Source organism: Clostridium sp. AM33-3 (assembly GCF_003480315.1).
Classification (GTDB): domain Bacteria; phylum Bacillota; class Clostridia; order Lachnospirales; family Lachnospiraceae; genus Brotaphodocola.
The window spans coordinates 1-57,671 of the sequence record NZ_QUIV01000005.1 but is presented as its reverse complement, the minus strand read 5'-3'; the positions used below and the strand labels follow the sequence as shown (position 1 = coordinate 57,671).

Genomic DNA, 57,671 nt, shown 5'->3' with positions numbered 1-57,671 from the left:
CCGGGTGAATTTTATCTGGGTGAAGGGCCATGCCGGACATCCGCTCAATGAACGGTGCGACCAGCTGGCTACCGCGGCGGCGGATGGGAGCAGCCTTCTCACAGATGAAGGGCTCAACGCCTGATTGCTCCGGGACTGTCAGCTGCCGGAAACTGTTAAGTCTTTCTTACAATTCTTTACTTCTTTTGAACTTATATTTTCATTTAGACCTGTTTATGTTATGGTATGTTCAGTGGATCGGAATTTGATTGGAACAATACAGAATAGGCAGGACGGATGGATTTATGAAGCTAAAAGGAATCTGGGTAGCCATTGCAGTGATCTGTGTGGCAGGAATTGGAATCACAGATTATTCTGCACGGCATCTGGCGGGCAGCGAGGCGCAGTATGTTTCCGGAGAGGCGGCACAACAGGCTGTGTCAGGACAGGCAGATACGGCACCTGTGAAAACAGAAGCCGCAGCGGAGGCAGCGCGCGCTTTTTCCGTGCAGAACACAGCCGCTGAGCCCGGTGAGGAACCGCTTTCGGAAAATGCGAGGATTATGGCTCAGGCTGATCTGCCGGAGGAGGCGGAAGATACGGCCGGCAGAATTGCCATGGAAAAAGAAGAAAGACAGCCGGGTACAAAAACCGGTATCCTGGCACAGCTCGCCGAGCTGGATGACCAGGCGGAGAAGCGCCGGAGTGTGTCTGCGGACAGCAGCGCCAATGCCCTGAAGGCTGCGGCAGAGTCAGAAAGAAAGCTTTGGGAAAGCAAAATGCAGAGCATCCTGGAAACTCTGGAGCAGCAGCTGTCCGGAGATGAAAAGACCGCGTTCTTTACAGAGCAGCGCAGCTGGGTCCGTGACCGGGAGAGCGCTGCGGTGGCCAATTCCAAAAAGCAGAGCGGGAGCGCGCTGGAGGAGTTAGAATACATCCGTTCCCTGTGTGATCTCACAAGAGAACGTGTTTATGATCTGGCAGGGCGGTATGAAACCATTCTTGATAAAACGGAATAGAACAGAAAGCAGGAAGCAGGCAGAAGACGAAAAAACAGTTTTCTGCCTGCTTTTTGGGGACTTGATAATTATAGGTTCCTATGGTAAGATACAAAGATGAATTGAAATAGTTTTTCTGAACATAAGGAGGAAGTTATTATGGCAGCTATCGCAACCAGTCTGATTGGATATACCGTAAAAGCCATCATTTTTGCAGCGCTCGCGTACGCGGGAATCATTTGCGGCAAAAAGTTCAGAGACAAAAAAGAGGCTGACCGCGCATAAGAACGGCAGCAAAATCCAGCCGCTGCATGCATGCAGTGCGGGCAGCGGCAATAATACGGAGGAAGTAGTAAAGTGAAGAAGTATGGAGTAAACGAACTGAGAAGAATGTTCCTGGAATTCTTTGAGAGCAAGGGACATCTGGCAATGAAGAGCTTTTCCCTGGTGCCGCACAACGACAACAGCCTGCTCCTCATCAACTCCGGTATGGCACCGTTAAAGCCTTATTTCACCGGACAGGAGATTCCGCCGAGAAGACGTGTGACCACCTGCCAGAAATGTATCCGTACCGGTGATATCGAAAACATCGGTAAGACCGCCCGTCACGGCACCTTCTTTGAGATGCTGGGCAACTTCTCATTTGGTGATTATTTCAAAGATGAGGCAATCCACTGGTCCTGGGAGTTTTTAACTGAGGTCGTAGGTCTGGAGAAAGACCGTCTGTATCCGTCTGTTTACTTAGATGATGACGAGGCATTTAACATCTGGAATAAAGAGATCGGTGTTCCGGCAGAGAAGATCTTCCGCTTCGGCAAAGAGGACAACTTCTGGGAGCATGGCGCAGGTCCGTGCGGTCCATGTTCCGAGATCTACTATGACCGCGGTGAGAAGTACGGCTGCGGCAAGCCGGGCTGTACCGTTGGCTGTGAATGCGACCGTTACATCGAGGTATGGAACAACGTATTCACCCAGTTCGAGAACGATGGCCATGGCAATTACACGGAGTTAAAACAGAAGAACATCGATACCGGTATGGGTCTGGAACGTTTAGCTGTTGTAGTCCAGGATGTGGATTCCCTGTTTACCGTAGATACCAACAAGGCACTTCTGGATGAGGTCTGTGCTCTGGCACACACAGAGTACCAGGTGGATTACAAGAAGGATGTTTCCCTGCGTATCATTGCTGATCATGTAAAGTCCTGTACCTTCATGATCTCCGATGGCATCATGCCGTCCAACGAGGGCCGCGGCTATGTTCTGCGCCGTCTGATCCGCCGTGCAGCACGTCACGGACGTCTGCTTGGCATTGAGGGAAGATTTATGCCGGAGCTCTCCAAGACAGTTATCGAGCTTTCCAAGGACGGATATCCGGAGCTGGAAGAGAAGAAGGCTATGATCTTAAAGGTTCTTGCGGAAGAGGAAGAAAAGTTCAACAAGACCATCGACCAGGGCCTTGCGATCCTGGCAGATATGGAAAGCGAGATGTCCGCAAAGAACGAGACCGTTCTTTCCGGCGAGAATGCTTTCAAGCTGTACGATACCTACGGATTCCCGTTAGACTTAACGATCGAGATCCTGGAAGAAAAGAACCTGACCGTAGACGAGGAAGGCTTCCAGGCAGCTATGAAAGAGCAGCGTGAGAAGGCAAGAAAAGCACGTAAGACAACCAACTACATGGGTGCGGATGTAACCGTATACCAGTCCATCCCGGCTCAGATCACCTCTAAGTTCGTGGGCTACGACAGACTGGTGCATGAGTCTGAAATTTCCGTTCTGACAACCGATACCGAGATCGTGGAAGCCCTGACCGACGGCCAGCGCGGAACCATCATCGTAGAGGAGACTCCGTTCTACGGAACCATGGGTGGACAGTGCGGTGATACCGGTGTGATCACCGGTGCTAACAACGGTACCTTTGTGGTAGAGGATACCATTCACTTACAGGGCGGCAAGATCGGCCATGTAGGACACATGACCAGCGGCATGCTGGCAGCAGGCGAGACAGTTACCTTAAAGGTAGATGAGGCCTCCCGCCGTTCCACCGAGAAGAACCACAGCGCAACCCATCTGCTTCAGAAGGCACTGCGCAGCGTCCTCGGTGACCATGTAGAGCAGGCCGGCTCCCTGGTAACTCCGGACAGACTCCGTTTTGACTTTACCCATTTCTCTGCCATGACTCCGGAGGAGATCAAAAAGGTTGAGGAGCTGGTAAATCAGAAGATCCAGGAGAATCTGGATGTTGTAACACAGGAGATGACTCTGGATGAAGCGAAGAAGACCGGCGCTATGGCGCTGTTTGGCGAAAAGTATGGTGAGAAGGTCCGTGTGGTTAAGATGGGCGATTTCTCTACCGAGCTTTGCGGTGGTACTCATGTCGCTAACACTGGCGCGATTCATGCATTCAAGATCCTCTCTGAGGCAGGTATCGCAGCAGGTGTCCGAAGAATCGAGGCACTGACCGGTGAAGGTCTCATGCGTTACTATGAGAATCAGGAGCAGGAGCTGGCCGAGGCAGCAAAAGCAGCAAAGACCACTCCGGCAGACTTAAAGGCCAAGATCGAATCCATGCTGGAGGAAATCAAGGCTCTGCACGCTGAGAACGACAAATTAAAGAGCAAACTGGCCAACGAGTCCCTGGGCGATGTTATGAACCAGGTACGTGACGTGAAGGGCGTGAAGGTTCTGGCTGCAAAGGTAGCTGACGTAGATATGAACGGACTGCGCGGCCTGGGCGACCAGTTAAAGGATAAGCTTGGTGAGGGCGTGATCGTTCTGGCATCTGTTCAGGGTGACAAGGTCAACCTGATGGTAACTGCGACCGATGAGGCCCAGAAGAAGGGTGCCCATGCAGGCAACCTGGTCAAGGCGATCGCAGGTCTGGTTGGAGGTGGCGGCGGCGGCCGTCCGAATATGGCACAGGCAGGCGGCAAGAATCCGGCAGGCGTGGACGCAGCCCTGGAGAAAGCATACGAGACTGCAGCAGAACAGATCCGGTAAAACAAAAAATTACGAAAATCCGCAAAAAACTCAAAAAAACAGTTGACGAATAGAGATTTTATGCTATAATCATACCAGTGCTATAAAATACCCAAACAGTTGTATTATGCACAAGTACACAACTGGAGGGAGGTTAGGTGTGAGCTATGTCAAACGTTATCGTTAAAGAGAACGAGAGTCTGGACAGCGCATTACGCAGATTCAAAAGAAACTGCGCAAAGGCTGGTATTCAGCAGGAGATTCGTAAGAGAGAGCATTACGAGAAACCAAGCGTAAGACGCAAGAAAAAGTCTGAAGCTGCAAGAAAACGCAAATTTAATTAAGTATTTCCGAAATCCCTGGTCTATGACCGGGGATTTTTTCGTATATTTTTATGTAAAAAGCAATGGGAGCAGCGGCATGCTGGAACACGCGAAACAATCTGTAACGGAACAGCTAAAACTTCCGGGCGATGTAATGCTTGGGGAGATCCTGCTGTCCTTTTCCGGAAGGCACAGTGTAACTGTGGAAAACTATCGGAAAATACTGCTGTTTGAAGAGGATTGTATCCGGCTTCAGGGCAAAAACTGCAGACTGCAGATCTGTGGGCGCAGGCTGAATATTGTATATTATGACCGTGATTCCATGAAAATCAGAGGTCAGATCCGGAGTATGGAATTTTGTGATTGAATCGGAGGAGACAGAGTATGCGGTGGCTGAAGCAGCATTACACCGGATATGTGCGCGTACGTCTGACAGGACGGTCACCGGAACGCTTTTTCAACCTGTGCCGGAGCAGCAAAATCCTGCTTTGGAATATTGCCTGTGAGAAAGAAGAATACCGGTTTTTTCTGCTCTTGCCCGATTTTTACCGGATCCGCCCATTTGCAAGAAAAGCCGGGGTGCGAGTCCGCATCCAGGAAAAACTGGGACTGCCCTTTTTTTTATATCGGAACCGGAAGCGAAAGCTGTTTGCCGTTGGGGCGGCTTCGTTTTTTCTGCTGTTGTTTGTCCTTTCCCGTTTTATCTGGAATATCAGCTTCTCCGGAAACCTTCTTTTCACGGATGACATGCTGACAGGACAGCTTCGGGAAATCGGGGTCTGCTATGGAATGCCCAAAAGAGGCGTGGACTGTGACAGGATCGAGGAGGAACTCAGAAGCCGCTGCTCCCGGATTGTCTGGGTATCTGCCCATGTATCCGGGACCCGGCTGCAGATCCGGATACGGGAAAATGAGACAGCGGATGGTATTCCCCTTCGGGAAGAATCACCAAGAAACCTGGTGGCTGAAACAGCAGGAACGGTCGTTTCCATCCTGGTGAGGGCCGGAAAAGCGGTAGTACAGCCCGGGGATGAGGTGGAAAAGGGGCAGATTCTGGTAGAAGGGATGCTGCCGGTCACCAACGATTCCGGGGAGGTGGAGCGGACTCTGTTTGTGCGGGCCGATGCCGATATCCGTCTGCGGACAACGAAGATCTACAGGGAATGGGTGCCGCACTTTCAGACAGTGCGGAGCTATACCGGAAAGATGCAGCGGGGCTTTCGCCTGCGGGCCGGAGCAGTGGATATTCTGGCCATGCCTCCGTTAGCCGGGAAACGAAACTGGGATCTGACCGGTGTTTCCAGACAGATCGTTTTATTCGGAGATTTTTTTCTTCCGGTCTGGACCGAAGCAATTACGGCCAGGGAGTATGAGAAGGTAGAACGAAAACGCACGAAAACAGAGCTAAATGACCTTACAAAAGCAGTTCATGAAAGAAAATTACAAAAATTAACCGAAAAAGGGGTACAAATAATCGAAAATGATGTTAAAATATTAGATAACAGTAACGGCTGGATAATCTGCGGGAGCATGACCGTGGAAGAGGAGGCCGGAACCGGACAGAAGCTAGAATAGTACACAACGTGTGAACAGTAAGGAGCAGATAATACAGAATGAGTGTAATTGAGACTATAATTGATATCCCGGCGGAGCATGAGAAAAATGTGTGCGGACAGTTTGACGGCTATTTAAAAAAGATCGAGAGGACACTGCACGTGACGATTGTTGCGAGAGATGGAGCCATCAAGCTGATCGGGCCGGAACTGATGATCCGCCGCGCCAAGAGCGTGTTCAACAATCTGGTGGAGCTGTCAAAGCGCGGCAACGCCATTACCGAACAGAACGTGGACTATGCTCTGTCTTTGTGCTTTACCGAGTCAGACGATGCCATTCTCGAGATCGACAAGGACATTATCTGCCGGACCATTAATGGAAAGCCGGTGAAGCCGAAAACCGTAGGACAGAAACAGTATGTGGATACCATCCGCAAGAAGATGATCGTCTTCGGTATCGGACCGGCCGGAACCGGAAAAACCTATCTGGCTATGGCCATGGCAATTTCTGCGTTCAAAAACGGCGATGTGAACCGCATCATCTTAACCAGGCCGGCTATTGAGGCTGGCGAGAAGCTGGGATTTCTGCCGGGTGACCTGCAGAGCAAGATCGACCCGTATCTGCGGCCGCTTTATGATGCCCTGTACCAGATCATGGGAGCGGAGAGCTTTCTGCATAACCAGGAGAAGGGACTGATCGAGGTAGCGCCGCTGGCATACATGCGGGGACGTACCCTCGACAATGCCTACATCATCCTGGATGAGGCACAAAATACCACACCGGCCCAGATGAAGATGTTCCTGACCCGTATCGGTTTTGGCTCCAAGGTCATCATTACCGGTGACAAGACCCAGAAGGATCTGCCGAGCGGAGCGGTATCCGGTCTGGATGTAGCCATGAAGGTGCTTGGAAAGATCGATGATATCGGTTTCTGCAACCTGACCAGCAACGATGTAGTGCGTCATCCGCTGGTTCAGAAGATTGTACAGGCTTACGATGATTACGAAAAGAAGAATCCGGCAAAACAGCCGCCGAAGGAAAAAACACATCGGTTAAAAGAGTTCAAATATCGCAGATAGCAGAGACGATAAAAGCAAAACATGCCGGGCGGGGAATATGCCTGGCAGAAAGGCGGAATATACATGACCATTAATATTGAATATGAGACAGACAAGCCTTTGGATGTGGATTATGAAAAGGTTGCAAATGACATCATACCTGCAGCGCTGGACTATGAGAAGTGCCCTTATGAGGCTGAGGTGAACCTGATTTTGACAGATAATGACGCGATTCAGGAGATCAACCGGGATTACCGCCAGATCGACCGTCCGACAGATGTATTATCCTTTCCTATGATTGATTTTGAGAAGGAATCCGATTTCAGCCATGTGGAGGAGGCTGTGGAGGATTATTTCAATCCGGAAACCGGAGAGCTGATCCTGGGCGATATCATTGTCTCTGTGGAAAAGGTGATCGAGCAGGCTGAAAAGTATGGCCATTCCAGAGAACGGGAGCTGGCGTTCCTCATTGCCCACAGCATGCTCCATCTGTGCGGCTATGACCATATGGAAGACGCAGAGCGCGAGGTAATGGAAACCAGGCAGAGAGAGATACTGGCAGGAGAGGGCTATCATAGATGAGAAAAAACAAGGGGAAGAAGTATGCGTTTGGGGTTATGGCAGCGTGGTGTCTTGCAGTGGGGGCTGCAGCACTGACCGGCTGCGGCACAAAAGAAGTACATAATAAGATCACCGTGGAATCCTCCGTAGAAGAAACCGCGGCAGAAACCATCGAGATTGAAACCGAGGCACCGCAGACAGAAGCGCCGGAAACTGAGGCGCCGGATCCGGATGAGCAGGAGCCGAGGGTGGAGAAAGACGGCAGGATCCGCAGCTATCTGACCGGTGAGATGGTGCCTGTCTCCCAGGGCAACCGCCGTCCGCTGGCTATTATGATGAGCAACGATAAGGCAGCACTGCCGCAGTATGGCATCAACCGGGCCGGGGTCGTTTACGAGGTACCGGTGGAAGCTACCATGAACCGGTATCTGGCTATTATGGAGGATTACGATGACTTAAGCCGGATCGGTTCTGTACGCAGCTGCCGAACCTACTATGTGTATTTTGCCAGAGAGTTTGATGCCATCTACGCGCATTACGGACAGAGTACCTTTGCAAAGCCATATTTGAAATTCATTGATAACATCAATGGCATTGAGGGCCAGGGAAGCACGGCTTACTTCCGTTCCAGGGACAAAAAAACTCCGCATAACGCCTACGCCAGCTTTGAGGGCATTCAGCGCGCCATTCAGAAACTGGGCTACAGTCAGGAATATAACGCAGACTATGACGGACATTTTAAGTTTGCGAAGGAAGGAACACAGGCCGTTATGCATGGTGCCGATGTTCGGGAAGCCTACAAGGTAACACCGGGTTATAAGCTGAATAATCCGTGGTTTGAGTACCATGAGGATGACGGACTGTATTACCGCTTCCAGTATGGCGGTCCACATATGGGAAATGAAGGGCAGATTGCCGTGAAGAACCTGATCATCCAGTACTGTCCGGCAGCCTATTATGCGTCCACTGAGTACCGCAATATCAATGTGCAGGCAGATACCTGGGGCTATTACATTTCTAATGGACAGGCAGAGGATATTACCTGTGAGAAAGACGGAGAGTTCGGTGTGACGCACTATTATGACGCGTCCGGCAATGAAATCGTACTGAATCCGGGGAAGACCTGGATCTGCATCTGTACCACCAACGATATGCAGCCGGCAAAGATCGAAGGAAAGTAAGCACCGTATAAAATCAAAAAATAAGCAGATACTATACTTGGAGGGATTTTCCATGAAAAAGTATAGGATCTGTTTATTTTTATTTCTGGGGGTTAGCCTGGTCTGTGTCCTGATCGCGTTTTTTGTGCGGCGCAATTGGGAAAACAGTGGGGCTGTGGACACACCGGAAACTGCAATAGAACGCGATACAGTACCGGAAACGGTGACAGAGGACCAGATGGCCGCGAATAACGATCACGTGCAGGCGGTTGCGGAAAGCAGGGAAATCTATTATCTGGTTGCGGAGGATGGTATACTTCTCGTGTTTTTAAAGGACCGGAAAACCATCTGTCTGTATACCCATGTGCCGTTGATGGATTTTCCGCCTGATGAGCGCGCAAGGCTGCGGGAAGGGCTCTGGTTTTCTTCCATGGCAGAGGTATTTAACTATCTGGAGTCCTACACAAGCTAAAAACTGCTTGAAAAGAAAGGGCAAACTGGATACAATAGTATCCAAATGACGAAAAATTACGGCGGAGGAAAAACGTGAAGAAAAAAGTACTGATCATCGGAGGAGGGGCTTCCGGACTTATGGCAGCCATCATGGCAGCCAGAGAGGGTGCAGAGGTGACCATTCTGGAGCATATGGACCGGGTGGGAAAGAAAATCCTGTCCACGGGAAACGGGCGGTGCAACATGACAAACCTGTCCGTGCGGCCTGAATATTACCGGAGCAGCCAGAAGCTGTTTCCCATGAAGGTACTGGATCGTTTTTCTGTCTGGGATACCCTGAACTTTTTTGACGGGATCGGCATTGTAACGAAGAACCGGAATGGCTACATTTACCCGAATTCGGATCAGGCTGCTTCCGTACTGGATGCGCTACGCTTTGAAACAGAGCATCTGGGCATTCAGACGGTGCTTTCCTGTCATATCAAAAAGGCGTGGAAGGCGAAAAATGGCATGTTTACCGTGGAGAGTGATCAGGGTCTGTTTCAGGGAAACAGCCTGATCCTGGCGGCTGGTTCCAAGGCAGCTCCGGTATCCGGTTCCGATGGCAGCGGTTATGAGCTGGCAGGCTCCTTTGGACACACCATTGTAAAGCCTCTTCCGGCACTGGTACAGCTGAGGTGCAGGGGCACCTTTTTCAAACAGCTGGCAGGTGTGCGCTGTGAGGCGGTGGTGCGTCTGGTGAGTAACGGAAAGACCCTGGCTGCTGATGAGGGCGAGGTGCAGCTTACAGATTACGGTATTTCCGGCATTCCGACCTTCCAGGTAAGCCGTTATGCGGCGCGTGCCCTGGATGAGGGAAGACAGGTCAGCGCATTGCTGGATTTCTTCCCGTCAAAGAGCATGGAAGATACCAGAACCATGCTAAAACAGAGAAAGGCAGCATTGGGATACCGGCCGTCTGGGGAGTTTTTGAATGGAGTTCTGAATAAGAAGCTGGCCGCCGTACTGTTAAAACAGGCTGGCATTCCGCTTGATGTTACCTGTGCGCGCATCAAAGACAGCCAGCTGGAGACACTGACTGTGCAGGTGAAGCAATTTGAAGTGCCGGTTATATCCACCAACAGCTTTGAGCAGGCCCAGGTATGCTGCGGCGGCGTGGACACACGGGAACTCAGGCCGGATACCATGGAGTCAAAGCTGGTGAAGGGCCTGTTCCTGGTGGGAGAGCTGACGGATGTAGACGGCATCTGCGGCGGCTATAACCTGCAGTGGGCCTGGAGCACCGGGGCCGTGGCAGGAAGAACGGCAGGGAGAAATTAGACTATGATACGATTAACACAGATCAAGCTTCCGGCAGATCATACGCCGGAGATGCTCACAAAGAAGGCAGCGAAGCTTTTGCGGATTTCGCCGGAAGAGATCCGGGAACTGCATATACGAAAGCGCTCGCTGGATGCAAGAAAGAAGCCGGAACTGTTTTACAGCTATACAGTCGATGTTTCGGTCAAAAAGGAAACTGAGCTTATACATAAGCTGAAAAATCCGCAGATCAGTCTCTGCAAAGAGGTGCGCTACCGGTTTCCGAAATCCGGTGAGACGGTGTTAAAGGAGCGTCCGCTGATCATCGGAACCGGGCCGGCAGGCTTATTTTGCGGTCTGATGCTGGCAAGGCAGGGCTACCGCCCTGTTTTGCTGGAACGAGGAAGCGCAGTGGACGAGCGACAGAAAAAGGTGAACGCGTTCTGGCAGGGAGGCGCGCTGGATATGCAGACCAATGTGCAGTTTGGCGAGGGCGGTGCCGGCACATTTTCTGACGGCAAACTGAATACTCTGGTGAAAGATCCTCTGGGACGCGGAAAACTGGTCCTGGAGCTTTTTACCGAGTTCGGCGCGGATCCTTCTATTTTGTATGACCATAAACCACACATCGGTACGGATGTGCTGGCTGAGGTGGTTAAGCATATGCGTGAAGAAATCATCCGCCTGGGCGGAACCGTACGGTTTGATACGCAGGTGACAGATCTTCTGACGGAACAGAGCCGAGTATGCGGTGTGAAGGTTTCCTTTGCAGATCCGCAGACAGGCGCTCCGGTGGAGGAAGAAATCAAAAGCAGTGTGGTGGTGCTTGCCATCGGGCACAGCGCAAGAGATACCTTTTCCATGCTGCTGGACCGGAAGGTCCCCATGGAACAGAAGGCGTTTGCGGTGGGACTGCGTATCCAGCATCCCCAAAAGATGATCAATCTCTCCCAGTATGGGCGGGAGGAGGCCGGAGCCCTTGGCGCGGCAAATTATAAACTTACCAGACAGACAAAAAGCGGGCGCGGTGTATACAGCTTCTGTATGTGTCCGGGTGGTTATGTGGTGAATGCCTCTTCCGAATCCGGACGGCTGGCGGTAAACGGCATGAGCTATCACGACCGTGCCGGAGAGAACGCCAACAGTGCCCTGATCGTTACGGTCACGCCGGAGGATTTCCCGGAGGGCGGAGCCCTTGGAGGCGTGGCATTCCAAAGAAAACTGGAGGAGGCAGCATACCAGGCAGCCGGCGGCAAGATCCCGGTACAGCTTTACGGAGATTTCTGCCAGAATGTGATCAGCCGTAAACTTGGCGGGGTAAATCCCCAGATGCGGGGCGAATGGGCTTTTGGTGATGTCCGTTCCATCCTGCCGGAGCCGCTGAACCTGGCGCTGATGGAGGCTATGGATGGCTTTGGACATATGATCCGCGGCTTTGACCGGCCGGATGCCGTTTTTGCGGGCGTTGAGAGCCGCACCTCATCCCCGGTGCGTATCTGGCGGGATGAACAGTTTGAGAGTGAGCTGCGGGGACTGTACCCCTGCGGTGAGGGCGCCGGTTATGCGGGCGGCATCACCTCTGCGGCGATGGACGGCGTGAAGGTAGCTGAGGCCATTGCAAGACGTTACAGATTAGATGAAAAGGATAAATAAAGCGGGATATGAATGATTTCAGAAAAAAACTAAAGGATAAAAAACGGATTGTTATCAAGATCGGTTCTTCTTCCCTGACCCATGAAAATACCGGGGAACTGAATCTCTTTAAGATTGAAAAGCTGATCCGTGTGATCTGCGATCTGAAGGGAGAGGGAAAAGACGTAGTACTGGTTTCCTCCGGTGCCATCGCGGCCGGACGGCAGGTTCTTGGCGGTCAGAAACGCCCTCAGACCATTTCTGAAAAGCAGGCTTACGCGGCGGTAGGACAGGCCCGCCTCATGATGGTGTACCAGCGGCTCTTTTCTGAGTACAACCACATTGCGGCGCAGGTGCTTCTGACAAAGGATACCATGACGAATCAGGATTCCCGGATCAATGCCCAGAATACCTTTGAGGAGCTTTTGAGACTGGGAGCAGTGCCGGTCGTCAACGAAAACGATACGGTTTCCACCCACGAAATCCAGTTCGGTGATAATGACCGGCTTTCTGCGATCGTGGCAGCACTCATCGGCGCAGATCTTCTGATCCTGATGTCCGATATTGACGGACTGTATTCGGAGGATCCCCACAGGAATCCGGATGCAAGATTTATCGGCCTGGTTGAGGAGATCACACCGGAACTGATCGGCATGGGAGGCGGCTCCGGAAGTGATGTGGGAACCGGCGGTATGGCGGCCAAGCTGGCTGCAGCCCGGATTGCCACAGACAGCGGATCTGACATGATCATCTGCAATGCGGATCATGTGGATGTGATCCATGAACTGATAAACGGAGAAGAGAAGGGAACGTTATTCCTGGCACATCCAAACCGGGATTTTGATCTGATGGATTATATCAATACCAAATATGAGACAGGAAAGTAAAGGAGAATCACTATGGATCAGAGCAGTATCGACCGCATCAACGCCCTCTACCACAAATCCCAGGCAGTGGGGCTGACCGAGGAAGAAAAGGAAGAGCAGGCGAGACTTCGCAAGGAGTATATAGCGTCTATCAAAAACAACATGAGAGCGCATTTAAATAACATTTCGATCAGGGAAAAGGACGGCACTATTACCGATCTTGGAAAGAAATATGGCGGAATCAAAGATACCCAGTCTTAAAAACAAGATCCGCAGTCAGATCCGCATGCTGCGGGCAGAGCTGCAAAAGCCGGAAGCCATTGGACGAAAAGAGACTATGGACGCGCAGATCCGGGAACAGGTACTGGCGCTTTTAAGCCGCCTGCGGGCAGAAAAAAAGATCCCGGATACCGTGTATCTGTATGCTTCATTTGGTGGAGAGGCAGATACCTTTCAGCTCATGGATGCGCTGTGGCAGCAGAACTATCTGGTGGCGCTGCCGCGGGTGGCCGGAGAGCGGATGGATTTTTATCTGGTGCGGAGCAGAAAAGACCTGGTCCCGGGCTTTCGGAATATTCCGGAACCGGAAGAGCACTGCGAAAAAGCATGCTGCCCGCAGGCTGTGGTGATCACGCCGGGAACAGCCTTTACCAGGGCAGGCGACCGCATGGGATATGGCGGCGGCTTTTATGACCGCTTCTTTTCGGAGGAGCCGGAGCATAAGCGGGTGGCGGTCTGCTATCCGTTTCAGATTTTTTCCAGGCTCCCTGTCGAGGAGCATGATAAGACGATGGATTATGTGATAACAGGAGGATCAGGCATGGATTTGAGAGTGATCGGTGTCCGCGCAAAGGAAGCGGCATCCTATTTAAACAGTCTTGGTATTACAGAGAAAAATGAAGGCCTGCGTCAGGCAGCCCAGGCACTCCTCGATGGGGAAGAGGATATTCTGACGGCAAATCAGGAGGATGTGATACGGGCATCGGAAAACGGCATGAGCCAGGGACTGATCGACCGTCTGGAGCTCACACCGGATCGTCTGCAGGCTATGGCAGATGGTCTGCTGCAGATCGCCAGGCTGCCGGATCCGGTGGGAGAGGTGGCATCCATGAAGCCAAGACCAAACGGTCTTCTGATCGGCGAGAAGCGTGTGCCGCTTGGCGTGGTCGGCATGATTTATGAGGCGCGTCCCAATGTGACATCCGATGCCTTCGGTCTGTGCTTTAAGACCGGAAACGCCGTGATCTTAAAAGGCGGAAGTGATGCCATTGAGTCCAATAAGGAAATCGTGAAATGGCTTCGGACCGGACTTTCCCGTGCGGGACTGCCGGAAGACTCCCTGCAGCTGATCACCGATACAGACCGGGCGGTGACCACGGAGTTCATGCGCCTAAATGAGTTTGTGGATGTGCTGATCCCGCGTGGCGGCGCCGGACTGATCCGCAGTGTCGTTCAAAACAGCACTGTGCCGGTCATTGAAACTGGTACAGGCAACTGCCATATCTATGTGGATGAGACGGCAGATTTTGAGATGGCACTGAACATCATCGAGAATGCCAAGACTCAGCGCATCGGCGTCTGCAATGCCTGCGAATCCCTGGTCGTACATAGAAGCATTGCGGAGGAATTTCTCCCGCTGCTGGCAGCGCGTCTTGCAGAAAAGTCTGTGGAAGTGCGGGCAGATGAGGCGGCAAGAGGAATCGTGCCGGAGTTTTCCGCAGCCACGCCGGAGGACTGGGGAACGGAGTATCTGGACTATATTTTGTCTCTGAAGCTGGTGGATTCCCTGGATGAGGCAATCCGCCATATCAATCGTTACAATACCGGTCATTCCGAAGCGATCATCACGCAGGATTACAATCACGCCCAGGAATTTCTGAACCGGATTGACGCGGCAGCCGTCTATGTCAATGCGTCTACCCGCTTTACCGATGGCGGAGAGTTCGGCTTTGGCGCTGAGATCGGCATCAGCACCCAGAAGCTTCATGCAAGAGGACCGATGGGCTTAAAGGCGCTGACCACCACGAAGTATATTATCTACGGAAACGGGCAGGTGAGACCATAATGAAGCTTTACATTATCCGGCACGGAGAAACCTCCTGGAATGCAGAGGGACGTCTTCAGGGCCAGACAGACATCCCGTTAAATGAAAATGGCATCCGGCTGGCGACGATCACCGGTGAGGCATTAAAAGAGGTCCCCTTTGATCTTGCCATATCCAGTCCGTTAAAGCGGGCAAGGCAGACAGCGGACCTGGTGTTGGCGGGCAGGCAGGTCCCGGTGCTTGAGGATGCCCGGATCGAGGAACTGAGCTTTGGCTCATGGGAAGGACTTGGCTGCCGCAAAGCAAATTTTGAGATCCCGTCAGAGCATTTTCAGGACTTTTATCAGGATCCGTTTCATTTTCAGACGGCAGCAGACGGAGAAACGATCACACAGCTCTGTGCCCGTACCAGGGAATTCTGGGATGAGCTGGTAAGCAATCCGGACTGGAAGGATAAGACGATTCTGATTGCCAGCCATGGATGCGCCTGCAGGGGTATCCTGCACAATGTGTATGAAGACAAGACAGATTTCTGGCATGGAAAGGTTCCGCCAAACTGCGCGGTAAATATTGTGTCGGTAGAGAACGGAAGGGCAGTTTTGGAGGCAGAGGACCGGATCTATTACGATCCGTCCGAGTGCGTGGATTTCCGTACAGGGAAGAAAATTTGAAATATCATAATGTGAATAATGAGGTAAAGATGAAAATATACAAACAGAACGAAACACCGGAATTTGAAATGATCCGTGCTGCGGCGCCGGAGGATGATGGCGCACGCCAGTACTATTTTATAGAACAGGCAAAAATCTTATGGAAGCAGCAGTTTGAAAGTCTGGCAGACAGCGGGGAGGCCGCAGGACGCTATGAGAGTGAACTGCTTTTAAGACTTCAGGCAGAAGGAAAATACGGTACCTTCCACATCGCAACCTTCGGCTGTCAGATGAATGCCCGGGACTCCGAGAAGCTTTGCGGAATTTTAGAAGAGATCGGCCTGCTGGAAGTGGAATCCGAGAATGCAGATCTGGTGCTTTACAATACCTGTACGGTTCGTGATAACGCAAACCAGAAGGTGTACGGCCGTCTTGGCTATCTGCAGACCTTAAAAAAGAAGCGTCCCGGCATGATGATCGCCCTGTGCGGCTGCATGATGCAGGAACCGTCCGTAATTGAAAAAATCCGAAAGAGTTATTCCTACGTGGATCTGATCTTTGGTACTCATAACATCTTTAAACTGGCAGAACTGTTATGCTGCCGCATGATGAGTGAAAACCGCATGGTAGTAGATATCTGGAAGGATACGGACAAGATCGTGGAGGAGCTTCCTGTGGACCGGAAATATTCCTTTAAGTCCGGTGTCAACATTATGTTTGGCTGTAACAACTTCTGCAGCTATTGCATCGTGCCGTACGTGCGCGGACGGGAACGCAGCAGAAAACCGGAGGATATTGTAGCCGAGATCAAAAAACTGGTTGCAGACGGAGTGGTAGAAGTAATGCTGCTCGGTCAGAATGTAAACTCTTACGGAAAAAATCTGGAAGAGCCGATGACCTTCGCACAGCTGCTGCGTGAGGTGAACAAGATCGAAGGCCTGGAGCGTATCCGTTTCATGACCTCCCATCCGAAGGATCTTTCCGATGAGCTGATCGAGGCCATGCGCGACTGCGAGAAGGTCTGCAATCATCTGCATCTTCCGCTGCAGTCCGGCAGCAGCCGTATTTTAAAGCTGATGAACCGCCATTATGATAAGGAGCGTTATCTGATGCTGGTGGATAAGCTTCGTGCGGCTATTCCGGATATTGCCCTGACCACGGATATCATTGTGGGCTTTCCGGGCGAAACGGAGGAAGATTTTGCGGAAACCATGGATGTGGTGCGCCGTGTCCGCTATGACAGCGCCTTCACTTTTATTTATTCGAAGCGTACCGGAACGCCTGCCGCAGCGATGGAGCAGGTGCCGGAAGCAGTTGTAAAGGAACGTTTTGACCGCCTGCTCAAAGAAGTCCAGGAGATTTCCTCCGAGGTCTGCGGACGTGATCTTCACACGATACAGAAGGTTCTGGTGGAGATGCCGGACGACCACAAGGAAGGCTATGTGACCGGACGTTTGAGCAATAACACGGTAGTGCATTTCCCGGGAGATGAAAGCCTCATCGGAAAGATCGTGGATGTATGGCTGGAAGAGTCTAAGGGATTTTACTACATGGGAAAGCAAGTGGAAGGACAGGAGAGTTAAAACGTGGCTGGATTATCACCAATGATGGCCCAATACATGGAGACCAAAAAACAATATAGTGACTGTATTTTATTCTATCGCCTGGGCGATTTCTATGAGATGTTCTTTGATGACGCGCTGACCGCGTCCAGGGAATTAGAGATCACTCTGACCGGAAAGGAATGTGGACTGGAGGAACGCGCACCCATGTGTGGCGTTCCTTATCATGCTGTGGACAGCTATTTAAGCCGTCTTGTGCAAAAGGGCTACAAGGTTGCCATCGCAGAGCAGATGGAGGATCCGAAGTTAGCAAAGGGCCTGGTAAAACGTGAGGTGATCCGCGTGGTGACACCGGGCACCATTACCAGTGCCCAGGCGCTCGATGAGACCAAGAATAACTATCTGATGGGAATCGTTTACCTGGCAGATAAAATGGGGGTTTCCGTGGCAGATATCACCACCGGAGATTTCCTGGTAACGGAGGTTTCCACCGACCGTGCCCTGTTTGATGAGATCAATAAATTTTCTCCGGCAGAAGTCATCTGCAACGATGCGTTTTCCATGTCCGGGATCAGCCTGGAGGATTTAAAGGACCGGTATCACTTTACGGTATCAGCCCTGGATTCTCATTTTTTCCAGGATGACAGCTGCCGCAAGGTGCTGCGGGAGCATTTTAAGGTGGGAAGCCTGGAGGGACTGGGGCTTGGAGACTATGACTGTGGTGTCATCGCGGCAGGTGCCGTACTGCAGTATCTGTATGAGACCCAGAAGAGCACACTGGATCACCTGACTACCATTGTGCCTTATGCAACCGGAAATTACATGGTGCTGGATTCTTCCACCAGACGAAACCTGGAGCTTCTGGAGACGATGCGGGAGAAGCAGAAGCGGGGAAGCCTTCTCTGGGTACTGGATAAGACCCGCACGGCCATGGGCGCCAGACTTCTTCGTACCTGGATCGAGCAGCCGCTGATTTCCAGGGAAGATATCTTAAAGCGCCAGAATGCGATCGAAGAGCTGAACTTAAATTACATAAGCCGGGAAGAGCTGGGGGAATATTTAAATCCGGTCTATGATCTGGAACGCCTGATCGGACGCATCAGCTATAAGACCGCAAATCCGAGAGATCTGCTGGCATTTCGCAATTCCATTGCAATGGTGCCGCATATCAAGAGGCTTTTGGGTGAATTCACATCGGATGCCTTAAAAGAGCTGGAACAAGAGCTGGATCCGCTGGAAGATCTGGAGGACCTGATCACCCGCGCGATCGTTGAGGAACCGCCGATCACGGTCCGTGAGGGCGGAATGATCCGGGATGGCTACAACGAGGAGGCAGACCGCCTGCGCCATGCAAAGACCGAGGGCAAGACATGGCTGGCTGAGCTGGAAGCAAGAGAGCGTGAAAGCACCGGTATTAAGAACCTGAAGGTCAAATACAACAAGGTGTTCGGTTACTACTTTGAGGTTACGAATTCCTTTAAAGATCTGGTTCCGGAATATTTTATCCGCAAACAGACCCTGACCAATGCAGAGCGCTACACTACGGATGAGCTCAAGAACCTGGAGGATGTGATCCTGGGAGCAGAGGATAAGCTCTTTTCTCTGGAGTACGACCTGTTCTGCGGGGTACGGGATGCCATTGCAGCAGAGGTTGTGCGGATCCAGAAGACAGCCCGTGCCGTTGCGGCGGTGGATGTGTTCGTATCCCTGTCTGTCGTGGCTACCCGAAGCAACTACGTGAAGCCGCAGATCAACGAAAAGGGCATGATTCAGATCAAGGGCGGCCGTCATCCGGTGGTAGAGAAGATGATGCGGGATGATATGTTTGTGGCAAATGACACGATCCTGGATAATTCCAGGAACCGCATTTCCATCATCACAGGACCAAACATGGCCGGAAAATCCACCTACATGCGTCAGACAGCCCTGATCGTTCTAATGGCGCAGATCGGCAGCTTTGTTCCGGCGGACCAGGCGAATATCGGTATCTGTGACCGCATCTTTACCCGTGTGGGCGCTTCCGATGATCTGGCAAGCGGCCAGAGTACCTTTATGGTGGAGATGACCGAGGTAGCCAATATTCTGAGAAACGCGACCCGAAACAGTCTGCTGATCCTGGATGAGATCGGACGCGGAACCAGTACCTTTGACGGACTGAGCATTGCCTGGGCTGTCGTGGAGCATATCAGCAACACCCGGCTGCTGGGAGCAAAGACCCTGTTTGCTACGCATTACCATGAGCTGACAGAGCTGGAAGGTCTGATGAGCGGTGTCACCAACTACTGCATTGCCGTGAAAGAACAGGGCGATGACATTGTGTTCCTGCGAAAAATTGTAAAGGGCGGGGCTGACAAGAGCTATGGTATTCAGGTAGCAAAGCTGGCCGGAGTACCGGATTCGGTGATCAGCCGCGCGAAAGAGCTGGTGGAGCAGCTGGTAGATTCCGACCTGACAGCAAGGACCCGCGAAATTGCGGAAGGCAATGCGCCTGCGGGCCATAAGCCGGTACCGAAGCCGGATGATGTGGAAATGAGCCAGCTTACCCTGTTTGATACGGTGCGTGAGGACGATATCATCGAAGAACTGAAAAATCTGGAGCTGGGCAATATGACGCCGATCGACGCGTTGAATACCCTGTACCGGATGCAGACAAAGCTGAAGAACCGCTGGAGCGGGAACGAGAAATAAAGACTAATGCGGGAGGTACACATGCCAAACATTCATGTACTGGATCAGAATACCATCAACAAGATCGCAGCCGGCGAGGTCATTGAGCGTCCGGCTTCGGTGGTGAAGGAGCTCCTGGAGAATGCGATCGATGCGAAGGCAACTGCGGTCACGGTGGAGATCCGTGAGGGAGGGATTTCCTTCATCCGGGTTACGGACAATGGCTGCGGAATTGAAAAGGATGAGATCCCGCTTGCATTTCTGCGACATTCCACCAGCAAGATCCAGTCTGTGGAGGATCTGTTTACCGTATCCTCCCTGGGATTCCGGGGGGAGGCACTTTCCAGTATTGCCGCGGTTGGGCAGGTGGAGCTGATCACCAAGACCAGCCGTTCCTTAACCGGAAACCGTTATCAGATCGAAGGTGGCCAGGAGCGGGGGCTGGAGGAGATTGGCGCTCCGGACGGAACGACGTTCATTGTGCGGAATCTGTTTTACAACACGCCGGTACGCCGGAAGTTTTTAAAGACTCCCATGACGGAGGGGGCCCATGTGGCGGATCTGGTGGAGAAGATCGCGCTGTCCCACCCGGAGATTTCCATCCGCTTTATCCAGAATAATCAGAATAAGCTGCATACTTCCGGCAACCATAATTTAAAAGATATCATTTACACGGTTTACGGGCGAGAAATCACTGCAAATCTGATCCCGGTGTCTGTCACCGGGGAAGCCTTCAGTGTGGAGGGCTTTATCGGAAAGCCCGTCATTGCAAGGAGTAACCGTAACTTTGAAAATTATTATATTAATGGAAGATATATCAAGAGCAATATCATTTCGAAGGCCATCGAGGAGGCTTACAGGCCGTTTATGATGCAGCACAAGTATCCGTTTACCATGCTGCATTTTAAGATCGAGCCGGAATTTCTGGATGTGAATGTCCATCCGACGAAGATGGAGCTGCGCTTTCAGAATGGGGAGAATGTATTTCGCATGGTGCGGGATACCCTGGCTGAGGCGCTGCGCCATAAGGAACTGATCCCGAAGGTAGAACTGGTGGAGGAAGAGCGGACACGAAAATCCGTGCCGGAAAAACGGATCCCGATCCCGGAGCCATTTGAGCAGAACCGGCTAAGGAAGGACAGCGCCGGTCTGTTTGACACCAGACGGAATATGGCAGACAGCATCGCGGATCATATCGTGCTGCGGGAGACTCCGGAGGAATACCGGATGAAAACCCGGCCGGGGGAGCAGCCTGCGCTGAAGGCCACCTCCCAGATCCGCAGTGAGCGCAGCGGACTTCTACGCACGGAACAGCCGGTGGAGGAAATACAGCAGTCAGAAAAACTGCAGCAGCCATCCGGTTATCGCGTGAACGAGGCGCTGACGGCACTGTTAAAGCAGGAGCCAGGAAGAACCGAGTCAGCCGGGGAGCCGGAAGCAAGCCAGATGCAGGAGGCGAAAGTCAGCGAACCGGAAGCAAAGCAGATGCAGGAGCCGCAAGCCGGGGAGCCTGCGGTTCAGCTGGATCTCTTTGAGGAAAAGCTCCTCGAACCCCGGTCCCGCAGCCGCCACAAGCTGATCGGCCAGCTGTTTGCCACTTACTGGCTGGTGGAGTTTAAAGACCAGCTTTACATCATCGACCAGCATGCGGCCCATGAGAAGGTCCTGTATGAGAAGACCATGAATTCCTTAAAAACCAGAGAGTATACCTGTCAGCAGATCCATCCTCCCATTATCCTGACTTTGGGAAGCCGGGAGGCGCTGATGCTGGAGAAGAACATGCAGATCTTTACGGACATCGGATTTGAGATCGAGCCGTTTGGAGGCAAGGAATATGCAGTGCGTGGTGTGCCGGATAACCTGTTTACCATTGCGAAGAAGGAACTTCTGATGGAGATGCTGGACAGCCTTTCCGAGGATACCCAGGCGCGGAATGCGGATATGATCTATGAAAAGGTGGCATCAATGTCCTGCAAGGCCGCCGTAAAGGGACATGATGTGTTGAGCGCGGCAGAGGCAGACGCCCTGATCGACCAGCTTCTTGGGCTGGAAAATCCCTACGCCTGCCCGCACGGCAGACCAACCATCATTGCCATGAGTAAATATGAACTGGAGAAAAAGTTTAAACGAATTGTCTGACAGGGGGGAGCAGCTATGAAACAGCCGCTGATCATTCTCACCGGGCCGACCGCAGTGGGAAAAACAGCTTTATCCATTGAACTTGCTAGGGCGCTGAAGGGAGAAATCATCAGCGCCGATTCCATGCAGGTGTATCGCCATATGGACATCGGGTCGGCGAAGATCATGCCGGAAGAGATGGATGGGATACCTCATCATCTGATCGACGTGCTGGAGCCCTGGGAAGAGTTCAATGTGACCAGATTCCAGGCTATGGCGAAGGAAGCTATGGCCGGTATTTACAGCCGCGGCCATGTGCCTATTGTAACGGGAGGCACCGGATTTTACATCCAGGCGCTGGCTTATGATATTGATTTTACGGAAAATGAAGACCACAGCGGGATCCGGGAGGAGCTGGAGCAGCTTGCCGCAGAGAGAGGCGAGGAGCATTTGCACCAGATGCTGGCACAGATCGATCCGGAATCTGCCAGAGCCATTCATGCCAACAACGTCAAGCGTGTCATCCGGGCGATCGAGTATTACCGGCTGACCGGAGAGAAGATTTCCGAGCATAATAAACGGGAACGGGAGAAAACCTCTCCCTATGACCTCTATTACTATGTTCTGACACGGGACCGCGCTGCGCTTTATGAGCGGATCGACCGGCGGGTAGACGTCATGATGGAGCAGGGACTGGTGGATGAGGTGAAGCGTTTAAAGGAGATGGGCTGCACCCGGGATATGGTGGCCATGCAGGGCCTTGGATACAAGGAAATCCTGGATTATCTGGATGGAACGATCAGCCTCGGGGAAGCGGTATACATCATTAAGCGCGACACCAGACATTTCGCGAAACGTCAGCTCACCTGGTTTAAGCGGGAGCGGGATGTGCGTTTTATTGCCATGGATGACGGGAATGCGCCGTGGGTGAAACTGCAGGACGGAACCGGTCAGTCGGAAGACGATCAGCAAAAAATATTAACATATATCTGTAATGACTACTTTGGAGGAAGAAACAAACATGGAATTGAATGAGATGTACGAGGAACTTGGGATCAGTGAAAAGGTCCTGAAATTCGGAACAGAAATAGAAGAAAGCTTAAAGGAACGTTTTGAGGCGATTGACAAGAATGCGGAATATAACCAGATGAAGGTGCTGAAGGCCATGCAGGAGGCCCGTGTCAGTGACATTCATTTTGCTGCAACCACCGGATATGGCTACAATGATCTGGGCCGTGACACTCTGGAAGAGGTATATGCAAAAGCCTTTCACGGTGAGGATGCCCTGGTCCGCCCGCAGCTGATCTCCGGCACCCACGCCCTTCATGTGGCATTATCCAGCAATCTGCGTCCGGGCGATGAGCTGCTCTCGCCGGTTGGAAAACCGTATGATACCCTCGAAGAGGTTATCGGCATCCGTGAGTCTGCCGGTTCCCTGAAAGAGTACGGTGTCATCTACCGTCAGGTGGATCTGTTAGAAGATGGAAGCTTTGATTATGAGAATATCCGCAAAGCCATCAACGAGAAGACAAAGCTGATTACCATTCAGCGCTCCAAGGGCTACGCAACCCGTCCAACCTTCTCCGTAACCCAGATCGGTGAACTGATCGCATTCTGCAAGAGCGTAAAGCCGGATGTGATCTGCATGGTAGACAACTGCTATGGCGAATTCGTAGAGCGCATTGAGCCGACGGATGTGGGCGCCGACATGATCGTTGGCTCCTTAATTAAGAATCCGGGCGGCGGCCTGGCACCGATCGGCGGTTACATTGTAGGCAGGAAATCCTGTGTGGAGCAGGCCTCCTACCGGTTAAGCGCGCCGGGACTCGGAAAAGAGGTGGGTGCAAGCCTGGGACTGAACCAGTCCTTCTATCAGGGGCTGTTCATGTCTCCGACGGTTGTGGCAGGTGCACTGAAGGGTGCGATTTTTGCAGCTAATGTTTATGAAAAGCTGGGTTTTGCAGTGGTTCCAGACAGCACCGAGTCCCGTCATGACATCATCCAGGCAGTGACGCTGGGAACGCCGGAAGGCATGATCGCATTTTGCAAGGGCATTCAGGCAGCAGCGCCGGTAGACAGCTTTGTTTCTCCGGAGCCCTGGGATATGCCTGGCTACGATGCGCCGGTCATCATGGCAGCAGGCGCCTTTGTACAGGGCTCTTCCATTGAGCTGAGTGCCGATGGCCCGATCAAGCCGCCGTACGCTGTGTATTTCCAGGGCGGTCTGACCTGGTATCACGCAAAGCTTGGCATTTTAATGTCACTGCAGAAAATGGTGGACGCAGGCATTGTGGCCCTGTAGTCCGTGCAGCGAAAAAATTATTAACCATTTCTAAAGTTTTCCATTTTTTGTATACACGATATTTGATTTGTGGTAAACTAACTATATCTGTGGTTTTCCTTCCGCTTCGTACTTGGAGAGGGAATGGAGGGTGAATCATGAGACACACAAAGATGAAAGAACTGCCCCATGAGGAGCGGCCATATGAACGCTGCGTAAAGTCCGGTCCGGAATATTTGAGTGACGCACAGCTTCTCGCTGTGATCCTCCGGACCGGAAGCACGCAGGAGAGCGTACTGGAACTGGCCGGCCGGATCCTGGAGCTTGGAGGTCCCGGAGAAGGAATTCTGGGACTTTTACATTTGTCCCTGCCGGAGCTTATGAGTGTCAAAGGCATCGGACAGGTGAAGGCTATCCAGCTTCAGTGTATCGGAGAGCTTTCCAGGCGTATCTGGAAACGGAAGGCCATAAGGAGTCCGGTGCGTTTTAATGAGCCGGCCCAGGTGGCAGAATACTATCAGGAAGATTTGCGTCATAAGGAACAGGAAGAGTTCCACATGATGCTTTTTAATACAAAACAGAATATGATCGGGGATGTGACGCTCACCAAAGGAACGGTGAACGCGTCTCTTGCCACACCGAGGGAAATCTTTATCCAGGCACTGAGATTTCAGGCAGTAAGTCTGATCCTGGTGCACAATCATCCCAGCGGCGACCCACAGCCAAGCAGGGAGGATATCCTCCTTACCAGGCGGGTGGAGGAAGCCGGCAGGATGATCGGTATCCCGGTGCTGGATCATATTATCATAGGTGACGGCACTTATGTCAGCATGAAAGAACGGGGATTATAACAGATGGAATCAAAACGCAGCAAATACATTCTGATCGGATTGTCGGTTTTCTGCATTCTGCTGATCGGCATTACATCCTTTAAGGATGGTTTCTTAAATCCGCTGAGAAGCGGTGTGGGTTATGTGTTAAACCCGATCCAGTCGGGGGTGAACCGGGTGGGAACCTCCCTCTACAACGGCATCAGCAATTACAGTACCTTGCACAGTGCCATGGCAGAAAAACAGGCCCTTCAGGAGCGCATCGATGCTCTGGTGGAGGAGAACAGCCGTCTTCAGTCGGAACAGTTCGAACTGCAGCGCCTGCGGGAGCTTTATGATCTGGACCAGGATTATATGCAGTATCAGAAGATCGGTGCCCGGGTCATTGCAAAAGACTCCGGTGACTGGTTCCAGGTATTCCGGATCAACAAGGGCTCTGCGGATGGTGTTCTCGTGGATGCCAATGTGATCGCAGGAGGAGGCCTCGTGGGAATTGTCACGGATGTTGGAGCCCATTACGCCACGGTACGTTCCATTATCGATGATGTGAGCCGTGTCAGCGGAATGGCCCAGCAGTCCGGCAATACCTGCATTGTTGCCGGCGATCTGACGCTTTTTGAGGAAGGACGCCTGCGGATCAGCAATGTCGCGCAGGATGCGGATTTTAAAGACGGAGACCGGATCGTGACCTCCAATATCAGTTCCAAGTTCCTGCCTGGCATTCTGATCGGCTATGCTGCGGATATGACCACCGACCAGAACCGTCTGACCAAATCCGGTTACCTGATCCCGGCTGCCCAGTTTGACAGCCTGCAGGAGGTTCTGGTCATCACGACACCAAAAGAAGAACCGCAGCAGGATGACACAGAAAAAACAGAGGGGGCACAGACTGGCTCATGAAACGGATCTTATTAAATGTGGTGCTGATGATCCTGGCTTTTACGGTACAGAACTGTGTATTTCCGCTGATCCCGTTTCTTACCGCAACGCCGAACCTGCTTCTGATCCTGACTTTTTCCTTCGGATTTATTTACGGAAAGAAAGCCGGGCTGCTATATGGCCTGTTTGCGGGAATTTTACTGGATCTGTTCTACAGCGGTCCTTTTGGCTTTTATACGCTGCTGTTTATCAACATCGGCTATTTCAACGGCATCTGCACCCAGTACTACTATGAGGACTATATCAACCTGCCGCTGGTCATGAGCCTGGTCAACGAGCTGATCTATAACCTGTATATTTATGTGTTCCGTTTTCTGATCCGGAACCGGCTGGATTTCCTTTATTACGCAAGGGAGATCATCATTCCGGAGCTGATTTTTACGGTGGTGACGACCCTGCTGATCTACCGCTTCTTTCTGTCAGCCAATCGCAGACTGGACGAGATGGATAACCGCCGGGAACGCGAATACTAAACAAGAGATACAAATAGGAGTGACACAAGCGTGCTGAAAGATTTCTTTCATAAATTATGTGATTTTTTAAAACGGGTGTTAAGCTCCCGTATTTTTGCTCTGGCTCTGGTGTTTACCGGCATGTTTCTGGTGCTGGCGGCCAAGCTGTTTGATCTTCAGATCATAAACGGAGAATCTTACCTGGAAGATTACGTGCAGATGATCGAAAAAACAGTCACAACGCCTGGTACCCGCGGCAATATTTATGACCGCAACGGGAAGCTTCTGGCCTACAACGAGCTGGCCTACGCGGTGACGGTGCAGGACACCGGAGATTATCCCAAAAGCGCAGGTATGAATGGCATGCTCTTAAAGCTGGTGCAGATCTTAAACAAGCATGGCTATCAGGCTCAGGGCAAACTGGAGATTGCATTAAATGAAGATGGGGAGATTGTTTACACATCCTCGTCCGAGGCGGCCAGAAAACGATTTCTGCGTGATTTTTACGGACGCAGGTCCGTGGATGAGCTCGACGATGAAAAGGGAAAATACCCGACCGCGGTGACGGCCAAAGAGCTGATCGAGAAGAAAAAGTCTGCCTACGGTCTTGACAAGATGAAGGATGAAAAGGGTAATCCCCTGATCCTTTCTGACGCAGAGCTGATACAGCTTGTCAATATCAGGTATACGATGTCTCTTGTCGCATATAAAAAATATGAGGCAACTACTATCTGTGACCGGGTAGATGATGAAACAGTGGCAGATCTGATGGAGCACACCGCAGAACTGAAGGGCGTGGAGGTGGCAGAAACTACCATCCGCCGTTACAATGACGCAGTGTACTTTGCGCCGATCATCGGCTATACCGGCAAGGTACAGGAGGATCAGCTGGAGGAACTGAAAAAGACAAATCAGGAGTATGAACTCAGCGATATTGTCGGCCGGACCGGCATTGAGGCTTCGATGGAGCTCGAGCTTCAGGGCCACAAGGGCTACAAGAATCTGGTGGTCAACAATGTGGGAAATGTCATGCAGGTGCTTTCCGAAACACAGGCCTCGACCGGCAATGACATTTATCTGACCATTGACCGCGACCTGCAGATCGGTATTTACCATCTGATCGAGCAGCAGCTGGCCGGTATCGTTTCCAAGGCGCTGGTCAACCAGGATGTCGACACCTCTGCCATCACGGACTCTTCCAAGATCAGCATTCCGGTGAAGGATGCCTATTACCAGCTTATCAACAACAATGTCCTTTCCTTAAGCCACATGGCTTCGGAGGATGCCACAGACATTGAGCGCCAGATCCAGTCCATTTATACCTCGTCGAGAGAACAGATCCTGGAACGTCTGCGCTATGAGCTCATGAGCGATCATCCGACCATGATGAAAGATCTTCCCCAGGATATGATGGCATACATGGCCTACATCTATAACTGGCTGTCAGATTCAACGATCGGGATCGTCCAGAAAGACCGGATCGACCAGAACAGCGAGAGCTATCAGGCGTGGAAGAATGACGAGATCAGTCTGCGTGATTATATTTACGCCGGTATTTCGGAAAGCTGGATCGATACCACAAAGCTGAATGTCACCAACAAGTATTCCAGTGCCGACGATATCTACCAGGTTCTGGTGGACTACGTGCTGGAGCATCTGAAGGATGACGCAAAATTCACCAAGCGTATTTACCGTTATCTGATCAATGACCAGGTTGTCACCGGACGTCAGCTCTGCCTGGCACTTTACGCCCAGGGGGTACTTCCGTACGATGCAAACGAAGTGCAGCTTTTGACTGCCAATGGCGAAGAATACGCCTTCCAGTTTATCCGCCGTAAGATCCAGAACATTGAGCTGACACCGGCTCAGCTGGCCCTTGACCCGTGTACCGGCGGAGTTGTGATCACGGATGTCAACACCGGAGAGGTGCGGGCACTGGTTACCTATCCGAGCTACGACAATAACCGCCTGTCCGGAAGCGCGGATCCGGCTTATATGAGACAGCTGCAGGAGGATCTGTCCCTGCCGCTGTACAACAATGCGACCCAGGCCAAGAAAGCACCGGGCTCCACCTTCAAGCCGATCACGGCCATTGCAGGTCTGGAGGAAAAGGTCATCGGTCTTTATGAAACCATTGACTGTACCGGTGAATATAAAGAAGTAGACCCTCCGATCAAGTGCTGGATCTATCCGGGACACCATGGCCCGCTGACGGTTGTGGGAGGTCTTCAGAATTCCTGCAACTACTTCTTTTCGGAGGTGGCACACCGCCTGGCAACGAATCGCGACACACTGGTCTATTCTACCGATATGGGTGTGGACACGATCCGCCGCTATGCATCCATGTTTGGACTCAACCGTCCCTCCGGCATTGAGATTTCGGAAACGACACCGGAACTGACTACAGAGGACCCGGAACGATCCGCAATGGGTCAGGGAACCAACTCCTACTCCAATGTACAGCTTTCCCGCTATGTGGCAGCCATTGCCAACAGCGGAACGGTGTTCGACTTAAGCCTGCTTGATAAGATGACCGACTCGGAGGGAAATCTGATCCAGGATTTCACACCGGAGGCGACCGGTCATGTGGATATTGCAGACTCCACCTGGGATGCGGTCCATCAGGGTATGCGGGCAGTAATCACAGACGGCTCCGTGAACAAGATCTTTAAGGATCTGGAGGTGGAGATCGCGGGTAAGACCGGTACGGCCCAGGAGTCCAGAACCCGTGGTAACCATGCGTTTTTTATTTCCTATGGACCATATACCAACCCGGAGATCTGCGTGACAGTTAATATCCCTTACGGATATTCCTCATCAAACGCGGCTATGGTGGCAAAAAATGTCTACCGCTTTTACTACGGATATACCGATCTGGAATCCATCCTGGGCAGTGGTGCCCTGGAGGTTTCCAATGTTAAGGTCGGAGACTGATCACCTTGTGCTCCCGGAATGCCGGGAGCGCAGAGACAACAAAGGGGAGCGGGTGAAAACATGAAAAACAGGATTGTGATCAAAAGCAGCAAAGCAGGCATGACGGTCATCCTGGATCCGGAATGCAGCTTTGAGGATCTGATCGCGGAGCTTGCCGCAAAATTTAAGGATTCGGCCCGGTTCTGGGGAAATGCCCAGATGGCGCTTCTGCTTCAGGGAAGGCCCCTGACGGCGGCCCAGGAGATGCAGATCGTCAATACCATCACGGAAAACTCTGGAATTGAGGTGCTCTGTCTGCTGGATCAGGATTTAGAGCGGGTAGAGCGCTGCGAGAAGGCACTGAACCAGAAACTGATGGAGCTTTCCGAGCGGACCGGCCAGTTTTACCGGGGAGATCTGCACAGGGGAGAATCCATTGAATCGGAAGCCAGCATCGTCATTATCGGGGATGTCCGTCACGGCGCCCGGGTAACAGCCAAGGGAAACATCATCGTACTGGGAGAACTGCGCGGTTCTGTCCATGCAGGTGTCGCCGGAAATCGGGAGGCCGTAGTAGCCGCCATGGAGATGGCACCTCTCCAGATCCGGATCGCAGATGTTTCCTGCCATTATGGCGATAAGGGACGCAAGCTGGGCAAGGGTCCGATGGTTGCTTCTGTAGAAAATTGTAGTATTTGTACGAAAGTAATAAAAAAATCATTCTTAAATATGTTAAATTTCAATTAATACTGGAAAAATTCCAGATTATAGGTTAAAATAGATTCGATAGTATTTTTCAGGAGGCGTTTCTATGAGCGAAGTCATGGTAATTACTTCTGGAAAAGGCGGGGTCGGCAAAACCACCACCACTGCCAACATCGGGACAGGCCTGGCGCTCCTTGGATACAGCGTTGTGCTGATTGATACGGACATTGGTCTTCGAAATCTTGATGTTGTGATGGGGCTGGAAAACCGCATCATCTACAATCTCGTAGATGTTGTGGAAGGCAATTGCCGTATGAAGCAGGCCCTGATAAGAGACAAAAGATACCCGAACCTTTACCTGCTGCCCTCAGCCCAGACCCGGGACAAGTCCTCTGTGAACCCCGGGCAGATGCGTAAGCTGGTGGATGATCTGCGGGAAGAGTTTGACTATATCCTGCTGGACTGTCCGGCAGGGATCGAGCAGGGCTTTCAGAATGCCATAGCCGGTGCAGACCGGGCTCTGGTTGTCACGACTCCGGAGGTATCCGCTATTCGTGATGCAGACCGCATCATTGGTCTTCTGGAAGCGGCACGCATGGAAGACATCCGCCTCATTGTGAACCGGATCCGCATGGATATGGTCCGCCGTGGGGATATGATGTCTGTAGATGATGTGGCAGATATTCTGGCCGTCCCCGTGATCGGCGCTGTTCCGGACGAAGAAGACATTGTCATCTCCGCCAATCAGGGAGAGCCGCTGGTCGCTGCAGGATCCATGGCGGGGGAGGCTTTCTTAAATATCTGTCGAAGGATTTCCGGGGAATCGGTTCCGTTTATGGATCTGGATCCTCACAGAGGGATTCTGGTCCGCATTTCCGGCTTTTTAAAGAGGGCGTAGGAGGTGGAGCGGATGAAAATGCCTGGAAGATCCGCAAAGAGTAATTCCGGTGAGATTGCCCGGTCCAGACTGAAGCTGCTTCTGGTATCAGACCAGTCCGGAATAAATCCCGGCATCATCGGAATGATCCGGGATGATCTGGTACGTGTCTTATCCAGATATGCCCAGATCGATGCCGGCGCGGTGGAGCTTCGGCTGATACGCCCGGAAAAGGACGGTAAGCAGGCTTTTCTGATTACGGCGGCCTTTCCGGTCCGGCAAATTACTACTGTACAGAGCCATCTGGACAGTTACATGACGAGGAATGAAGAATGTTCTTAGACTATAACTTCAGAAATTACAATTACCGTTTATTCCTTTATGTGCTGCTGCTGAATATTACCGGTGTTCTGATTATCCGGAGCGCCTCCAACCAGGATATCTCCATGGTCCTGAAACAGATCGTGGGCATTCTGGTCGGTCTTACGGCAGTTATTATTTTATCCCTTGTAGATTACCACAAAGTGGTTTCTGTTGCACCGCTCATATACGGCACCAGCCTGGCCTTCCTTCTGGCTGTGCTGGTGTTTGGCGTGAGCAGAGGTGTGGCACGGCGTTGGCTGGTGCTTCCGGTCATTGGTCAGATCCAGCCGTCTGAGTTTGTGAAGATCGGACTGATCATCTTTTTTTCCTGGTATCTTTCCAGGTATCAGGAGCGGATCAATGAGTTTAAGATCCTGTTTTTTGCAGGACTTTTGTTTCTGGCCGCATTCGGTCTGATCTTTTTACAGCCAAACCTGTCCACCAGTCTTGTCACTATGGTAATCTTTCTCTGTATGCTGTTTACGGCCGGCTTAAGCTACCGGTGGATCCTTGGGGCACTGGCAGTGGTGGTTCCCTTCGGGGCATTGTTTATCTATCTGCTCCAGTACAACATGGTACCGTTCCTGAAGGATTATCAGGTGCGCCGTATCATGGCCTTCATTGATCCCGCAAACTATGCGGAGGCCAATCTCCAGCAGAATAACTCTATTATGGCGATCGGCTCCGGCATGCTGCAGGGAAAAGGACTCAATAACAATACTCTGGCATCTGTAAAGAACGGAAACTTCCTTTCCGAGGAACAGACAGACTTTATCTTTGCTGTTATCGGGGAAGAACTGGGCTTTATCGGCTGCATTGCCGTAATCTTTCTGATCGCGCTGACTGTTTATGAATGTCTCATTATGGCGGCCAGGGCAAAAGATCTGATGGGAAGTCTGCTCTGTGTAGGTCTTGCTTCCCTGCTGGCATTTCAGAGTTTTGCTAATATAGCTGTAGCTACAGGCATCCTGCCGAATACCGGACTTCCGCTTCCGTTTATCAGCTATGGAGTAAGTTCACTCCTGAGCGTATATCTGGGAGTCGGCGTGGTGATGAATGTAGGACTTCAGAGAAAAGTAAGCAACTAATAAAGGAGGGTTCAGTTATGAACATCGGTTTAATCGCACATGATTCCAAAAAGAAGCTGATGCAGAATTTCTGCATTGCATACAGAGGAATTTTGAATAAACATGAACTGTATGCAACCGGCACTACAGGACGCCTGATTGAAGAGGTGACCAACTTAAATGTACACAAATACCTGGCAGGCCATCTGGGCGGACAGCAGCAGCTGGCATCCCAGATCGAGCACAATGACATGGATATGGTTATTTATCTGCGAGATCCGCTGCATCCGAAAAAGCATGAGCCGGATGTAAACGATGTAGTCCGTCTGTGCGATATCTACAACATCCCATTTGCAACCAATCTGGCTACCGCGGAGCTGCTGATCAAGGCTCTGGACCGCGGCGATCTGGAGTGGCGCGAAGTGTATCGCTAGAGGTGTGCGGCTTGAAAAAGATAAGAATGATGACGGCGGCCTGTCTGCTTGCCGGTCTTGTGCTTGCAGGCTGCAGCAGACAGACGCAGTTTACCTATGAAGGCTCACGCCTGGAAAGCATGGCTAGGGATCTTCAGGAGAATGCGCAGGCAGATTCCTTCGCAAAAAATCTGTGTGTGGTCACCGGGGAGGAAGGAGAGGAGGACGCATCTGTAACAGCAGAAGCGGCGGCTGCCTTTGGTATAGATTCCAAACAGGTGATCTTCCAGAAAAATCCGTTTGAACGGCTGTATCCGGCCAGCATCACCAAGATTATGACAGCTCTCATTGCAATCCGGGATGGTGACCTGACTGACTCTGTGACGGTAGGTCCGGAGACAGTCATCACGGAGACCGGGGCGTCCCTGGCCCATATTAATCCGGGAGACACCCTGACGATGGAGCAGCTTTTATACGGACTTATGCTCCCGTCCGGAAACGATGCCGGGGCTGCGATCGCAGTTCACATGGCGGGAAGTACAGAGGCTTTTGCGGAAAAGATGAATGAGACGGCTCACGCACTTGGAGCAACCGATACCCATTTTGTGAATCCCCATGGTTTAAACAACGAGGATCACTATACAACGGCATACGATCTCTACCTGATCTTCAACGAGGCTTTAAAATATCCGGAGTTTCGCAAGATCATCGGTACGGTATCCTATCAGGCACAGTACACGGACAGCACCGGACAGGCAAAAACTCAGGAATGGAAAAACAGCAACCAGTATTTAAACGGTAAAAGCAAGGCGCCGGAAGGCGTTGCGGTCATAGGGGGAAAGACCGGCACTACCAGAGCGGCAGGCTCCTGTCTGATCCTGGGGTGTCAGGATGAAAGCGGAAACGATTATATCTCTGTGGTGTTGAAAGCAGAGAACAGAGACGTCCTCTACGATAATATGACAAAGATTATGGGCAAAATTGTCAATTAGTGATTGCATATTCCATATATTTGTACTATAATTACGTTAATAATAAAAGAATTTTTATACAGATTCAATAAACCCAAGGAGGACACGACTATGGTTCAGATCATTGCAGGCAGAAAAGGCAAAGGAAAAACAAAACATCTGTTGGATATGGCAAACAACGGTATCAAGGCAGCTACCGGTTCCATCGTTTATCTCGACAAGAGTTCCAAACATATGTATGAGCTCAACAACCGGATCCGCCTGATCAACGTAAATGAATACCCGGTTTCCACCAGCCAGGGATTCATCGGTTTTATCTGCGGTATCATTTCACAGGATCACGATATCGAGACTATGTTTTTAGACAGCTTTTTGAAGCTTGCAGGTTTAGAGGGAGAAGACATCAGCGAGACCATCACCACATTAGAGGGAATCAGTGAAAAATACAGTGTGAACTTCGTATTAAGCATCTCCATGGATGCAGCAGAAATGCCGGAGAACGCACAGAAAGATGTTGTGGTTTCTCTGTAATACATAGTATGAATTTTTGTAACTATTTTTACAGCCGGGGCGGAAGGTTCTCCCCGGCTGTTTGTGTGACAGTAAATGCGTGCTCCTTCTAAACACGTGAAGCAGTCACAAAGACATCAGATACTGCCGGGAGGAACAGTGCATTGGCAAAAAAAAAGAAATCAAACATTGTGAGATATCGCCATCCGCGAAACATCAATATAGGCATGATGATCTTCGCGATCATCTTTGTCTATCTGCTCTTCAGTGTTTATACTTACATGAAAAAGGAGAAGGTTCAGTTTTATGAGGTTGTGGAGGGCAACATCGTAAATGACCGCCAGTATACCGGCATCATCCTGCGGGATGAGAGGGTGGAGAATACAGACCGGGCCGGATATATCAACTATTATATCCGTGAGGGCAAGAGGGCTGCAATCGGCACCCGTATCTATTCCATCGATGAGACAGGCAATATGGCGGAACTGATGCAGGAGAATCCGGACGCGAATGTAGGCCTGACAGATGCGAATTTAAACGATGTCAAACGTCAGCTCTCTTCGTTTTCCATGAATTACAGTGACCGGAAGTTTGAGAGTATCTATGATCTGCAGTATTCCCTGGAAGCGGCGGTACTGGAGTATGCGAATTTCAATGCGCTGGGTAACCTGGACAGTATCATCCAGCAGGCCGGGGCTTCCTTTGTGCAGGTGACGGCTCCGGTATCCGGAGTGGTATCCTATGCGGTAGATGGCTTTGAAGGGCTGACGGAGGATCAGATCACGGAAAGCACCTTTGATCGTTCCGGCTATTCCAAGGCCATCACGAAGGCCGGTCAGCTTATTGAGCAGTCAGCTCCGGTCTATAAGCTGATCACCTCCGATAACTGGAGCATTATATTCCCACTGTCGGAGGACGCGGTGGAAGAATATAAAGACCAGACACAGCTTCATGTGACATTTTCCGCCAACGACCTGGATGCAACCGGAGATTTTTCCATCATTACTGGTGGGGACGGAGCTTCCTACGGAAAGTTGGACTTCACCCAGTATATGGTCCAGTTTGCCTCTGACCGTTATGTGACCTTTGAGGTAGATACCGAAAAGGCCGATGGACTGAAAATCCCGGTTAAAGCAGTCACCGAGAAGGAATTCTATCTGATCCCGCTGGAATATATGGTCCAGGGCGGTGATACCAGCGATACCGGTTTCATGAAAGAGGTTTATTCTGACAGTGGGACAGCAGCAGAATTTGTGCCGGTTTCCATCTATTACGCGACAGACGAGTATTATTATATCGAAAAGGGAGAAGACTCCCCACTGCAGTCCGGGGACTATGTAGTGAAACCGGATTCCCAGGACCGCTATCAGATTGGACAGAGCGCGTCCCTGCAGGGCGTGTATAACATTAACAAGGGCTATGCCGTATTTAAACAGATCGAGATCATCAAATCCAACGATGAGTACTACTCGATCAGGAAGGGCACCAATTACGGACTTTCGGTATATGATCACATTGTGCTGGATGCCAATACCGTATACGAAGGCCAGCTGATTTACCAGTAAGAGGCTCCGAACAGAACACAGGATTGAACAGAACAGGGAGGCATAATCATGAACACCATAAGAGATCATCTGAACGAAGTGAGAGAGAATATCCAAAAAGCCTGCGAAAAGGCAGGACGTTCTCCGCAGGAGGTTACCCTGATCGCGGTGAGCAAGACCAAACCGCTTTTCATGCTGGAAGAAGCGTATGAGGCCGGCGCGCGGGATTTTGGTGAAAATAAGGTACAGGAGATTCTGGAAAAACACCCGAAAATGCCTGAGGATGCCCGTTTTCATATGATCGGCCACCTGCAGCGCAACAAGGTAAAACAGGTGCTGCCCCACGCAGTACTGATCCATTCTGTGGATTCTTACCGCCTGGCAGAGCAGATTTCCCAGGAGGCAGGAAAGCTGGGCATCACAGCGAAGATCCTTCTGGAAGTCAATGTGGCAAAAGAGGAGAGCAAGTTTGGCATGATGCCGGAAGATGTGGAGGAAATGGCAGGTCAAATTGCAGCACTTCCGCATCTTCAGATCGAAGGTCTTATGACCATTGCGCCTTTCGTAGATGACCCGGAAAAAAATCGTCCGGTTTTTCGAAAATTATATCAATTATCTGTTGACATCAAAAAGAAAAACATTGATAATGTTAACATGGGTGTCCTTTCTATGGGTATGACCGGAGATTATCAGGTAGCTGTAGAGGAAGGTTCAACCATGATAAGAGTCGGCACCGGAATATTTGGTGCCAGATAAGGATTGGAGAGAATATAGGTTATGAGCATTTTGAGCAAACTGATGGATACCATGCGTTTTAGTCCGGATGAGGACGAAGAATACTTTGGTCCGGATGACGATTATGAGGCAGAAAAGCCAGCCAAAAGAGGACGTTTCCCGGCTCGTGAGGAGTCTGAGAGCTACGATGACGGGAGCGAGGAAAAACCAAGATTCTTCTCTCGTTCTTCTAAAGTTGTCCCGATGAAGCGCAGCATGGAGGTATCCATGGTAAAGCCTACTTCAATCGAGGATGCAAGAGAAATTTGTGATTATCTGCTGGCCGGAAAGGCGGTAGTTTTGAATATGGAAGGAATCCACACAGAGATCGCACAGCGTATCATTGATTTCACATCGGGTTCCACATACTCCATGAACGGAAACCTTCAGAAAATTTCCAGCTACATCTTTATTGCCACACCGGAGTCCGTAGAACTCTCAGGTGATTTCCAGGAGATGATCGGGAACGGCACACTGGATGTATCCGGGCTGAATATCCGCTTATAAAACCAGGCAGACAAGGGTACAGACAATTTTCCGACGGACAAAAGAGGAAGATTGTCTGTATTTCTTTATTCAGAGTTTATATTCATAAAGAGAAGGAGCACAGACATCATGAGCGATCGCATGACAGTACATCGGGATGGAAAACCCATTTATGATATTATAATGGAAGAAAATTATGACAGACTGGGACAGGAGGTAGCAGCTCTTTCTGTCCGGGACAGAAGACTTTGCGTGGTGACAGACAGCACGGTTGCAGAACTCTACAGTGATACCGTGATCCGGCAGCTGGAGCCAGTCTGCAGGGAGGTCCATCTTTTTGTGTTCCCGGCGGGGGAGGAGAACAAGAATCTGGATACCGTGCGGGATCTGTATGAATTTCTGATCCGCAATCACTATGACCGAAGTGATATGCTGGTTGCACTGGGTGGAGGTGTTGTGGGAGATCTCTGCGGTTTTACAGCAGCAACCTACCTGCGCGGCATCCGCTTTATTCAGGTGCCGACGACCCTGCTGTCCCAGGTTGATTCCAGCATCGGCGGTAAAACCGGTGTGGATTTTGACGCCTATAAGAACATGGTGGGCGCGTTCCATATGCCGCAGCTGGTCTACACGGCAGTTACAAGCCTTCAGACCCTGACGCAGGAGCAGTTTGCCTGTGGTATGGGTGAGGTGATCAAACACGGGCTGATCATGGATGCAGATTACTATGAGTGGCTGCAGGCCCATCGCGAGGAGATTCTCGCGAGGAATCTTTCCGTCTGCGAGCAGATGATCCTCATAAGCTGCCGCATCAAGCGCGATGTGGTGGAGCAGGATCCGATAGAGCAGGGGATCCGAGGCATTTTAAACTTTGGGCATACCCTGGGTCATGCTATTGAAAAACTGATGCATTTCCAGCTGCTGCACGGACAGTGTGTAGCACTCGGAAGCGTGGCAGCAGCCGGCCTTAGTGCAAAGCGCGGCGAGATCACCCTGGAAGATGCTTTGCAGATCCGGGAGGTATTTTTTCAGTTCGGGCTTCCGGTGGCCATTGCAGATTTCGGCCTTTCCAAAGACGAGATCATCGCAGCTACCAAAAATGATAAAAAGATGGATTCCGGCAAGATCAAATTTATTCTGCTGCACCGGATCGGTGAGGCCTTCATTGACCGTACCGTCACGGACGAAGAGATGGATGCGTGCCTGGACTGGCTGATAGGAGGCTCAGATGAAGACGAAAGGATTTAATCTGCTTTCCTGGGCAGCCCTGAGCCTGGTGCTGGTTTTGCTTGACCAGTACACAAAGCTTCTGGCAGTGGCACATCTGAAAGGGAAAACGCCGCTTGTGATCCTGGACGGAGTATTTGAACTTCTGTACTCGGAAAACCGGGGAGCTGCCTTTGGCATGCTGCAGGGGAAACAGGGCTTTTTCTTCCTGATCGGAGCCGTTGTGCTGGCGGCGGCCATCTATGTGATGTGGCGCATGCCGGGCTGGAGCTGTCTGCGGTATACCGGGCTTCGCATCTGCACCATCCTGATCACGGCTGGCGCGCTTGGAAACATGGTAGACCGTACCACACAGGGCTACGTGGTAGACTTTTTATACTTCAGGCTGATCGATTTCCCGATCTTTAATGTGGCAGACATCTATGTGACCACAGCAACCGCGGCTCTCCTGTGCCTCCTCTGCTTTTTCTACAAGGAAGAAGATCTGGCTGTCTTTGAATGGAAGAAGGGGGAGCACCGGTGATCTACGAACTGACTGCGGAGTCTGCTGCAGGACAGCGGATCGACAAATATCTAAGCGGACAGCTTGCAGATCTGTCGCGTTCTTATCTGCAGAAGCTGTTAAAGGACGGCGGAGTTGAAGTAAACAAAAAACCGGTAAAGAGCAATTATAAGCTTTCGGAAGGAGATCAGATCCGTCTCGAGGTGCCGGAGGCAGTAGAGCCGGAAATTACGGCCGAAGACATGGATCTGGATATCCTTTATGAGGACAAAGATATCATTCTGGTGAATAAGCCCAAGGGTATGGTGGTGCATCCGGCAGCCGGACACTATGCCGGAACCCTGGTAAATGGTCTGATGCATCACTGCCGGGAGGAGCTTTCCGGGATCAACGGCGTGATGCGTCCGGGCATCGTGCATCGGATCGACATGGACACGACCGGCGTTCTGATCGTGTGTAAGAATGACAAAGCGCACAATGCGATCGCAGAACAGCTGAAGGTCCATTCCATTACCCGCAAATACTATGCGATCGTGCATGGTGTGATCAAAGAAGACGATGGAACCGTGAACGCGCCGATCGGACGCCATCCGGTGGACCGCAAGAAGATGAGCATCAACGAGAAGAATGGCAAGGAGGCTGTCACCCATTATCATGTCCTGAAGCGCTTTCGCCGCTTTACCTATGTGGAATGCCAGCTGGAGACCGGGCGGACTCATCAGATCCGTGTTCATATGGCGAGCATCGGTCATCCGCTTCTGGGAGATCAGGTTTACGGACCTGCAAAGGTTCCGTTTTCCGGTCTTCAGGGTCAGACACTGCATGCCGGAGTCCTTGGCATCATCCATCCGTCTACCGGAGAATATATGGAATTTCACGCGCCGCTTCCGGAATATTTTGAGAAGCTGCTGCGAAAGCTGGAACAGGATTAAAGACAGCGCAAAGAATCACAAAAAGTTATCTGAAAATAGACAAATTATATTGCTTTGTTCCTATACATTGGGCTTTATTTGTGCTATAATTTAATCAATAAAAGAATTACATCATGTGCATGCTGAAAGGAGAAGATAGTATGAAGGGAAAGCTTGTTATTACAATTGGACGTCAGTGTGGAAGCGGCGGTAAGATGATCGGTCAGAAAATCGCAGAAAAGCTGGGCGTGAAGTGTTACGACAAAGAGCTCCTTACCAGAGCAGCAAAAGAAAGCGGATTATGTGAGGAGCTTTTTGAAACCCATGATGAGAAGCCAACCAGCAGTTTTTTGTATTCTCTGGTTATGGATACCTATTCTCTCGGATATACCAACTCTGCTTATATGGATATGCCGATCAACCACAAGATCTTCCTGGCACAGTTTGACACCATCAAGAAGATCGCAAACGAAGAGTCCTGCGTCATTGTAGGACGCTGCGCAGATTACGCGTTGGCAGATTATCCGAATACGGTTTCTGTTTTTATCACCGGCAACGATGAAAACAAGTTAAACAGCATCAAAACCCTTTATCATGTCGATGATGCCAAGGCAAAGGACATCATGGTAAAGACAGATAAAAAGCGCTCCAGCTACTACAATTACTACTCCAGCAAGAAGTGGGGCGATTCCAGAAGCTATGACATGTGCATCAACAGCTCTGTGCTGGGGCCGGAAGGTACAGCTGACATGATCATTGCTTTCGCAAAGGCGAAAGAGGCACAAAATCAGAAAAAAACAGAATAACTGTAACAGACGTAATAGAAAATTAATACTTTTTTCACATCTATCGCTTAAAATATCAGGCAAGGTATGTTATACTGAATAGCAGCAAAAATGAGGAGAACTGCCATGTCTGAGGAAAAGAAAGACTATACAAGGATTATCAAAAGAGCCAGAAGGCGCAGAAAACGGGCAAATTATCTGCATATTGCAGGAATTGCCGTGATTTTGCTCCTTCTGGTTTTGTGCGTTTTATTTTTGTGGAAAAAAGGCGGATTTCCGGCTTCTTCCGGTAAGTCTGAGGGCGTAGCGATCGCGACAGACTCGGATGCAGAAGCACGCAGGGCGGAAGCTGCGGAGACAACTGCCGGGGATGCAGGAGACCAGGACGTTCACATCGAGGAAGCAGAAAAGCAGGCTGTGGTAGATGCCTACCAGGACCTTGGACTGGTGCAGGTTTCCGGTTACCTGAATGTCCGGGAGACACCAGGCTCTGACGGAAAGATCATCGGAAAGCTGGAACAGAACAGTGCCTGTGAGATCCTTGACAGAGAAGGAGACTGGGATCACATTTCCTCCGGCGGAATTGAAGGTTACATTCATAATCAGTATGTGATCAGCGGGGAGGAAGCCAGGACAAAGGCCCTGGAATATGTCTCAAAGATGGCCATTGTCCAGACAGAAAAGCTGAATATCCGCCAGGAGCCTGTTCTGGATCCGGCTAATGTGGTGGGACAGGCTCTGGTGAACGAACGTTATACGGTAGAGGAGGAGCTGGAGGGATGGGTAAAGATCCCGGACGGTTACATTTCCGCTGATTATGTTACGGTTGGATTTGCTTTAAATGAGGCCAGAAAGCTGGATCTGAAGGCCATGGCCTTAAATCAGTATGACAATCTGCTGATTTCCAAGGTCAATAATTACTTAAACATCCGAAAAGAACCGAGTACCGACTCACAGGCGAATATCATCGGTAAGCTGCCGGGCAAGGCGGCCGGCGAGATCCTGGAAACGCTGGATGGCTGGTACAAGATCAAGTCTGGCTCCATTACCGGTTATGTGACGGCAGATCCCCAGTATGTGGCTGTGGGGCAGGAGGCAAAGGATCTGGCTGTGAATGCAGCCTCCCTGATGGCGATTGTAAACACTGACCGTCTGAACGTCCGGGCAGAGCCAACCACCGATGCCAAGATCTGGACCCAGATCTCCAAGGAGGAGCGTTATTCGGTTGTCTCCCAGCTGGATGGCTGGGTTGAGATCGAGCTGGATACCGGAGACGGAGACAGCGGAGAGAGCGCGGACAATGCCTATATCTCTACCCGTGATAATAACGTGGAGGTACGTTATGCGCTGAGTGAAGCCATCAAGTTCTCCCCGTTGGAGGAAAAGGCAAACCAGACCGCATCCCTGCGCAGCCAGGTAGTCAACTATGCGCTGCAGTTTGTGGGCGGACGTTATGTCTGGGGCGGCAATGATCCGCATACCGGAGCAGACTGTTCCGGCTTTGTCAAATACGTTTTAAGCCATGTTGCAGGTGTCGGTCTTCCCAGAACTTCCAGGGAGCAGGCAAAGACCGGACGGAGCATCAAATCCAGTGAGATGCGCCCGGGCGACCTGATCTTTTACACCAACAGCAAAGGCACTGTCAATCACGTAGCCATGTATATCGGTAACGGACAGATTGTCCATGCGGCAAGCCGCAGAAGCGGGATCAAGATTTCGACCTGGAATTACCGCACCCCGAAAACCATACGCTCCTTCCTGGATTGATGATCTGGTTTTGTCATACAGCGATCAGAAACACATGAGAACATAAAAAAGGATTTCCTGTGATACAGCAGTGCTCACACGGGAAATCCTTTTTTATGTTTTACAGATGATGATCAATCAGTGGTATCAGAAAATACCGTTCCATGCAGGAACGGTTTATCCACCTCCGTCAGGATGTGGATGAAGTCACGCATATATTTGGTGAGGTATAAGTCCTTGCGATGACAGAGATAGAAGCTTCTCTGGTTCTCAATCCCCTTGATGGGATAAACCGCGCAGTACGGATACAGCTCCGGGGACATTTCGATGTAGTTGATGGGGCAGATCATAACTGCATCGCAGGCAATGGCAGTACGCTTGCCAACCTCAATGCTGGTGGTTTTTAAAAGAATATCCGGCTGCATATCATAAGTGGCAAATAGCTGTTTCTGGATGATGCTGACATTGTGCCCCTCTTTGCTGGAAATAAATTTTTCATTCCGGGCCTGCGTGATCTCGATGGGGGTTCCGGACGGGATCCGTCTGGCAAGATCGGTATTCCGGCTGGTCAGAAGGACCATGTCTTCATCTTCGATCAGGGTATAACTCAGTTCTTCATGCTTTGGATAGGTGGTCAGGCACGCCAGGTCGATGGAGCCTTCGATCAGCATAGATTCCGTGATGGACGAACCATGTTCATGCAGATCGATATCCACAAAGGGGTACTTCTTCATAAAGCGGGGCAGCACGTAGGGAAGTACCTGCATGGCGCGCTGGACCGGTATGCCCAGCTTCAGGCAGCCGTGGTCCTCGTGGTTGATCTCGTCAATCTCCTTTTGCAGGTTGTTGTTGATCGTGAGGATCTGTTTTGCTGCTTCGATATATTTTTCGCCGGCATAGGTCAGCGTGATCGGGTCCGTGGAGCGGTTAAAAATGGGAGTGCCGAGATTGGTCTCCACCAGCTTGATCATCTGGCTTAAGGACGGCTGGGAAATGTAAAGCTTTTTTGCGGCCGCGGTGATGCTGCCCTCCTGCATCACGGTCAGCATGTACTGGGCGTGTTTGATATTCATAAGAAAGACTCCCTTTCTGCGGAAAGTAATTGTAGTGTTTGCTGAAAAGTACATGAAATATTTTATTATAATATCACAAATCCGGAGTGGATTCAATTCCTGCGCTACATTCAGGGGCATAGGTTTTTTATTTATGCGATATAGGATAAAAATTATCAAATACGGAAAAGATATAGAGAAAGGCTTATGTACACTATAATAATTTAAGTATTTGAAAGATTGTACCTCGGGTGATACACTGTGGATGAACAAAAAACCGGTGTGTGATAGCAAAAACATTCGGCGAAGAAGTATTGATTGTCTTCGGACAAAAGGAGGAAGAAAATGGAAGTAAAGAAAGCTGCCATGGCAGGCACTCTGGAATCCAGCGATGCCCAGGTTACCGTAGAGCCGGGAAATGGTTCGGTTGAGCTTTCCATCGAGAGCAGTGTGATTCACCAGTTTGGAAAGCAGATCAAAGCAACTGTCCTTGAGACCTTAAACCGTCTTGATGTAAAAGACGCAAAGGTGACTGTAGTGGACAAGGGTGCTCTGGACTGCACCTTAAAGGCACGTGTTGAGTGCGCAGTATACCGTTCCAACGATATCACTGAGAATCTTCCATGGGGAGGTGTAATTAAATAATGAGCCATCCGAATAAAAAAAGACTGAGACGTTCAATGATGTTCTTAAACTGCCAGAAGCCGGGACTGATCAAGGATCCGTACATCTACAGACCGGATTCCATCATGCTAGATCTGGAGGATGCAGTGGCAGAGAACCAGAAAGATGCAGCAAGATATTCCCTGTACCATGCACTGCAGGAGATCGATTACCGCGGAGTTGAGCGTGTTGTCCGCATCAACGGACTGGACACCCCGCACTGGAAAGAAGATATCCGCGTCTGCGTGGCTGGTGGTGCTGATACCATCCGTATCGCAAAGACCGAGACCGCACAGGATGTACATACCGTAGAGGAGCATGTGCTGGCAGCTGAGAGAGAGTTCGGAAGACCGGAAGGCTCCACTCTGTTAATGGCAGCTCTGGAGTCCTGCAAGGGTGTCTTAAATGCCCTTGAGGTTTGTAAGTCTTCTGACCGTCTGATCGGTATTGCTCTTTCCGGCGGTGACTACACCAAGGATCTGCAGACCGTGATTACCGGAACCGGTGTAGAGCTGCAGGGCGCAAGACAGCAGATGATCATCGCTGCAAGAGCAGCCGGTGTACAGTGCTGGGATACCGTATTCACCAACCTGGATGCTATGGACGTGTTTGAAGAAGAGGTCAGGATGATCAAGATGATGGGCTTCGATGGAAAATCCCTCGTAAACCCGCGTCAGATCGATGTTGTTCATAAGGTATTTACCCCGACCCAGAAGGAAATCATCTTCGCAGAGAAGGTTGTAAAAGAGATTGATGAGAAGAAGGCACAGGGTATCGGCGTATTTACCGTAGACGGCAAGATGATCGATATCGCATTCTACGATGGAGCAAAGAGAACAATTGCCCTGGCAAAAGCATCAGGCGTATATGAGGGGGATTTATAAGATGATCAATGCAGTAGGAAGAGAAATCCCGGAAGAGGTATTAAAGGCAACCGGTAAGGAAGCATTCAAGGGCGCTTACGCTTACGACAATCACGAGTATAAGAAAGCAGCTCCGAAGGCTCATGCCATGATGGACCCGAACAGAAGCAAGATCGTGGAGAACATTCACGAGGCACTGGTGAAGTGTGAGATCAAAGATGGCATGACCATTTCTTTCCACCATCACTTCCGTGAGGGTGACTATGTGGTAAATATGGTTATGGACGAGATCCACAAGATGGGTATCAAGGGCATCACCATCTGCGCGAGCTCCCTTGGTAAGGCAAACGATGCCATTGTTCCGTACATTGAGGACGGCACCATCGTTGGAATCCAGTCTTCCGGCGTACGCGGTAAGATCGGTGAGGCAATTTCCACCGGTAAATTAAGAGACATCGCCATCATGCGTTCTCACGGCGGCCGTGTAAGAGCCATCGAGTCCGGTGAGGTTCATATCGACATCGCATTCATCGGAGCACCGACCTGCGATGAGTACGGCAACATGAGAGCAAACGGCGGAAAGAGCGACTGCGGCGTTTTATCCTACGCTATGGTAGACGCTCAGTACGCAGACAGAGTCGTGGCGATCACTGACTGTCTCGTTCCGTTCCCGAACATCCCGGCAAGCATCTCCATGACCCAGGTAGATTTTGTCTGCGTAGTAGATGAGATCGGCAATCCGGCCAAGATCGCAACCGGCGCAGCAAAACCGACCACCGATGTCCGTAAGATCATGATGGCAGATTACTGCACCCAGTTCGTGATCAACACTCCGTACTTTAAGGATGGCTTCTCCTATCAGACCGGTGTCGGCGGCGCGTCCATCGCATCCACCATCTCTCTTGGAAAGATCATGGAAGAGCGCGGCATTAAGATGGGACTTGGCCTCGGCGGTATCACCACTCCGATGTGCAACCTGCTTGCAAAGGGTCTCATTGACAAGATCGTAGATACTCAGGATTTTGATATGGGTGCCATTGAGTCCATCAAGACCAATCCGAACCACATCGAGATCTCCGCATCTGAGTATGCAGATCCGTTCAACAAGGGCGCTTATGTCAATAAGCTGGACTTCGTGATCCTGGCTTCCCTTGAGGTCGATGTAAACTTCAACTGCAACGTGGTTGTAGGCTCTGACGGCATGATCACTGGAGCACAGGGCGGTCATCCGGATACCGCAGCAGGAGCAAAGTGCACCATCGTCATTGCTCCGCTTCTGCAGGGAAGAATCCCGGCTATCTGTACCAATGTAACCACCGTAACCACTCCGGGCGAGACCGTAGATGTTGTCATCACCGATTACGGCATCGCGATCAACCCGCGCAGACAGGATCTGATCGAGTGCATGAAGGACGTGAAGCTTCCGTTCTGCACCATCGAGGAGCTGCGTGACAAGGCATACTCCATCGTAGGCGAGCCGGATCCGGTACAGTTTGGTGATCGCGTGGTTGGTATCATCGAGAGCCGTGACGGTACCGTACTTGATGTTGTTCGCGAGATCAAGGAGTACGAGTTCCGGGATTGATTTTATGCAAAAGCGGATGAGGCAGGAAGCTGATTCCGCAGGATAAGCGCTTTTGGGTCCGGACAGAGCCGGGAATCTCTGGCCGGACCGGTAACAAAACAACACTTACACATAACATAGGGGTAATTATATGTCAGAATTAGTAGTAGGTATTTTAGGCTTTGCCTGTATCGTTGCTTTAGTAGTAACACTGTTCAAGAGTAAAACCATGCCGAGTATGGCATTCATCATCTTTCCGTCCATCCTGGCTCTGATCCTGGTAGCGGGCGGATACTATTCCATCGAGCAGATCGGCGATCTGATCAAGGGCGGCTTTAAGAGCACAGGCCCGACCGCAGCACTGTTTGTATTCTCAGTTCTGTTCTTCGGTATCATGACGGATGCCGGTATGTTTGATGTCATCATCAACAAGCTGATGAAACACGTTGGCGATAATGTCATCGGTGTAACCGTTATGACAGCCCTGATCGCCCTGATCGGTCATCTGGATGGCGGCGGAGCTTCCACCTTCCTGATCGTAGTTCCGGCTATGCTTCCGGTCTATAAGAAGATGCACATGAGACAAACCACACTGCTTCGTGTAGCGGTTCTGGCAATGGGTGTTTTAAACCTGATGCCTTGGGCAGGCCCGACCATGCGTGCGGCATCTGTACTGGGTATGGAGGCTGGACAGCTCTGGGGCAGACTGATCCCGATCCAGATTTTTGGTATCATTCTCTGTCTGGCACATGCAGTATTCGCAGGTATCCAGGAGAAGAAGAGAGGTGCAGGCCTGAATGGTAAGCTGGCACAGCAGTCCAGTGCAGAGGAGGCAGCAGAAGAGGCTCAGCATCAGGCTGATGAAAATGAGTATGCAAGACCGAAGCTGTTCGCATTCAATATCTGCTTAACAATCGCAGTAATCGCAATGTTAGTATGGGATCAGTTCCCGAGCTACTTCCCGTTCATGCTGGGCGTAGCGGCAGCACTTCTGGTAAACTACACTCCGATCAAAATGCAGAAAAAGATGATCAACCGTCATGCAGGCCCGGCGCTGATGATGTGCTCAACTCTCATGGGCGCAGCAGTTCTGATGGGTGTTCTGGTATATGGTTTCAACGCAGACGGTGCAGCAGTCATTGCAAAGCCGGGTGTTGAGATGATGAAGACCTCTGTAGTATCCAACATGGCTGGTATCATTTCCATGATCCTTCCGGCAGCGCTGGGCCAGCATCTGCCTCTGGTAATTGGTATCCTGTCCGTACCGTTAGCACTTTGCTTCGATACCGACTCCTACTTCTACGGAATGCTTCCGGTTATGATCGCAATCGGCGCATCCTTTGGTGTTGAGGCGTTCCCGATCGCAGTGGCTATGGTTGTGTGCCGTAACTGTGCAACCTTCATCAGCCCGATGGTACCGGCAACCCTGCTTGGTATTGGTCTGGCAGATGTGGATATCAAGGATCACATCAAGGCATCCTTCGGTTATGTATGGATTTTCTCCATTCTCTGCATGCTGTTTGCAGTAATGCTTGGAATCCTTCCGCTGTAATCTTAAATAAAACAGATAAAAGCAAAAAGAATGTCCGGTGGCATGAATGTCACCGGACATTCTTTTTGTCAGACAAATGCCTGCGCCGTCCTGCCCTCAGATCATGCTGCATGCCGGATGCTGCCGAATTTTGCGGTAAAATAATCTGGTTCTTTTTCTTTTCCATGGATATAGTGAAGCTACAAATACAGAGGAAAAGGAAAGGAGTTTTTATTTTTGTTCAGCAAAGTATACAGTGGAGGACTGCGGGGGATAGATGGCTACGTGGTTCAGGTTGAGGCGGATGTCAGCAATGGTCTGCCTGGTTTCTATATGGTAGGATCCCTGGCATCGGAGGTAAAAGAGGCTGAGGAACGGGTGCGTACTGCTATGCGAAATTCCGGCTATCATCTGTCGTCGAAAAAGATCACAGTGAATCTGTCTCCGGCAAATGTAAGAAAAGAAGGCACTGCCTGTGATCTGCCGGTAGCCGTTGCGGTTCTGGCGGCATATGGGATTGTCATGCAGCCGGAATTAAAGCATACGGGTTTTCTCGGCGAGCTGGGACTGGATGGAAAGATCAAGCCGGTGCGCGGTGTGCTTTCCATGGTGCTTGCCATGGCAGAGACAGGACTCAGGCGCTGCTTTCTTCCGGAAGAGAATGTGGCAGAGGGAGTTGCTGCGGATTGCATGGAGATTGTAAAAATCCGGAATCTGCAGGAGGTGGTAGAACTTTTAAATGAACCGGATGCAATCTGTGCAGAGCGTGTGTCAGCCGGTATGGACTGTCAAACAGCTTATCACGTGGATTTTTCTGAGGTAAACGGACAGAAATTTATGCGGCGCGCAACGGAGGTTGCGGTAGCAGGCGGACACAATCTTCTCTACATCGGCCCGCCGGGAAGCGGCAAGAGCATGATGGCCAGACGGATTCCGACCATTATGCCCGAGCTGTCCAGGGAGGAACAGCTGGAGGTATCAAAGGTATACAGCATTTGCGGGATGCTGCCGCAAGGCCATGCATTGATCGGAACAAGGCCATACCGGTCACCCCACCACACCATCAGCGCACAGGCGCTGACCGGAGGCGGCATCTGGCCAAAACCGGGAGAAATCTCTCTGGCATCCCGTGGTGTCCTGTTTCTTGACGAGCTGGCAGAGTTTGAAAAAAAGACACTGGAAATTTTGCGTCAGCCACTGGAGGAGCATTGTGTGACGGTATCCCGTGTGAACAGCAGCTTTACGTTCCCGGCACATTTCATGCTGGTGGCAGCCTTAAACCCCTGCCCATGCGGATATTATCCGGACCGCTCCCGGTGCAGCTGCACGCCGCAGCAGGTGAGGCGTTATCTTGGGCGGATTTCCCGTCCGCTTTTAGACCGCATTGATATCTGCGCGGAAGCAGCGCCGGTGACCTATCGTGATATTCGTACAGAACAGAACAATGAGTCTTCCGCGGATATGCGGGATCGCATTGTGCGCGCGCGCCAGATTCAGAAGCTCCGCTACGCAGACAGTGGAATCTATACGAACAGTGAGATGAGAATCCGCCAGATCCGTCATTTCTGCAGCCTGCGGGAGGATGATGAAGCATTTTTGCAGCAGATCTTTTCAAGACTTGGTTTAAGTGCCAGAGGGTGCCATAAGATTTTAAAGGTGGCGCGTACCCTGGCAGATCTGGAAGGAAAGGAGCGGATTGACCGGACGCATCTTAGGGAGGCGGCAGGCTACCGCGATCTGCAGGAGCGATACTGGGGAAAGGAGGTGGCAGATGACGTACCAAACTAACATGGAGCAGGAACGGCGCATGCTTTTCTGCCTGAATCAGATTCAGCAGCTTGGTGCAGTATCGATCTGTTCCCTTGGAGAATATTTTGGGGGTTATTCAAACCTATTTAATATAGAAGAAACAGCGATCAGGGAGAGTGGTATCCTGAGGGAAGCCCAGCTTAAGGCATTCTGTGAGGGGAAAAAGAGATGGTCAGAATATCTGGAGGAGTACGAAAAGCTAGCAGAGCGAAAAATCCGTTTTGTTACGCCTCTTGATCCGGAATATCCGGAGCGGCTTTTACATATCCATGGCTATCCGATGGCACTTTATGTGCGCGGAAAGCTGCCGGATCCAAAGCTTCCGGCGGTGGCAGTGGTAGGAGCCCGCGGATGCTCGGAATATGGGAGCCAGCTGGCATCTGCATTTGCGGAGATGCTTGCAAAGGAGAGGGTACAGATCATCAGCGGTCTTGCCATTGGGATTGACGGCGCGGCTCATCAGGGCGCCTTAAAGGCAGGAGCAGATACCTATGGGATTTTAGGCTGCGGCGTAAATATCTGTTATCCTTCGGCACATTATAAGCTGTATGGACAAATGCTTACGCATGGAGGTATTATCTCTGAATTTCCGCTGGATTCCGGGCCGATTCCGATGCATTTTCCGATGCGCAACCGTATCATCAGCGGACTTTCGGACGCTGTTCTGGTGGTGGAGGCGAAAGAGAAAAGCGGTTCCCTGATCACGGCAGAGCTGGGACTGGAACAGGGAAAAGAAATATTTGCCGTGCCGGGAAGAATTACGGATCACTTAAGCGGGGGCTGCAACCGACTGATCCAGCAGGGGGCACATATGGCAATTTCACCAAATGATATCCTGGAATACCTGGGTGTAAAGTGCGAGAAAAGGTTAATTATTCATGAAAAAAATGCAAATGCACTTGCAAAGCCAGAAAAAATGGTGTATGCTTGCCTAGATTTCAAGGCGAAACATCTGGAAGAAATTTCGGACCGGTGTAGGATGAGCATCAGCGAATGTATGGGGATTTTGCTGGAGCTGGAGCTGCAGGGCTATGTGTTTCGCACAGCGAATCATTATTATGGAAAAAAGATCTGAAAGCCGTCAGAACGGTTTTGAGAGATCCGGTATTAGGAGTAGTTATGGCAAATAATTTAGTGATTGTGGAGTCACCGGCCAAGGTTAAGACCATTAAGAAATTCCTTGGCTCCACCTATGAAGTGGATGCTTCCAACGGACATGTGAGAGATTTACCAAAGAGCAGCCTCGGATTTGACGCTGAGCATGATTATGAACCAAAATATATTACGATTCGCGGAAAAGGAGATATTCTGGCAAAGCTTCGAAAAGAAGTGAAGAAAGCAGACAAGATCTATCTCGCAACGGACCCGGACCGTGAGGGAGAGGCCATTTCCTGGCACCTGATGAAAGCGCTGAAGCTGGATGAGGCAAAGGATAAAAAGGTTTACCGGATCAGCTTTAATGAGATCACGAAAAATGCGGTAAAGGCGTCTTTAAAAGCACCGCGCACGATTGATATGCATCTGGTTGATGCGCAGCAGACACGCCGTATGCTGGACCGTATGGTGGGTTACCGCATCAGCCCGCTGTTATGGGCCAAAGTAAAGCGTGGCTTGAGTGCCGGACGTGTACAGTCAGTGGCACTCCGTATGATCTGCGACCGCGAAGCCGAGATTGAGGCCTTCATCCCGGAGGAATACTGGAACCTTGAGGCAGATTTTTCCCAGAAGGGAAGCAAAAAAACCTTAAATGCAAAGTTTTACGGCACGCGTGACGAAAAAATCGCCATTCATAAAAAAGACGAGCTGGACCAGATCCTGGCCGAGCTGGAGGGAAAGGATTATGTGGTGGAAGATGTAAAGTACGGAGAGCGCAGCAAGAAGCCGCCGATCCCGTTCACCACCAGTACCCTGCAGCAGGAAGCCTCCAAGGTGCTGAATTTCTCCACTCAGAAGACCATGAGGATCGCCCAGCAGTTGTACGAGGGCGTGGATGTCAAGGGACAGGGCACCGTGGGCCTGATCACCTACCTGCGTACGGATTCCACCCGGATCGCGGACGAGGCCGACGCGGCAGCACGTGCTTATGTGGAGCACACCTTCGGCGCGGACTATGTGCTGCAGCAGGATCAGACCAAGAAATCCACCGGAAAGATCCAGGACGCGCATGAGGCTATCCGTCCGACTGACATTACCCGGACCCCGACCATGGTCAAGGACTCCCTGCAGCGTGACCAGTTCCGCTTATACCAGCTGATCTGGAAACGTTTCACCGCAAGCCGCATGCAGCCGGCAGTGTATACGACGACCTCCGTGAAGGTGATGGCAGGAAATTATATCTTTACCCTGTCAGCATCCAAATTGTCCTTCGACGGCTTTATGTCCGTCTATGTGCAGGAAGATGACAAGGAGACAGGCAACGCGCTTCTTGGCAAGCTGGAAGCCGGCGATGTGCTGACTCTTTCGGAGTTAAAGCCGAGCCAGCATTTTACCCAGCCGCCGGCGCATTATACGGAGGCATCCCTGGTTAAGGCCATGGAGGAACAGGGCATTGGACGTCCGAGTACCTACGCACCGACCATTACAACGATCCTGGCGAGACGCTATGTGACCAAAGAAAACAAGAACCTGTATGTTACGGAGCTTGGTGAGGCAGTCAACGGCATTATGAAGAAGTGCTTCCCGAGCATTGTGGATCTGAGCTTTACCGCAAATATGGAGCTTTTGCTGGATAAGGTCGCAGACGGAACCGTGAAGTGGAAGACCATCATCGAGAATTTCTACCCGGATCTGGATCAGGCTGTGGCAACCGCAGAGAAGACGCTGGAGTCCGTGAAGATCGCGGACGAAGTATCCGATGTCATCTGCGATGTATGTGGACGGAATATGGTAGTCAAATACGGCCCACACGGCAAATTCCTGGCCTGCCCGGGATTCCCGGACTGCAAGAACACCAAGCCGTATCTGGAGAAGATCGGAGTAGCATGTCCGAAGTGCGGAAAAGATATTGTTATCAAGAAGACCAAGAAGGGAAGACGTTATTACGGCTGTGAGAATAATCCGGAGTGTGATTTCATGTCCTGGCAGAAGCCATCTGCTGAGCGTTGCCCGAAATGCGGCAGCTACATGGTAGAGAAGGGCAGCAAGCTCCTCTGTTCCAATGAACAGTGCGGTTATACAACAAATATCAAAGAAAAACAGCCGAATGATTAAATTAATTGAAAATTTCAAAAAACTCTTGTTATTCATTCGAAATCGTGCTAATATTTAGATATTGGAGAAGGTTGTGGAAGCGAATATCAATTAATTGAGGAGGTTTTTTGAAATGAGTGTACAGCTTCTTGATAAGACCAGAAAAATCAATAAGTTACTGCATAATAACAATTCCCATAAAGTGGTATTCAACGACATTTGTAAAGTCCTGAGCGAGATCCTGTTATCCAATATTTTGGTGATCAGTAAGAAAGGAAAGGTTCTCGGCGTAGGTCTTTGTCCCGGAGTCGATGAAATTGAGGAATTGATTGAGGATCAGGTGGGCGGTTTTGTAGACCGTATGCTGAATGAGCGCCTGCTCAGCATCCTCTCCACAAAAGAGAACGTCAACCTTGCGACACTGGGCTTCGCAGAGGAGAACGTAAAGAAGTATCAGGCCATCATTACTCCGATCGACATTGCGGGTGAGCGCCTGGGCACCTTATTCATTTATAAATGCGATGAACAGTATGACATCGACGACATCATCTTAAGCGAATACGGTACCACGGTAGTCGGACTGGAGATGATGCGTTCCGTAAATGAGGAAAACGCGGAAGAGACCCGAAAAGTCCAGATCGTCAAATCAGCCATCAGTACCTTATCCTTCTCCGAACTGGAAGCCATTACCCATATTTTTGAGGAACTGGATGGAAACGAGGGAATTCTGGTAGCAAGTAAAATCGCGGACCGTGTGGGGATCACCCGCTCCGTTATCGTAAATGCACTCCGCAAGTTCGAGAGTGCCGGTGTTATTGAGTCAAGATCTTCCGGCATGAAGGGAACTTACATCAAGGTACTGAACGATGTAGTCTTTGATGAACTGAAGAACATCAAAACATCCAAATAGCGGGTCATGAGAATATAGCATATAGAAAAGGAAGAAACAGATGCAGAATCTGCCTCTTCCTTTTTTGTTTCCGATACGCGAACTATAAAAAAGAATGTGCCATGGCAAATTTCAGGCAGATTTCAAAGAAAAAGCCCTTGTCAAACTCTGACAGTTATGGTATGCTAGTGGGGCTGACAAAAAACACGTCTGCTGATTCTGATGGTGGTGCCTTATGGTCCCAGAGGAAGTGCGAGACGCAGACGGAAGTAAAAAACCAAATGGAGGAAACAAACATGAGCGTTATTTCTATGAAGCAGCTGTTAGAGGCAGGTGTTCATTTCGGACATCAGACCAGAAGATGGAACCCGAAAATGGCTCCGTACATCTACACCGAGCGTAACGGTATCTACATCATCGACTTACAGAAATCTGTAGGTAAGGTAGACGAGGCTTACAATGCAGTATCTGATATCGCTGCAAACGGCGGCACCATCCTTTTCGTTGGTACCAAGAAGCAGGCACAGGATGCAATCAAGACTGAGGCTGAGCGTTGCGGAATGTTCTATGTAAACGAGAGATGGTTAGGTGGTATGCTGACCAACTTCAAGACCATTCAGAGCCGTATCGCAAGACTGAAAGCAATCGAGACCATGGCTGAGGACGGTACTTTCGATGTACTGCCGAAGAAGGAAGTTATCGAGATCAAGAAAGAGTGGGAGAAGCTGGAGAAGAACCTTGGCGGTATCAAAGAGATGAAGAAACTGCCGGATGCTATCTTCATCGTAGATCCGAAGAAAGAGAGAATCTGCGTACAGGAGGCTCATACTCTGGGTATTCCGTTAATTGGTATCGCTGATACCAACTGTGATCCGGAAGAGCTTGACTACGTAATCCCGGGTAACGACGATGCAATCAGAGCCGTTAAATTAATCGTGGCTAAGATGGCAGATGCAGTAATCGAGGCAAACCAGGGTGAGGCTCAGGCTGACTTTGCTGAGGCAGAGGAGACCACCGAGGCTTAATCGAGAAATAAGGTGCTTCGACCTGCAGCTTATGCGGCAGGTTGGAGCATTTTTGTTTGTAAAAGAAAATAAAAACAAAATATAAAATGGAGGGAATTAACAATGGCAGTTACCGCAGCAATGGTAAAAGAGTTAAGAGAAATGACCGGTGCAGGTATGATGGATTGCAAGAAAGCTCTTGCAGCTACCGACGGTGATATGGACAAGGCAGTAGAGTTCTTAAGAGAGAAAGGACTTGCCGGCGCAGAGAAGAAGGCAGGCCGTATCGCAGCTGAGGGTATCGTAGCAACCGCTATGACCGAGGACGAGAAGAAGGCAGTTGTTGTTGAGGTTAATGCTGAGACCGACTTCGTTGCAAAGAATGCAAAATTCCAGGCTTACGTTGCACAGGTTGCAGCACAGGCTCTGACTACCACCGCAGCAGACATGGATACCTTCATGGCTGAGAAGTGGGCAGCAGACGAGAGCCTGACCGTAAAAGAGGCTCTGTCTTCCCAGATCTCCATCATCGGCGAGAACATGAACATCCGTCGTTTCAAACAGGTTGTAGAGGAGAACGGTGTTGTTGTATCCTACATCCACGCTGGCGGCAGAATCGGCGTTCTGGTTGACGTTGAGACCAGTGTTGTAAACGATGCTGTAAAAGAGATGGGCAAGAACATCGCTATGCAGATCGCAGCTCTGAATCCGAAATACACCAGCCGTGACGAGGTTAGCGCAGAGTTCATCGAGCACGAGAAGAGCATCCTGATGGCTCAGATCCAGAACGATCCGAAGGAAGCTTCCAAGCCGGAGAAGGTAATCCAGGGCATGATCCAGGGCCGTATCAACAAAGAGATGAAAGAGATCTGCCTGTTAGACCAGACCTACGTAAAGGCAGAGGATGGCAAGCAGTCCGTAGCTCAGTACGTAGCTCAGGTTGCAAAAGAGAACGGTGCAAACATCACTGTTAAGGGCTTTGTTCGTTTCGAGACTGGTGAGGGTCTTGAGAAGAAAGAGGAGAACTTTGCAGAGGAAGTTGCAAAGCAGATGGGTAACTAATGCGAATTTCGCATTTTCTGAACCTTTAAAACTGACAGCTTAGTAGAACTTGATAAGGAATATTATAAGTCCGGGAATCTAGCATTTATGCGGGTTCCCGGGCTTTTCCTTTGCAATTTTCGCTGTGATAGATAGTATAGAATAGATATCATAACTTAGTGCGGAATATTGCAGCCAGATATTTATTTTTGTACAGTTGTTGTACAAAAGTTGTATAGTACAATTTTTAACAAACTTGATGTCCGTTTTATAACCCATCGCGCGTAAAAAATTAAAAGACTTTATCCACTGGCAAAATTTGTACAGTTGTACACCTGTTCCTCAAAAAATTGTACACTAAATTGTATAGTAAAAATGGGTGCTGAAAGTGCCAGAAAGCCTTATTCTAAGCCATTTTTCAGCGGTGTACAAGTTGATGTTGAGAATTGATGAAGTGGGCCAGAACTGATTTTGTACAGCCAAAAGCTGCTTTTTATACTGACTAAACAAGAAAATAAAGTCACTGTTCTATCTATTCGTATAAATTCAACTGCCGGTTGAATCCCTTCTCATCAAATATTTGCTAAAAATAGACCCATACACAAAAGAGAAGGGACGGAGAAGATTAATGAACACATACGAAAATGTGGAGATTTTTGAAGATACGAAAAGGCTGTGCGAAAAGAATGAAAAGCTGAAAGCTTCTGTTGCAGAGTCAGTGAAGAATCAGAAATTGATTCTGGAAAGCGAGAAACTGCCAGTTGTGGATAAGAAGCACTTTTCTGATGAAGCAAAAGTAGTAGTATCCACAAAGCGGACTTTCGAGGCGGCTTCTGGCTATGCCGGGCAGAAAGTAGCTGTGCACAGCTTTGCATCGCCATATAAGCCAGGCGGAGGAGTGCTTAGGGGAGCTGGTGCGCAGGAAGAGTGTCTTTGCAGATGCTCTGGACTGTATTTCTGTCTGAGTGTACCGGAACTGGAGAAGGGCTTTTATAGCCCGCACAGAAAAGCGAAAAATCCGATAGGTACTGCAGATATCATCTATACGCCTGCCGTGACTGTTTTTAAAACGGATACAGCAAAGCCACAACTGATGGATGAAGCTGCATGGTATGATGTGGATGTAATTACCTGCGCGGCTCCGGATCTACGCGTAAAGAAAAGTTTCCATGATATCCGAAACAATGTCACTCCTACAGTAAAAATCACTGATAAGGAACTTTTGGAAATCCATAAGAAGAGACTGTCCAGGATTCTGGATGTAGCGGTTCTGAATGATGCGGAAGTCGTGATTCTCGGCGCTTTTGGGTGCGGAGCATACCAAAATAAGCCGGAAGTAGTTGCAAGAGCTGCTAAGGAAGTAATTGCGGATTATCTGCATGCATTTGAAACTGTGGAGTTTGCTGTTTATTGTCCGCCGCAGAATGATATGAATTTCAAGGTTTTCAAGCGAGTCCTGGGCGGCCTGGAGAAGTAGAGGGAAAATCAAATATGCCATTTAGAAAAACAAATGTGTCAGAGCAAATCGAAATGCTGAGAAAAACGGATCCGGATTTCAAAAAGGCCTGGGACGAATCCCGTACTGAATATCAGAAAATCGGGGAAATGATTAGCTTGCGCAAAAAAGAAAAATTTGAAACTGAAAAATAAAAAGAAACTCTCGGTCAGAAAATGGCCGGGAGTTTTTGCTTTCACCTTGTCATGTCCGAAAAATGTTGCTATGCTTATGTCATAAGATAGTAAGGACGTGATCATTCCCATGAAAGTAGGAGATAACTATATAAATGACGAGGAGGTGGAACGACATTAGGGAGTATCCCAAAGTTTGTGTAAACCTCCAAACTGATGTAAGATAAAATTACTCAGT

At 50.4% G+C, this 57,671-nt stretch carries 53 protein-coding genes and 2 pseudogenes (1 of these 55 running past the window's edge); 54 read left to right on the top strand and 1 reads right to left on the bottom strand.

Annotation, left to right across the window (positions count from 1 at the left end):
- From rnhA to DW819_RS04020, 42 genes and pseudogenes are all read left to right on the top strand, one after another.
- Positions 1–124 carry the final stretch of a ribonuclease HI gene (gene rnhA / locus DW819_RS04215; RefSeq protein WP_118732221.1) on the top strand. It extends 359 nt beyond the left edge of the window, so 124 of the gene's 483 nt are visible here — the last part of the coding sequence; the start codon falls outside the window, past its left edge; its stop codon occupies positions 122–124.
- Between the two features lie 160 nt (positions 125–284).
- Positions 285–998 (top strand): lysozyme inhibitor LprI family protein, encoded by a 714-nt coding sequence (locus tag DW819_RS04210; RefSeq protein WP_118732220.1) that lies wholly within the window; start codon positions 285–287, stop codon positions 996–998.
- A 138-nt stretch (positions 999–1,136) separates the two neighbouring features.
- On the top strand, positions 1,137–1,262 hold the full coding sequence (locus DW819_RS16055) for a hypothetical protein (protein WP_279220936.1): 126 nt from the start codon (positions 1,137–1,139) through the stop codon (positions 1,260–1,262).
- Between the two features lie 105 nt (positions 1,263–1,367).
- Positions 1,368–3,977, top strand: a complete 2,610-nt coding sequence (gene alaS / locus DW819_RS04205) for an alanine--tRNA ligase (protein ID WP_243025576.1) — start codon at positions 1,368–1,370, stop codon at positions 3,975–3,977.
- A gap of 146 nt (positions 3,978–4,123) precedes the next feature.
- The gene (gene rpsU / locus DW819_RS04200; RefSeq protein ID WP_005539624.1) at positions 4,124–4,300 is read left to right on the top strand and encodes a 30S ribosomal protein S21; all 177 of its coding nucleotides are present in this window, start codon (positions 4,124–4,126) and stop codon (positions 4,298–4,300) included.
- Positions 4,301–4,376: 76 nt separating this feature from the next.
- Positions 4,377–4,646 (top strand): YabP/YqfC family sporulation protein, encoded by a 270-nt coding sequence (locus DW819_RS04195; RefSeq protein WP_118732308.1) that lies wholly within the window; start codon positions 4,377–4,379, stop codon positions 4,644–4,646.
- Positions 4,647–4,663: 17 nt separating this feature from the next.
- Positions 4,664–5,854 (top strand): sporulation protein YqfD, encoded by a 1,191-nt coding sequence (locus tag DW819_RS04190; RefSeq protein WP_118732218.1) that lies wholly within the window; start codon positions 4,664–4,666, stop codon positions 5,852–5,854.
- A 38-nt stretch (positions 5,855–5,892) separates the two neighbouring features.
- Entirely contained in the window at positions 5,893–6,912 is a 1,020-nt protein-coding gene (locus tag DW819_RS04185) for a PhoH family protein (protein ID WP_118732217.1), read from the top strand.
- Positions 6,913–6,975: 63 nt separating this feature from the next.
- Positions 6,976–7,473 carry an rRNA maturation RNase YbeY gene (ybeY, locus tag DW819_RS04180; RefSeq protein WP_118532552.1) on the top strand — a complete coding sequence of 166 codons (498 nt, stop codon included), beginning with the start codon at positions 6,976–6,978 and terminating at the stop codon, positions 7,471–7,473.
- Entirely contained in the window at positions 7,470–8,633 is a 1,164-nt protein-coding gene (locus DW819_RS04175; protein ID WP_243025564.1) for a DUF3048 domain-containing protein, read from the top strand. Before ybeY ends, DW819_RS04175 begins: the two co-directional genes overlap by 4 nt.
- A 52-nt stretch (positions 8,634–8,685) precedes the next feature.
- The gene (locus tag DW819_RS04170) at positions 8,686–9,084 is read left to right on the top strand and encodes a hypothetical protein (protein ID WP_118732216.1); all 399 of its coding nucleotides are present in this window, start codon (positions 8,686–8,688) and stop codon (positions 9,082–9,084) included.
- 68 nt (positions 9,085–9,152) lie between these two features.
- Positions 9,153–10,385, top strand: a pseudogene (locus tag DW819_RS04165) (NAD(P)/FAD-dependent oxidoreductase); the annotation flags it as partial.
- A gap of 3 nt (positions 10,386–10,388) precedes the next feature.
- A complete protein-coding gene (locus tag DW819_RS04160) occupies positions 10,389–12,017 on the top strand; it encodes an FAD-dependent protein (RefSeq protein WP_118732214.1) in 1,629 nt (542 codons plus the stop codon).
- 8 nt (positions 12,018–12,025) lie between these two features.
- A complete protein-coding gene (gene proB / locus DW819_RS04155) occupies positions 12,026–12,883 on the top strand; it encodes a glutamate 5-kinase (RefSeq protein WP_118732213.1) in 858 nt (285 codons plus the stop codon).
- A 12-nt stretch (positions 12,884–12,895) separates the two neighbouring features.
- Positions 12,896–13,123 (top strand): DUF896 domain-containing protein, encoded by a 228-nt coding sequence (locus tag DW819_RS04150; RefSeq protein WP_118732212.1) that lies wholly within the window; start codon positions 12,896–12,898, stop codon positions 13,121–13,123.
- A pseudogene (locus DW819_RS15900) lies at positions 13,095–13,658 on the top strand (5-formyltetrahydrofolate cyclo-ligase); the annotation flags it as partial. The gene DW819_RS04150 and the pseudogene DW819_RS15900, both read left to right, overlap by 29 nt.
- 24 nt (positions 13,659–13,682) lie before the next feature.
- Positions 13,683–14,927 (top strand): glutamate-5-semialdehyde dehydrogenase, encoded by a 1,245-nt coding sequence (locus DW819_RS04145; protein ID WP_243025574.1) that lies wholly within the window; start codon positions 13,683–13,685, stop codon positions 14,925–14,927.
- The gene (locus DW819_RS04140) at positions 14,927–15,577 is read left to right on the top strand and encodes a histidine phosphatase family protein (protein WP_182432562.1); all 651 of its coding nucleotides are present in this window, start codon (positions 14,927–14,929) and stop codon (positions 15,575–15,577) included. Before DW819_RS04145 ends, DW819_RS04140 begins: the two co-directional genes overlap by 1 nt.
- A 29-nt stretch (positions 15,578–15,606) precedes the next feature.
- Positions 15,607–17,139, top strand: coding sequence for a tRNA (N6-isopentenyl adenosine(37)-C2)-methylthiotransferase MiaB (miaB, locus tag DW819_RS04135; RefSeq protein WP_118732306.1), 1,533 nt, complete (start codon positions 15,607–15,609; stop codon positions 17,137–17,139).
- A 21-nt stretch (positions 17,140–17,160) separates the two neighbouring features.
- Positions 17,161–19,806, top strand: a complete 2,646-nt coding sequence (mutS, locus tag DW819_RS04130) for a DNA mismatch repair protein MutS (protein ID WP_118732209.1) — start codon at positions 17,161–17,163, stop codon at positions 19,804–19,806.
- A 21-nt stretch (positions 19,807–19,827) separates the two neighbouring features.
- A complete protein-coding gene (gene mutL / locus DW819_RS04125) occupies positions 19,828–21,924 on the top strand; it encodes a DNA mismatch repair endonuclease MutL (RefSeq protein ID WP_118732208.1) in 2,097 nt (698 codons plus the stop codon).
- Between the two features lie 15 nt (positions 21,925–21,939).
- The gene (gene miaA / locus DW819_RS04120; RefSeq protein WP_118732207.1) at positions 21,940–22,938 is read left to right on the top strand and encodes a tRNA (adenosine(37)-N6)-dimethylallyltransferase MiaA; all 999 of its coding nucleotides are present in this window, start codon (positions 21,940–21,942) and stop codon (positions 22,936–22,938) included.
- Positions 22,925–24,205, top strand: coding sequence for a methionine gamma-lyase family protein (locus tag DW819_RS04115; protein WP_118732206.1), 1,281 nt, complete (start codon positions 22,925–22,927; stop codon positions 24,203–24,205). Before miaA ends, DW819_RS04115 begins: the two co-directional genes overlap by 14 nt.
- A gap of 137 nt (positions 24,206–24,342) precedes the next feature.
- Positions 24,343–25,035, top strand: a complete 693-nt coding sequence (gene radC, locus DW819_RS04110) for a DNA repair protein RadC (RefSeq protein ID WP_118732205.1) — start codon at positions 24,343–24,345, stop codon at positions 25,033–25,035.
- A 3-nt stretch (positions 25,036–25,038) separates the two neighbouring features.
- The gene (gene mreC, locus DW819_RS04105) at positions 25,039–25,914 is read left to right on the top strand and encodes a rod shape-determining protein MreC (protein ID WP_118732204.1); all 876 of its coding nucleotides are present in this window, start codon (positions 25,039–25,041) and stop codon (positions 25,912–25,914) included.
- Positions 25,911–26,426 carry a rod shape-determining protein MreD gene (gene mreD, locus DW819_RS04100; RefSeq protein WP_118732203.1) on the top strand — a complete coding sequence of 172 codons (516 nt, stop codon included), beginning with the start codon at positions 25,911–25,913 and terminating at the stop codon, positions 26,424–26,426. The genes mreC and mreD overlap by 4 nt, the downstream gene beginning before the upstream one ends.
- 30 nt (positions 26,427–26,456) lie before the next feature.
- Positions 26,457–29,339, top strand: a complete 2,883-nt coding sequence (locus tag DW819_RS04095; RefSeq protein WP_243025562.1) for a penicillin-binding transpeptidase domain-containing protein — start codon at positions 26,457–26,459, stop codon at positions 29,337–29,339.
- Between the two features lie 60 nt (positions 29,340–29,399).
- Positions 29,400–30,065 (top strand): septum site-determining protein MinC, encoded by a 666-nt coding sequence (locus tag DW819_RS04090; protein ID WP_118732202.1) that lies wholly within the window; start codon positions 29,400–29,402, stop codon positions 30,063–30,065.
- 64 nt (positions 30,066–30,129) lie between these two features.
- Positions 30,130–30,921 (top strand): septum site-determining protein MinD, encoded by a 792-nt coding sequence (minD, locus tag DW819_RS04085; protein WP_118732201.1) that lies wholly within the window; start codon positions 30,130–30,132, stop codon positions 30,919–30,921.
- Positions 30,922–30,933: 12 nt separating this feature from the next.
- On the top strand, positions 30,934–31,242 hold the full coding sequence (locus DW819_RS04080) for a cell division topological specificity factor MinE (protein ID WP_118732200.1): 309 nt from the start codon (positions 30,934–30,936) through the stop codon (positions 31,240–31,242).
- Positions 31,233–32,351: an FtsW/RodA/SpoVE family cell cycle protein gene (locus DW819_RS04075; RefSeq protein WP_118732199.1), complete on the top strand. Its 1,119-nt coding sequence runs from the start codon at positions 31,233–31,235 to the stop codon at positions 32,349–32,351. The genes DW819_RS04080 and DW819_RS04075 overlap by 10 nt, the downstream gene beginning before the upstream one ends.
- Positions 32,352–32,368: 17 nt before the next feature.
- Positions 32,369–32,764 (top strand): methylglyoxal synthase, encoded by a 396-nt coding sequence (gene mgsA, locus DW819_RS04070; protein WP_118726814.1) that lies wholly within the window; start codon positions 32,369–32,371, stop codon positions 32,762–32,764.
- Positions 32,765–32,775: 11 nt separating this feature from the next.
- Positions 32,776–33,735 (top strand): D-alanyl-D-alanine carboxypeptidase, encoded by a 960-nt coding sequence (locus DW819_RS04065; RefSeq protein WP_347560159.1) that lies wholly within the window; start codon positions 32,776–32,778, stop codon positions 33,733–33,735.
- Between the two features lie 90 nt (positions 33,736–33,825).
- Positions 33,826–34,245 carry a twitching motility protein PilT gene (locus tag DW819_RS04060; RefSeq protein WP_118732198.1) on the top strand — a complete coding sequence of 140 codons (420 nt, stop codon included), beginning with the start codon at positions 33,826–33,828 and terminating at the stop codon, positions 34,243–34,245.
- 143 nt (positions 34,246–34,388) lie between these two features.
- Positions 34,389–35,789 carry an HlyD family efflux transporter periplasmic adaptor subunit gene (locus DW819_RS04055; RefSeq protein WP_118732197.1) on the top strand — a complete coding sequence of 467 codons (1,401 nt, stop codon included), beginning with the start codon at positions 34,389–34,391 and terminating at the stop codon, positions 35,787–35,789.
- A gap of 48 nt (positions 35,790–35,837) precedes the next feature.
- Positions 35,838–36,524: a YggS family pyridoxal phosphate-dependent enzyme gene (locus tag DW819_RS04050; RefSeq protein ID WP_118732196.1), complete on the top strand. Its 687-nt coding sequence runs from the start codon at positions 35,838–35,840 to the stop codon at positions 36,522–36,524.
- A 21-nt stretch (positions 36,525–36,545) separates the two neighbouring features.
- On the top strand, positions 36,546–37,049 hold the full coding sequence (gene sepF / locus DW819_RS04045; RefSeq protein WP_118732195.1) for a cell division protein SepF: 504 nt from the start codon (positions 36,546–36,548) through the stop codon (positions 37,047–37,049).
- 108 nt (positions 37,050–37,157) lie between these two features.
- On the top strand, positions 37,158–38,276 hold the full coding sequence (aroB, locus tag DW819_RS04040; protein ID WP_118732194.1) for a 3-dehydroquinate synthase: 1,119 nt from the start codon (positions 37,158–37,160) through the stop codon (positions 38,274–38,276).
- Complete coding sequence (lspA, locus tag DW819_RS04035; RefSeq protein ID WP_118732193.1) at positions 38,257–38,778, top strand: signal peptidase II; 522 nt, start codon at positions 38,257–38,259, stop codon at positions 38,776–38,778. The genes aroB and lspA overlap by 20 nt, the downstream gene beginning before the upstream one ends.
- Positions 38,775–39,689, top strand: a complete 915-nt coding sequence (locus DW819_RS04030; RefSeq protein WP_243025560.1) for an RluA family pseudouridine synthase — start codon at positions 38,775–38,777, stop codon at positions 39,687–39,689. The genes lspA and DW819_RS04030 overlap by 4 nt, the downstream gene beginning before the upstream one ends.
- Before the next feature lie 140 nt (positions 39,690–39,829).
- Positions 39,830–40,474 (top strand): cytidylate kinase-like family protein, encoded by a 645-nt coding sequence (locus DW819_RS04025; protein ID WP_118732191.1) that lies wholly within the window; start codon positions 39,830–39,832, stop codon positions 40,472–40,474.
- Positions 40,475–40,579: 105 nt separating this feature from the next.
- Positions 40,580–42,220 (top strand): SH3 domain-containing protein, encoded by a 1,641-nt coding sequence (locus DW819_RS04020; RefSeq protein WP_182432561.1) that lies wholly within the window; start codon positions 40,580–40,582, stop codon positions 42,218–42,220.
- 113 nt (positions 42,221–42,333) lie between these two features.
- Here DW819_RS04020 and DW819_RS04015 read toward each other — a convergent pair whose 3' ends face one another.
- On the bottom strand, positions 42,334–43,272 hold the full coding sequence (locus DW819_RS04015; RefSeq protein ID WP_118732189.1) for a LysR family transcriptional regulator: 939 nt from the start codon (positions 43,270–43,272) through the stop codon (positions 42,334–42,336).
- Between the two features lie 324 nt (positions 43,273–43,596).
- On the opposite strand from DW819_RS04015, the gene citD reads away from it, so the two are divergent.
- The 12 genes from citD to DW819_RS15580 all read left to right on the top strand — a co-directional run bounded on the left by citD (position 43,597) and on the right by DW819_RS15580 (position 57,454).
- The gene (gene citD / locus DW819_RS04010) at positions 43,597–43,896 is read left to right on the top strand and encodes a citrate lyase acyl carrier protein (RefSeq protein ID WP_118732188.1); all 300 of its coding nucleotides are present in this window, start codon (positions 43,597–43,599) and stop codon (positions 43,894–43,896) included.
- Entirely contained in the window at positions 43,896–44,798 is a 903-nt protein-coding gene (locus DW819_RS04005; protein ID WP_118732187.1) for an aldolase/citrate lyase family protein, read from the top strand. Before citD ends, DW819_RS04005 begins: the two co-directional genes overlap by 1 nt.
- 1 nt (position 44,799) lies before the next feature.
- The gene (gene citF / locus DW819_RS04000; protein WP_118732186.1) at positions 44,800–46,362 is read left to right on the top strand and encodes a citrate lyase subunit alpha; all 1,563 of its coding nucleotides are present in this window, start codon (positions 44,800–44,802) and stop codon (positions 46,360–46,362) included.
- Positions 46,363–46,492: 130 nt separating this feature from the next.
- Positions 46,493–47,893 carry a citrate:proton symporter gene (locus DW819_RS03995; RefSeq protein ID WP_118732185.1) on the top strand — a complete coding sequence of 467 codons (1,401 nt, stop codon included), beginning with the start codon at positions 46,493–46,495 and terminating at the stop codon, positions 47,891–47,893.
- 216 nt (positions 47,894–48,109) lie between these two features.
- A complete protein-coding gene (locus DW819_RS03990; RefSeq protein ID WP_118732184.1) occupies positions 48,110–49,660 on the top strand; it encodes a YifB family Mg chelatase-like AAA ATPase in 1,551 nt (516 codons plus the stop codon).
- Positions 49,644–50,756 carry a DNA-processing protein DprA gene (dprA, locus tag DW819_RS03985; RefSeq protein WP_243025558.1) on the top strand — a complete coding sequence of 371 codons (1,113 nt, stop codon included), beginning with the start codon at positions 49,644–49,646 and terminating at the stop codon, positions 50,754–50,756. Before DW819_RS03990 ends, dprA begins: the two co-directional genes overlap by 17 nt.
- 44 nt (positions 50,757–50,800) lie before the next feature.
- Positions 50,801–52,891 (top strand): type I DNA topoisomerase, encoded by a 2,091-nt coding sequence (gene topA, locus DW819_RS03980; RefSeq protein ID WP_118732182.1) that lies wholly within the window; start codon positions 50,801–50,803, stop codon positions 52,889–52,891.
- A gap of 112 nt (positions 52,892–53,003) precedes the next feature.
- Positions 53,004–53,780, top strand: coding sequence for a GTP-sensing pleiotropic transcriptional regulator CodY (gene codY / locus DW819_RS03975; protein WP_118732181.1), 777 nt, complete (start codon positions 53,004–53,006; stop codon positions 53,778–53,780).
- A 275-nt stretch (positions 53,781–54,055) separates the two neighbouring features.
- Positions 54,056–54,784, top strand: coding sequence for a 30S ribosomal protein S2 (rpsB, locus tag DW819_RS03970; protein WP_147522587.1), 729 nt, complete (start codon positions 54,056–54,058; stop codon positions 54,782–54,784).
- A gap of 102 nt (positions 54,785–54,886) precedes the next feature.
- On the top strand, positions 54,887–55,825 hold the full coding sequence (gene tsf, locus DW819_RS03965) for a translation elongation factor Ts (RefSeq protein ID WP_118732180.1): 939 nt from the start codon (positions 54,887–54,889) through the stop codon (positions 55,823–55,825).
- A gap of 607 nt (positions 55,826–56,432) precedes the next feature.
- Positions 56,433–57,281, top strand: coding sequence for a TIGR02452 family protein (locus tag DW819_RS03960; protein WP_118732179.1), 849 nt, complete (start codon positions 56,433–56,435; stop codon positions 57,279–57,281).
- A 14-nt stretch (positions 57,282–57,295) separates the two neighbouring features.
- Positions 57,296–57,454, top strand: a complete 159-nt coding sequence (locus DW819_RS15580; RefSeq protein ID WP_182432560.1) for a hypothetical protein — start codon at positions 57,296–57,298, stop codon at positions 57,452–57,454.
- Positions 57,455–57,671: the final 217 nt, after the last annotated feature.

Coding starts and splice junctions, on each gene's coding strand:
- DW819_RS04195 (WP_118732308.1), top strand. CDS start 4,377: ATGCTGGAACACGCGAAACAATCTGTAACGGAACAGCTAAAACTTCCG.
- DW819_RS16055 (WP_279220936.1), top strand. CDS start 1,137: ATGGCAGCTATCGCAACCAGTCTGATTGGATATACCGTAAAAGCCATC.
- DW819_RS04145 (WP_243025574.1), top strand. CDS start 13,683: ATGGATTTGAGAGTGATCGGTGTCCGCGCAAAGGAAGCGGCATCCTAT.
- radC (WP_118732205.1), top strand. CDS start 24,343: ATGAGACACACAAAGATGAAAGAACTGCCCCATGAGGAGCGGCCATAT.
- citD (WP_118732188.1), top strand. CDS start 43,597: ATGGAAGTAAAGAAAGCTGCCATGGCAGGCACTCTGGAATCCAGCGAT.
- dprA (WP_243025558.1), top strand. CDS start 49,644: ATGACGTACCAAACTAACATGGAGCAGGAACGGCGCATGCTTTTCTGC.
- alaS (WP_243025576.1), top strand. CDS start 1,368: ATGTTCCTGGAATTCTTTGAGAGCAAGGGACATCTGGCAATGAAGAGC.
- ybeY (WP_118532552.1), top strand. CDS start 6,976: ATGACCATTAATATTGAATATGAGACAGACAAGCCTTTGGATGTGGAT.
- rpsU (WP_005539624.1), top strand. CDS start 4,124: ATGTCAAACGTTATCGTTAAAGAGAACGAGAGTCTGGACAGCGCATTA.
- DW819_RS04060 (WP_118732198.1), top strand. CDS start 33,826: ATGGTTCAGATCATTGCAGGCAGAAAAGGCAAAGGAAAAACAAAACAT.
- codY (WP_118732181.1), top strand. CDS start 53,004: ATGAGTGTACAGCTTCTTGATAAGACCAGAAAAATCAATAAGTTACTG.
- DW819_RS04160 (WP_118732214.1), top strand. CDS start 10,389: ATGATACGATTAACACAGATCAAGCTTCCGGCAGATCATACGCCGGAG.
- DW819_RS04140 (WP_182432562.1), top strand. CDS start 14,927: ATGAAGCTTTACATTATCCGGCACGGAGAAACCTCCTGGAATGCAGAG.
- DW819_RS04170 (WP_118732216.1), top strand. CDS start 8,686: ATGAAAAAGTATAGGATCTGTTTATTTTTATTTCTGGGGGTTAGCCTG.
- DW819_RS04025 (WP_118732191.1), top strand. CDS start 39,830: ATGAAGGGAAAGCTTGTTATTACAATTGGACGTCAGTGTGGAAGCGGC.
- mreC (WP_118732204.1), top strand. CDS start 25,039: ATGGAATCAAAACGCAGCAAATACATTCTGATCGGATTGTCGGTTTTC.
- DW819_RS04185 (WP_118732217.1), top strand. CDS start 5,893: ATGAGTGTAATTGAGACTATAATTGATATCCCGGCGGAGCATGAGAAA.
- mgsA (WP_118726814.1), top strand. CDS start 32,369: ATGAACATCGGTTTAATCGCACATGATTCCAAAAAGAAGCTGATGCAG.
- rpsB (WP_147522587.1), top strand. CDS start 54,056: ATGAGCGTTATTTCTATGAAGCAGCTGTTAGAGGCAGGTGTTCATTTC.
- DW819_RS04175 (WP_243025564.1), top strand. CDS start 7,470: ATGAGAAAAAACAAGGGGAAGAAGTATGCGTTTGGGGTTATGGCAGCG.
- minD (WP_118732201.1), top strand. CDS start 30,130: ATGAGCGAAGTCATGGTAATTACTTCTGGAAAAGGCGGGGTCGGCAAA.
- DW819_RS04150 (WP_118732212.1), top strand. CDS start 12,896: ATGGATCAGAGCAGTATCGACCGCATCAACGCCCTCTACCACAAATCC.
- DW819_RS04020 (WP_182432561.1), top strand. CDS start 40,580: ATGTCTGAGGAAAAGAAAGACTATACAAGGATTATCAAAAGAGCCAGA.
- DW819_RS04115 (WP_118732206.1), top strand. CDS start 22,925: ATGGAATTGAATGAGATGTACGAGGAACTTGGGATCAGTGAAAAGGTC.
- DW819_RS04090 (WP_118732202.1), top strand. CDS start 29,400: ATGAAAAACAGGATTGTGATCAAAAGCAGCAAAGCAGGCATGACGGTC.
- aroB (WP_118732194.1), top strand. CDS start 37,158: ATGAGCGATCGCATGACAGTACATCGGGATGGAAAACCCATTTATGAT.
- DW819_RS04005 (WP_118732187.1), top strand. CDS start 43,896: ATGAGCCATCCGAATAAAAAAAGACTGAGACGTTCAATGATGTTCTTA.
- tsf (WP_118732180.1), top strand. CDS start 54,887: ATGGCAGTTACCGCAGCAATGGTAAAAGAGTTAAGAGAAATGACCGGT.
- lspA (WP_118732193.1), top strand. CDS start 38,257: ATGAAGACGAAAGGATTTAATCTGCTTTCCTGGGCAGCCCTGAGCCTG.
- mutS (WP_118732209.1), top strand. CDS start 17,161: ATGATGGCCCAATACATGGAGACCAAAAAACAATATAGTGACTGTATT.
- mutL (WP_118732208.1), top strand. CDS start 19,828: ATGCCAAACATTCATGTACTGGATCAGAATACCATCAACAAGATCGCA.
- proB (WP_118732213.1), top strand. CDS start 12,026: ATGAATGATTTCAGAAAAAAACTAAAGGATAAAAAACGGATTGTTATC.
- DW819_RS03995 (WP_118732185.1), top strand. CDS start 46,493: ATGTCAGAATTAGTAGTAGGTATTTTAGGCTTTGCCTGTATCGTTGCT.
- mreD (WP_118732203.1), top strand. CDS start 25,911: ATGAAACGGATCTTATTAAATGTGGTGCTGATGATCCTGGCTTTTACG.
- citF (WP_118732186.1), top strand. CDS start 44,800: ATGATCAATGCAGTAGGAAGAGAAATCCCGGAAGAGGTATTAAAGGCA.
- DW819_RS04015 (WP_118732189.1), bottom strand. CDS start 43,272: ATGAATATCAAACACGCCCAGTACATGCTGACCGTGATGCAGGAGGGC.
- DW819_RS03960 (WP_118732179.1), top strand. CDS start 56,433: ATGAACACATACGAAAATGTGGAGATTTTTGAAGATACGAAAAGGCTG.
- sepF (WP_118732195.1), top strand. CDS start 36,546: ATGAGCATTTTGAGCAAACTGATGGATACCATGCGTTTTAGTCCGGAT.
- DW819_RS04080 (WP_118732200.1), top strand. CDS start 30,934: ATGAAAATGCCTGGAAGATCCGCAAAGAGTAATTCCGGTGAGATTGCC.
- DW819_RS04050 (WP_118732196.1), top strand. CDS start 35,838: ATGAACACCATAAGAGATCATCTGAACGAAGTGAGAGAGAATATCCAA.
- DW819_RS04190 (WP_118732218.1), top strand. CDS start 4,664: ATGCGGTGGCTGAAGCAGCATTACACCGGATATGTGCGCGTACGTCTG.
- DW819_RS15580 (WP_182432560.1), top strand. CDS start 57,296: ATGCCATTTAGAAAAACAAATGTGTCAGAGCAAATCGAAATGCTGAGA.
- DW819_RS04210 (WP_118732220.1), top strand. CDS start 285: ATGAAGCTAAAAGGAATCTGGGTAGCCATTGCAGTGATCTGTGTGGCA.
- miaB (WP_118732306.1), top strand. CDS start 15,607: ATGAAAATATACAAACAGAACGAAACACCGGAATTTGAAATGATCCGT.
- topA (WP_118732182.1), top strand. CDS start 50,801: ATGGCAAATAATTTAGTGATTGTGGAGTCACCGGCCAAGGTTAAGACC.
- miaA (WP_118732207.1), top strand. CDS start 21,940: ATGAAACAGCCGCTGATCATTCTCACCGGGCCGACCGCAGTGGGAAAA.
- DW819_RS04075 (WP_118732199.1), top strand. CDS start 31,233: ATGTTCTTAGACTATAACTTCAGAAATTACAATTACCGTTTATTCCTT.